Origin of the sequence: uncultured Aquimarina sp., from assembly GCF_947495315.1 — a bacterium.
GTDB lineage: Bacteria > Bacteroidota > Bacteroidia > Flavobacteriales > Flavobacteriaceae > Aquimarina.
The window spans coordinates 1-57,671 of the sequence record NZ_CANLYD010000006.1; the positions used below are offsets into that span (position 1 = coordinate 1).

48 protein-coding genes are annotated in these 57,671 nt (G+C 32.8%); 18 read left to right on the forward strand and 30 right to left on the reverse strand.

What is annotated here, in order from left to right:
• Positions 1–287: 287 nt before the first annotated feature.
• Positions 288–635: a hypothetical protein gene (locus Q0910_RS11905; RefSeq protein WP_299216476.1), complete on the forward strand. Its 348-nt coding sequence runs from the start codon at positions 288–290 to the stop codon at positions 633–635.
• Positions 636–648: 13 nt separating this feature from the next.
• Here the strand turns inward: Q0910_RS11905 and Q0910_RS11910 are convergent, their stop codons facing one another.
• From Q0910_RS11910 to Q0910_RS11925, 4 genes are all read right to left on the reverse strand, one after another.
• A complete protein-coding gene (locus Q0910_RS11910) occupies positions 649–978 on the reverse strand; it encodes a hypothetical protein (protein WP_299216479.1) in 330 nt (109 codons plus the stop codon).
• 115 nt (positions 979–1,093) lie between these two features.
• Complete coding sequence (locus Q0910_RS11915; RefSeq protein ID WP_299216482.1) at positions 1,094–2,347, reverse strand: dihydroorotase; 1,254 nt, start codon at positions 2,345–2,347, stop codon at positions 1,094–1,096.
• On the reverse strand, positions 2,344–4,269 hold the full coding sequence (locus Q0910_RS11920) for a BatA and WFA domain-containing protein (protein ID WP_299216485.1): 1,926 nt from the start codon (positions 4,267–4,269) through the stop codon (positions 2,344–2,346). The genes Q0910_RS11915 and Q0910_RS11920 overlap by 4 nt, the downstream gene beginning before the upstream one ends.
• A 101-nt stretch (positions 4,270–4,370) precedes the next feature.
• Complete coding sequence (locus Q0910_RS11925; protein WP_299216488.1) at positions 4,371–5,168, reverse strand: hypothetical protein; 798 nt, start codon at positions 5,166–5,168, stop codon at positions 4,371–4,373.
• Between the two features lie 520 nt (positions 5,169–5,688).
• On the opposite strand from Q0910_RS11925, the gene Q0910_RS11930 reads away from it, so the two are divergent.
• Positions 5,689–6,918: a DEAD/DEAH box helicase gene (locus Q0910_RS11930; protein WP_299216491.1), complete on the forward strand. Its 1,230-nt coding sequence runs from the start codon at positions 5,689–5,691 to the stop codon at positions 6,916–6,918.
• Positions 6,919–6,973: 55 nt separating this feature from the next.
• On the opposite strand, the gene Q0910_RS11935 is transcribed toward Q0910_RS11930, so the two are convergent.
• The 3 genes from Q0910_RS11935 to Q0910_RS11945 form a co-directional block, all read right to left on the reverse strand.
• Positions 6,974–7,483 (reverse strand): porin family protein, encoded by a 510-nt coding sequence (locus Q0910_RS11935; protein WP_299216494.1) that lies wholly within the window; start codon positions 7,481–7,483, stop codon positions 6,974–6,976.
• Between the two features lie 201 nt (positions 7,484–7,684).
• The gene (locus Q0910_RS11940; RefSeq protein ID WP_299216497.1) at positions 7,685–8,173 is read right to left on the reverse strand and encodes a hypothetical protein; all 489 of its coding nucleotides are present in this window, start codon (positions 8,171–8,173) and stop codon (positions 7,685–7,687) included.
• Between the two features lie 651 nt (positions 8,174–8,824).
• Positions 8,825–9,562, reverse strand: coding sequence for a DUF2071 domain-containing protein (locus tag Q0910_RS11945; protein ID WP_299216500.1), 738 nt, complete (start codon positions 9,560–9,562; stop codon positions 8,825–8,827).
• Positions 9,563–9,616: 54 nt separating this feature from the next.
• Here Q0910_RS11945 and Q0910_RS11950 point away from each other — a divergent pair, with 54 nt between their 5' ends.
• Positions 9,617–10,345 carry an NYN domain-containing protein gene (locus tag Q0910_RS11950; RefSeq protein WP_299216503.1) on the forward strand — a complete coding sequence of 243 codons (729 nt, stop codon included), beginning with the start codon at positions 9,617–9,619 and terminating at the stop codon, positions 10,343–10,345.
• A 52-nt stretch (positions 10,346–10,397) separates the two neighbouring features.
• Positions 10,398–11,954: an FAD-dependent oxidoreductase gene (locus Q0910_RS11955; RefSeq protein ID WP_299216506.1), complete on the forward strand. Its 1,557-nt coding sequence runs from the start codon at positions 10,398–10,400 to the stop codon at positions 11,952–11,954.
• On the opposite strand, the gene Q0910_RS11960 is transcribed toward Q0910_RS11955, so the two are convergent.
• The 6 genes from Q0910_RS11960 to Q0910_RS11985 all read right to left on the reverse strand — a co-directional run bounded on the left by Q0910_RS11960 (position 11,951) and on the right by Q0910_RS11985 (position 20,675).
• Entirely contained in the window at positions 11,951–13,168 is a 1,218-nt protein-coding gene (locus tag Q0910_RS11960; RefSeq protein ID WP_366142658.1) for a GAF domain-containing sensor histidine kinase, read from the reverse strand. The two genes, Q0910_RS11955 and Q0910_RS11960, sit on opposite strands and share 4 nt — an antisense overlap.
• Before the next feature lie 100 nt (positions 13,169–13,268).
• The gene (locus Q0910_RS11965; RefSeq protein WP_299216509.1) at positions 13,269–15,071 is read right to left on the reverse strand and encodes a cytochrome c peroxidase; all 1,803 of its coding nucleotides are present in this window, start codon (positions 15,069–15,071) and stop codon (positions 13,269–13,271) included.
• 23 nt (positions 15,072–15,094) lie between these two features.
• The gene (locus tag Q0910_RS11970; RefSeq protein ID WP_299216512.1) at positions 15,095–16,555 is read right to left on the reverse strand and encodes an alkaline phosphatase PhoX; all 1,461 of its coding nucleotides are present in this window, start codon (positions 16,553–16,555) and stop codon (positions 15,095–15,097) included.
• Positions 16,556–16,696: 141 nt separating this feature from the next.
• Positions 16,697–17,470 carry a TIGR02757 family protein gene (locus Q0910_RS11975; protein WP_299216515.1) on the reverse strand — a complete coding sequence of 258 codons (774 nt, stop codon included), beginning with the start codon at positions 17,468–17,470 and terminating at the stop codon, positions 16,697–16,699.
• Between the two features lie 50 nt (positions 17,471–17,520).
• Positions 17,521–18,189: an ABC transporter ATP-binding protein gene (locus tag Q0910_RS11980; RefSeq protein ID WP_298540620.1), complete on the reverse strand. Its 669-nt coding sequence runs from the start codon at positions 18,187–18,189 to the stop codon at positions 17,521–17,523.
• 53 nt (positions 18,190–18,242) lie between these two features.
• Positions 18,243–20,675 carry a DUF5916 domain-containing protein gene (locus tag Q0910_RS11985; protein WP_299216519.1) on the reverse strand — a complete coding sequence of 811 codons (2,433 nt, stop codon included), beginning with the start codon at positions 20,673–20,675 and terminating at the stop codon, positions 18,243–18,245.
• Between the two features lie 147 nt (positions 20,676–20,822).
• Between Q0910_RS11985 and msrA the strand changes: the two genes are divergently transcribed.
• Genes msrA through Q0910_RS12000 form a run of 3 tightly spaced genes read left to right on the forward strand, consistent with a single transcriptional unit; the run spans position 20,823 to position 22,349 of the window.
• Entirely contained in the window at positions 20,823–21,380 is a 558-nt protein-coding gene (gene msrA / locus Q0910_RS11990) for a peptide-methionine (S)-S-oxide reductase MsrA (RefSeq protein ID WP_299216522.1), read from the forward strand.
• Between the two features lie 10 nt (positions 21,381–21,390).
• A complete protein-coding gene (folE, locus tag Q0910_RS11995) occupies positions 21,391–21,987 on the forward strand; it encodes a GTP cyclohydrolase I FolE (RefSeq protein WP_299216525.1) in 597 nt (198 codons plus the stop codon).
• Positions 21,988–22,034: 47 nt separating this feature from the next.
• Positions 22,035–22,349, forward strand: a complete 315-nt coding sequence (locus tag Q0910_RS12000; RefSeq protein ID WP_299216528.1) for a hypothetical protein — start codon at positions 22,035–22,037, stop codon at positions 22,347–22,349.
• Positions 22,350–22,411: 62 nt separating this feature from the next.
• Here Q0910_RS12000 and Q0910_RS12005 read toward each other — a convergent pair whose 3' ends face one another.
• The 7 genes from Q0910_RS12005 to Q0910_RS12035 form a co-directional block, all read right to left on the reverse strand.
• On the reverse strand, positions 22,412–22,936 hold the full coding sequence (locus Q0910_RS12005; protein ID WP_299216531.1) for a DUF6787 family protein: 525 nt from the start codon (positions 22,934–22,936) through the stop codon (positions 22,412–22,414).
• Between the two features lie 39 nt (positions 22,937–22,975).
• Complete coding sequence (locus tag Q0910_RS12010) at positions 22,976–23,395, reverse strand: DUF6146 family protein (protein WP_298540606.1); 420 nt, start codon at positions 23,393–23,395, stop codon at positions 22,976–22,978.
• Between the two features lie 171 nt (positions 23,396–23,566).
• Entirely contained in the window at positions 23,567–24,211 is a 645-nt protein-coding gene (locus Q0910_RS12015) for a DUF937 domain-containing protein (RefSeq protein WP_299216534.1), read from the reverse strand.
• Positions 24,212–24,400: 189 nt separating this feature from the next.
• Positions 24,401–25,351: a D-2-hydroxyacid dehydrogenase gene (locus tag Q0910_RS12020; protein WP_299216544.1), complete on the reverse strand. Its 951-nt coding sequence runs from the start codon at positions 25,349–25,351 to the stop codon at positions 24,401–24,403.
• A gap of 24 nt (positions 25,352–25,375) precedes the next feature.
• Entirely contained in the window at positions 25,376–25,615 is a 240-nt protein-coding gene (locus Q0910_RS12025) for a four helix bundle protein (RefSeq protein WP_366142659.1), read from the reverse strand.
• 133 nt (positions 25,616–25,748) lie between these two features.
• Entirely contained in the window at positions 25,749–26,813 is a 1,065-nt protein-coding gene (gene serC, locus Q0910_RS12030) for a 3-phosphoserine/phosphohydroxythreonine transaminase (protein WP_299216546.1), read from the reverse strand.
• A 127-nt stretch (positions 26,814–26,940) separates the two neighbouring features.
• Entirely contained in the window at positions 26,941–28,002 is a 1,062-nt protein-coding gene (locus tag Q0910_RS12035) for an acyl-CoA reductase (protein ID WP_299217539.1), read from the reverse strand.
• 65 nt (positions 28,003–28,067) lie between these two features.
• Here Q0910_RS12035 and Q0910_RS12040 point away from each other — a divergent pair, with 65 nt between their 5' ends.
• From Q0910_RS12040 to Q0910_RS12055, 4 genes are all read left to right on the forward strand, one after another.
• Positions 28,068–28,418 carry a 4Fe-4S dicluster domain-containing protein gene (locus Q0910_RS12040; RefSeq protein WP_118456440.1) on the forward strand — a complete coding sequence of 117 codons (351 nt, stop codon included), beginning with the start codon at positions 28,068–28,070 and terminating at the stop codon, positions 28,416–28,418.
• Between the two features lie 118 nt (positions 28,419–28,536).
• Positions 28,537–29,148, forward strand: a complete 612-nt coding sequence (locus Q0910_RS12045) for an outer membrane beta-barrel protein (protein WP_299216548.1) — start codon at positions 28,537–28,539, stop codon at positions 29,146–29,148.
• Positions 29,149–29,262: 114 nt separating this feature from the next.
• Positions 29,263–30,138 (forward strand): alpha/beta fold hydrolase, encoded by an 876-nt coding sequence (locus Q0910_RS12050; protein ID WP_299216550.1) that lies wholly within the window; start codon positions 29,263–29,265, stop codon positions 30,136–30,138.
• Positions 30,125–30,970, forward strand: coding sequence for an alpha/beta fold hydrolase (locus Q0910_RS12055; RefSeq protein ID WP_299216552.1), 846 nt, complete (start codon positions 30,125–30,127; stop codon positions 30,968–30,970). Before Q0910_RS12050 ends, Q0910_RS12055 begins: the two co-directional genes overlap by 14 nt.
• A gap of 58 nt (positions 30,971–31,028) precedes the next feature.
• Here Q0910_RS12055 and Q0910_RS12060 read toward each other — a convergent pair whose 3' ends face one another.
• Positions 31,029–33,845, reverse strand: coding sequence for a TonB-dependent receptor (locus Q0910_RS12060; protein ID WP_299216554.1), 2,817 nt, complete (start codon positions 33,843–33,845; stop codon positions 31,029–31,031).
• A 591-nt stretch (positions 33,846–34,436) separates the two neighbouring features.
• On the opposite strand from Q0910_RS12060, the gene Q0910_RS12065 reads away from it, so the two are divergent.
• Complete coding sequence (locus Q0910_RS12065; RefSeq protein ID WP_299216556.1) at positions 34,437–36,392, forward strand: polysaccharide lyase family 7 protein; 1,956 nt, start codon at positions 34,437–34,439, stop codon at positions 36,390–36,392.
• A gap of 346 nt (positions 36,393–36,738) precedes the next feature.
• Positions 36,739–38,073 (forward strand): RICIN domain-containing protein, encoded by a 1,335-nt coding sequence (locus Q0910_RS12070; protein ID WP_299216558.1) that lies wholly within the window; start codon positions 36,739–36,741, stop codon positions 38,071–38,073.
• A 476-nt stretch (positions 38,074–38,549) separates the two neighbouring features.
• Here the strand turns inward: Q0910_RS12070 and Q0910_RS12075 are convergent, their stop codons facing one another.
• Entirely contained in the window at positions 38,550–39,101 is a 552-nt protein-coding gene (locus Q0910_RS12075) for a hypothetical protein (protein ID WP_299216560.1), read from the reverse strand.
• Positions 39,102–39,321: 220 nt separating this feature from the next.
• Here Q0910_RS12075 and ychF point away from each other — a divergent pair, with 220 nt between their 5' ends.
• The 3 genes from ychF to Q0910_RS12090 all read left to right on the forward strand — a co-directional run bounded on the left by ychF (position 39,322) and on the right by Q0910_RS12090 (position 43,781).
• The gene (gene ychF / locus Q0910_RS12080) at positions 39,322–40,416 is read left to right on the forward strand and encodes a redox-regulated ATPase YchF (protein ID WP_299216562.1); all 1,095 of its coding nucleotides are present in this window, start codon (positions 39,322–39,324) and stop codon (positions 40,414–40,416) included.
• 126 nt (positions 40,417–40,542) lie between these two features.
• Positions 40,543–41,445 (forward strand): DMT family transporter, encoded by a 903-nt coding sequence (locus tag Q0910_RS12085; protein WP_299216564.1) that lies wholly within the window; start codon positions 40,543–40,545, stop codon positions 41,443–41,445.
• A gap of 146 nt (positions 41,446–41,591) precedes the next feature.
• A complete protein-coding gene (locus Q0910_RS12090; RefSeq protein ID WP_299216567.1) occupies positions 41,592–43,781 on the forward strand; it encodes a response regulator in 2,190 nt (729 codons plus the stop codon).
• 83 nt (positions 43,782–43,864) lie between these two features.
• On the opposite strand, the gene Q0910_RS12095 is transcribed toward Q0910_RS12090, so the two are convergent.
• Both Q0910_RS12095 and Q0910_RS12100 read right to left on the reverse strand, forming a co-directional pair.
• A complete protein-coding gene (locus tag Q0910_RS12095; RefSeq protein WP_299216570.1) occupies positions 43,865–46,309 on the reverse strand; it encodes a prolyl oligopeptidase family serine peptidase in 2,445 nt (814 codons plus the stop codon).
• 108 nt (positions 46,310–46,417) lie between these two features.
• Positions 46,418–47,182, reverse strand: a complete 765-nt coding sequence (locus Q0910_RS12100) for an alpha/beta hydrolase (RefSeq protein ID WP_299216573.1) — start codon at positions 47,180–47,182, stop codon at positions 46,418–46,420.
• A 127-nt stretch (positions 47,183–47,309) separates the two neighbouring features.
• Between Q0910_RS12100 and Q0910_RS12105 the strand changes: the two genes are divergently transcribed.
• The gene (locus tag Q0910_RS12105; protein WP_299216575.1) at positions 47,310–49,187 is read left to right on the forward strand and encodes a peptidase M61; all 1,878 of its coding nucleotides are present in this window, start codon (positions 47,310–47,312) and stop codon (positions 49,185–49,187) included.
• Between the two features lie 60 nt (positions 49,188–49,247).
• On the opposite strand, the gene ppk2 (Q0910_RS12110) is transcribed toward Q0910_RS12105, so the two are convergent.
• The 5 genes from ppk2 (Q0910_RS12110) to Q0910_RS12130 form a co-directional block, all read right to left on the reverse strand.
• The gene (ppk2, locus tag Q0910_RS12110; RefSeq protein WP_299216578.1) at positions 49,248–50,042 is read right to left on the reverse strand and encodes a polyphosphate kinase 2; all 795 of its coding nucleotides are present in this window, start codon (positions 50,040–50,042) and stop codon (positions 49,248–49,250) included.
• Positions 50,043–50,045: 3 nt separating this feature from the next.
• Entirely contained in the window at positions 50,046–50,891 is an 846-nt protein-coding gene (gene ppk2, locus Q0910_RS12115) for a polyphosphate kinase 2 (RefSeq protein WP_299216581.1), read from the reverse strand.
• A gap of 68 nt (positions 50,892–50,959) precedes the next feature.
• Positions 50,960–52,678, reverse strand: a complete 1,719-nt coding sequence (locus Q0910_RS12120) for an NAD(P)/FAD-dependent oxidoreductase (RefSeq protein WP_299216584.1) — start codon at positions 52,676–52,678, stop codon at positions 50,960–50,962.
• A gap of 157 nt (positions 52,679–52,835) precedes the next feature.
• Positions 52,836–53,294 carry an SRPBCC domain-containing protein gene (locus tag Q0910_RS12125; protein WP_299216587.1) on the reverse strand — a complete coding sequence of 153 codons (459 nt, stop codon included), beginning with the start codon at positions 53,292–53,294 and terminating at the stop codon, positions 52,836–52,838.
• Positions 53,287–53,658: a metalloregulator ArsR/SmtB family transcription factor gene (locus Q0910_RS12130; protein ID WP_299216590.1), complete on the reverse strand. Its 372-nt coding sequence runs from the start codon at positions 53,656–53,658 to the stop codon at positions 53,287–53,289. The genes Q0910_RS12125 and Q0910_RS12130 overlap by 8 nt, the downstream gene beginning before the upstream one ends.
• Positions 53,659–53,817: 159 nt before the next feature.
• Here Q0910_RS12130 and katG point away from each other — a divergent pair, with 159 nt between their 5' ends.
• Positions 53,818–56,010: a catalase/peroxidase HPI gene (katG, locus tag Q0910_RS12135; protein ID WP_299216593.1), complete on the forward strand. Its 2,193-nt coding sequence runs from the start codon at positions 53,818–53,820 to the stop codon at positions 56,008–56,010.
• 79 nt (positions 56,011–56,089) lie between these two features.
• Here the strand turns inward: katG and Q0910_RS12140 are convergent, their stop codons facing one another.
• On the reverse strand, positions 56,090–57,631 hold the full coding sequence (locus Q0910_RS12140; RefSeq protein ID WP_299216596.1) for an amidohydrolase family protein: 1,542 nt from the start codon (positions 57,629–57,631) through the stop codon (positions 56,090–56,092).
• Positions 57,632–57,671 lie beyond the last annotated feature (40 nt).

Sequence of the window (57,671 nt, forward strand, 5' to 3'; positions counted from 1 at the left end):
TAATCCAAGTGGATTACAAAACTGGGGATGGGTTCAGTTAGTCATTAAACCTAACTTCCTTAAATGGAGTCCTAAACTAGCGCAATAAGTATTCTAATTATATTTTATTCAAAAAAATCCTGATAAATAAGATTCATCAGGATTTTTTGAATGCTATTTTTAAATTATTACTATATCAGACTTAAAATTATATAATTCTTATTTGTTAAATACGTATTAATACTTATTTTTGATGAAATTAGTGGAATATTCCCTTTTCTTAAAACCTTTTAAAAATTAATATTGCTATGAAAAAATTGATGTATTTTGGTTTATTCTTTTGTTTACAAATATGTATAGCTCAATCAGACGCTGATTATGAAAATACAATGAAAACCATAATCGAATCATATAATGCTAATGATGCACAAAAAATTTTTGATCAATTCTCCACTGATTTACAAGCCACTTTTACTATTGATAAAGTGAAAGAATTTCTAACTAAAACCTTAGAGGATCAAGGCAAATTTTCGGAATTCGATTTTATGGATCAAGATGGTGGCAACAGGTACCTAGTGCAATCAGAAAATGATTCAATAATACTGGTTATAACATTATCAGCTGATCTAAAGCTCACTAAATTTGCTATTGAGTAAATATATAAGGAGTTTATTTGATAAAAGTGAACCACTCCTGAAAATAAGCGCCAACGATTGGGACTGCTTTTTGTTCTTCTCTGGAAGCCAAGATTAATCCATATACAATAAGAACAATTGAAAAAATCCAAAAAGAAATATTAATAAAAAAAGAATTAAACATACCTGAAAAAGCAGTTAGCAGATAGAACATAATCCATAACCCTAATGCTTGTCTTATATGAAAACTGGCAAACGTATTTTTATCATCTTGATTCATAAAAAAGGCTATAATCGTTCCTATAATAGTTATATAAGAAACAATAGCAGCTGTTTTTCCTTGTTTTGCATAATCTGATTCCATGATGATGTTATTGTTTTTTGTTCATTTTTAATAATACTATCAAAGAAATAGATCTGTGATAGGTAATCTAGGTTCTTTTGGTTTTAATCTACCAGGTATTTATAAAAACACTATTTTATTTCAATACTAACTGGCCGTTCCCTACGATTCCATATGTACTTCCTTCTATACTCTTGTTTATAAAGGCACTATTTTTAGAAGTTGATAGTATATGTTTTTCTATAAATGTTGTATTCCCTTTTGGTGTAAATAAGGATAGGTCAGCTTTATTTCCTTTATCAATAGAAACACTTTCGATTCCAAAAATTGATTTTCCTTGCGTAAGCAGTGCTATAGTTTGATCAATACTTAGGATACTGTTTAGTATTCCAAATGCACTTTCTAAACCAATAGTTCCATATTTAGCATTATCAAATTCTACCTTTTTATGTTCAACATCCATAGGTTGGTGATCGCTGGTTACCATATCGATAGTCCCATCCTTAACACCTTCTAGTAAAGAATTTACATCTTTTTGAGTTCTCAATGGAGGTAATACTTTGTAATTAGTTTCAAAAGTTGTTAGTTCTTCATCGGTAAGAGATAAATGATGTACAGAAACACTACAGCTTACTTGTAATCCCTTCTCTTTCCCTTCTCTGATTAATTGAACGGACTTAGCAGTAGATATTGTTGGAATATGTAATTTTCCTCCAGTATACTCCAGTAGGAAAAGATCTCTGGAGATTTGTAATTCTTCTGCTAGTGCTGGAATTCCTTTTAGTCCGAGTAATGTGCTTTGTTCTTCTTCATTCACCATACCTTTTCCGGCAATACTATTATCCTGAGGAAAAGAAAGTACCAGCCCATCAAAGTTTTGAGCATATAATAAAGCTATTTTAAGCAAGTTCGGATTTTTAACAGGTTTTTTATAATCTCCAAAAGCTACAGCTCCGGCTTGTTTCATATCATAAAGCTCTGCCATATCTACACCTTCAGACTTTGTTGTTAATGATCCAATAGGGTGTAGATTGACAGGGTTCTGTAATGCTTTTCCTTTTAGGAAGCCTACAGAGGAACTTGTATCCGTGATTGGTAAGGTGTTTGGATTGACAGCTATACTGGTAAAACCACTTTTAGCAGCAACAGCTAATCCATTGTTTATAGTTTCTCGTTCTTCATATCCAGGTTCTCCAAAACTTACGCTACTATCAAACCATCCTTGTGATACGTGTAGTGTGTCTAGTTTAACTTCTTCTACATTTTCTTTAGCCTCAATTAAAGCATCAATATCCTTAATTATTCCGTTTTCGATTAGAATATCTACCGTTTGATTATGAAAGGGCGATGAGGGATCAATAATGGTAGCAGCCTTTAATAAGAAATTCATTTTAGATATTTTAATAATAGGATTTCAATTAATAAGAAAATCAGAGCAAAAATAATAAACCATTTCCAAAGTTCATGAATACTACTTTCTTCTTTTATTTGCTCAAATAAGGATGTTATAGAATCATTTACTACATATTCTGTCGTAGTAGAAAGGTCGTAATATTGTAAATCACTTTCTGTAGTATTATAATTGTAGCTTACATTTTGGATAAGTTGTTCTTTATCTTTTAGTGCATATATTCCAGCTTTTGTAGGTACTTCATCTGTTGTAATCCGCACTTTGGTAGCAAAGCTTTGTTGGAGGGGAATATTACTTTCCTCGTTCGATTCTAAAGATAATATTCCATCTTGTCCTAAAGATATCGGAATATCATAGGTGTTTGTTTGTCCTATAATATATGATATATCAGAAAGTTGCAAACTTTGTTTTCCAATGTTATATAAGGTAGGAACAATTAGTGGTGAATTCTTAAAATTAGAATTCTCGTTATTAATTGATGCTGTGAATATGTATAAAGAATTTGTTTTGTATAAAAAAGGCGTACGATCCTCGAAAGATAAAATACTATTATCAGAATTAGTTCTATAGAACGAATTAACCTTCGGATATTGAAAATTAGTTATTCTTTTGTCAAAAACCCCTCTGTATAACGGATGCGAAAAATTAATACCGGTTATTCTCTTTTCCTGTGTATTTAATTCTAATAACCCTTCTTTAGAAAAACTGTTAATCAGTTGTTGGTATGAAACGATATTACCATCTGTAGCAGGAATAAAGCATATAGTACCACCTTGATCTTCGAATGATTTAAGAGCATTGATTAATGATACCGGAATTTGTTTCATTTCATTAATCAGCACCAGATTAGAATTACTAATATCATTATAATTTAGCTTTTCTAATACTGTACTTATTAGAAAGAATTCATCAGTGGTATAGATGTTTTTTATAAAACTATCGTTTGCTTCATTGATGGCTAGTACCCTAATTTTTTCTGGTGTATTAATCGTAAAATATCTGGAATTATCAAAAGTTAAGGCAGGATCTTCTAGTACAATACGACCATTAACTTTAATGTTTTCATCAATTTTAAACTGAGTACTTGTTGTCCCATTTTTAGGGATTGTAACAGCCGTTTTTGCTAATAACTTTTCGTCATTATAAAACGCAAGAGACACATTATCCGCATTAGCATCTGTATTACTCACTAGAACATTAAGAACTAATTCGTTATTTGTATTACGCTGCAATGAAAGACTGTCTATTGAAATGTTTTGACGAGTTACTGGTTGTAGTTGCACAAAATTTGTTTCAGTATCAGGATCAAAAGGGATATCAAAAGCCTCATTTTTTTGCTGAAAATCAGAGACCATAATAATCCTTTTAATAGTTTCCGGAGCATTTCCAATAAGTTGTTTTCCTTTTAGGTATGCTGCACTATATGGTATCTGATTGGATGTATATTCAAGCTGAAGTAAATCATTCTGAATGTCTTTTTTGCTAACATCCTTAAATGTTTTGGTATTCGTAAAGATAGAAATGGTTTCGTCTTCTGGTAATACACTCAGTAGCTCTTGGATGGCTCTCTGTAACAAAGGACCTTTAGAGCCTTTGGCTTGCATACTAAAGGAATTATCCAGGTAAATTGCCATTTCACTTTTTTTACCAACGATTTCTTCTGAAGCTAAAAATGGTTGCGCAAAAGCAATAATAAGTCCTCCTAGTGCCAATAATCGCGCAAGAAGTGTTAACCATTTTTTAATCTGAGAACTTTTACGTGTCTGTATAGTAACGGCTTTTAGAAATTGTACATTGGTAAAAGGTACTTTCTGAAAACGACGTAATTGAAATAAATGAACTATAATAGGAATAACAAGTGCAAATAAAGCATAAAGAAATTCTGGGTGTCTAAATTGCATTCTTGATTAACGTTTGTCAAATATACTATAAGATTTGTTATTGACCGTTTAGGCTTAACGAATTTTTAGGGTAAGAAAATATTATAATCTATCAAATAGTTTTACTGATTTCTATTCTTTAATAGTTTTATCAGATTTACTTTATATTTTTTTAGCCACTTCTTATCAAATGTAAGATAGAAGTTACCGTCTTCTTCTCTATTAACCAAACTATCGATATATATACTCGTTTTATTTTTTTTATCTCTTACACCTATGGTTACTTTTTGTATTGTGTCATACCCTAACACAATATTTCTAAGAATATATTTATCAAAAGTATCTCTTTTTACAATCAATATATCATCTTTTTGGTAGTTGATCTTATCATTTTCCAGTTGATGGAAAAATGAGTCTTTAGGCATTTTGATAGTAATGTTTTTGTCTATTTTTATAGAATTAGGCATTAAATAGCGTCTTTGCGAAGTACTTAATATAGCAAAGAAGGTTATACTAATTAAAGCAGGTTTGGCTAATTTAAATACTATCTTTTTAGACTTGTTAATATGAATAGAAGGGGAGTATAGGTATAAGGGTATTAAGACTAAAATACAAATAATGTCAGTATAATCTATTGTCCTATCAAATTGTATAATTCCTAAAGCATTCCAAAACTCTATAATCGGTTGACTATAGGATGTTTTCCAGAAGCTAAAAGCAATAGCTGTAATTATAAATATGCTTTTTTTAAATTTATTGGCAAATGCTGTTAAAAATAAAGCAAAAACTATGATTCCAAATATGTCAGATAATTTTCCAGTAATCCAATTATGAAAAGCATATTTAAGATAGAAATCATTTATCAAAAGAATCAATAAGGAACTGATAAAAATTGGATTAATGATATACTTAGATTGCATAATGTCTTTAAATTATTTTAGGTTTATTGCTTCAGTCTTTAACTTCCAATAACATATATTATATGATTTTGACTTTATTTGTTAGAAGGTTTATATATACTTTTTGTTTTATTTTAGTATAAAAGTAAGCACATTTATTATTTCATCTCTCCCTATTTTCAGTGAAAGATATAATGGGAGAGTAACTTTGAAAACAATTTGATGTAACCACATAGAATTAGAAGTCCATCTTTATGTTAGCAATAGTATTAAACCCGAAAGACTTACCTTATTCATTTCAAAATCATTTCTCCATTACGCTAATATAGTACAGGATTACTTCGGAGTTGTGAAATCTAATAATTTAAATTTGATAATTACATATCATAATTTGTTATAAATAAAGGATTCTTATGGATTAGATTTTAAATAAAGAGAGAAAACTAATAAGAAAATTTTGATACTAAAAAATAGGCGTACCTTTGCAGCTGCATTCAGAAATGGCATAACGTAATAGATTGTTGTTTCTTAAACAATTTATATGTCATTTAATTCATTAGGATTATCCGATGCTCTATTAAAAGCAATCGATAAAAAAGGATATACTGTTCCTTCCCCAATTCAGGAAAAAGCAATACCACCAATTTTAGAAAGAAAAGATGTATTAGCATCAGCTCAAACAGGGACTGGTAAAACAGCAGGTTTTACATTACCTATACTTCAGTTATTATCGCAAGAGCAACACTATAGAAAAAGACCTATTCGAGCATTGATATTAACCCCAACCAGAGAACTAGCTGCTCAAATATTGGATAATGTAAAAGCATATAGCGAATTTGTAGACCTTAGATCTATGGTAGTTTTTGGAGGTGTAAATGCTAATCCGCAGATCAGATCTTTAAGAAATGGAGTTGATATATTAGTTGCTACTCCCGGTCGCTTATTAGATTTACATAGTCAAAGAGCTCTTTCTTTGGCAAAAACTGAAATATTAGTATTAGATGAAGCAGATAGAATGCTGGATATGGGATTCCAGAGAGATATCAATAAGATATTAGCTTTGTTGCCTCAGAAACGACAAAATCTTTTATTCTCTGCTACATTCTCTAAAGAGATCAAAAAATTAGCTAATGGAATTTTACATCATCCTGTATCTGTAGAAGCAGCTCCAGAAAATACAACAGCAGAGAAGGTAGATCAAAAGATGTATAAGGTTGATAAGACTAAGAAATCTGAAGTAGTCATCAAATTAATTTCTGAGGGAAATTGGAAGCAAGTTTTGATCTTTACGCGAACAAAACATGGAGCAAATCGCTTAAGCGAAAAGTTAGTTAAAAACGGAATTACATCTGCAGCAATACATGGTAATAAAAGTCAAGGAGCGAGAACAAAAGCATTGGCAGGTTTTAAACAAAATAAAATCAGAGTATTAGTGGCAACGGATATTGCTGCTAGAGGTTTGGATATCCCTTTGTTACCACATGTGATTAATTATGAATTACCAAATATCTCTGAAGATTATGTTCATAGAATTGGACGTACAGGTAGAGCAGGAGCAAGCGGAGAAGCAATCTCATTAGTTTCTCAGGAAGAAGTAGCTTATGTAAAAGGAATAGAGAAATTGTTAGGATTAACGCTACCTAAAGAAACCATAGAAGGTTTTGAACCAAGTTTTGTTTTTGATTATAACGCCGCGGCACCAAAGAAAAATCAGCAAGGAAAACCTAAACGCAATAATAGAAATAACAACAGAAGGCGTAAAAGATCATAAAAAAAGCGGAAGTTTTACTTCCGCTTTTTTTATGATCTATGAAATATTTTTATAATTAAAAGATATAATATCCTACAGAAAGTTGGAAAGTTCCGTTTTTAGAATCAACATTGTCTACAACATCCGTTAATCCAAAGTTATATCTTGCTTGAGCAAAGAATTTCCCGAATTCTACACCTGCTCCTACGGCACCACTAACATCAAAGCTTTCTGGTTCTCCAACTTCAAAATCATCATTTACTACGATACCAAATTGTGGACCTGCTTCGAAACTAACAAATTTAAGAAATTTATATTTTACCAATATAGGTATATTCACATAGTCAATATCCGTATCATCGGCTCCTTGAGCAGAATATAAGATTTCTGGCTGAATTGCAAATTTGTCAGCGATTCCTAATTGTCCAACAACTCCGATATGATATCCTGTTCTGCTGTCTAGGTCAGTATCTCCGTTTATATTAGAAAAGTTAACACCTCCTTTTACACCAAATTTGATACTTTGTGCATTAGAAATTGTAGTAAAACCGATAAGCGCAATGGCTAAAAAAAATAGTTTTTTCATAAGTCTAATTAATTGTTTGTTCAAATCAAATATAGAAACTTAAATACTAAAAAAAGGTTAAAATCACTTATTTGAAGGAGAGATAACCCCTGTTTCGTACTATAAAATACTGTTAATCCCAGTAACAGAAAGGGTCGACGAAAGCTTTGTTTTTTCGGGTAAAAAACTGTTTTTAGAGTGATTCTATATAAAAAAAGAGCCTTATTCTATTATTTTTATCTTATTATTTTCAAAAGATAAGTAGTATTCTTTTTCTATATCTTTATAACAAATAGTAAAATCATTGACAATTCCAGGTTTATATGTAGGAAGCCAATTTCTGCCTTCTTTTGTTACAATAATCACCCCGTTATGATCACCAACCCAACAAAAATTTTCTCTAAAACTATTTTTATTGATAGGATTAATTCCAAATTCTTTAACCAATGTATTTGCCATTCTTATGGGGTCTGTATGGGGCAACCCTATTTCATTAAGCTTAATTACTTGGTCAATAGAAAAATTATTGCTTTTAGGATAGTTTGCTAATGGTCGTTCAATAAATTCAACTATATTTTCATCTTTATCATAAAAATAAATAGCACAGCCGCTATCGAATTGAATTATTTTTTCTCCTTTGTATGGTAAAAGCTCAATATTTAATTCTTCTAAAAAATCAATGGCATATTCTATAGATCCTGTAGGTATCAAAAAAGCAAAATGATAATAAAAATCTTTGTCGCACTTTCTGAATATTAATGTGTTTTCTTGGGTAGAAAGACTGAGAGTATCTAGATTTTTTTGACATCGAAATCCTAATAGGTCATTATAAAATTCCTTTTGTTGTTCTAGGTTTCTTGAAAATATGTTTAGCGTCTTTATTTCCAAATATGGTTATGTAAATGATGTTTTTGGTTTGCTCAATAATAACTGAATTCAAATTTAATGGAATTAAAATTAATTAGACACGAACGTATTGAACCATTAGTACTATTTGAAGATTTTTGTATTAGCTCATTTACCATATTAAGAAATTCAGAGGAGTCTTTTTCCGATAGATTTTCAAAGAATTTTTGCTCCGAACGACTTAATAAACCTGATGAATAGCTGCTTTTGCATGATATAGAAGATGTATCATCAAGAAAGCATTCAATTGTACCTTTAGGCTTTAATCCGATTAGATTTTTACTTATAAACCTTGATGTTTTGTCTTCCAGATTTTTCATAGTCATTGGATTATTATCAATAAGTATGTAAACGTAAAACTGAGTTTCTGTATTGTATTAGAGGAATCTAGCTTAAAGTCAAACTTTTTAAAAATCTAAAATATTTTACCGTATTAATATCTTTCGTACGTCTTAGTTAATAATAATCAGTTAATTTCTTTTTATGCATTCCCCAAGCGACTACCTGTACTCCTTTTGAATAGCTAATTTGATTTGGTGTTCCTTTGAGCAAATTCTTAAATCGCGGATAATTAACCGTCAGCTCTTCAATCTTGATTTCTTGTAAAGGCCATTCTGGATGATGAATCTCATATTCATTCATGATATCTTTAGAATCCTGAAAAAGGGCATATCGTTCTGTTAACCAAATATCCAGATTGGGCTTAGTTTTTTGTTCTTCTCCTATTTTAAATTGAATTTTAAAGAGGTCTCTAAAAGTATCATTAGATGAAGTATAAGAATCTGATCTTCTTTTCATTTTAGAATATCGATATGGTAGTTCAGAAATTTTTCTGGCGATCATGCAAGAAATCTTTTTACCTCCTTCGATACTCAAGAAATAAACCCCAGTCTTTTTTCCTGATTTAATGTATGTTCGAATGTTAATTTCGTTAAAATTAGAAATAGGAGGAAAGTATGGAAGATATTTTGGTCTAATTTTTTCCATTGAAAAAGCTACTAAGGAAATCCAGGCACTTCCCTCAAACAAATCTATTTCCAATTCTTTAGGAACAAATTTCTTAAGCTCATCATAATAATCAACTTTCCAATGTAAGAAAATTGCGCTATTCCATTCTTGGTAATATTTCCAAGGTTCATTAGGCACATCCCAAGGTCGGTGCTGAGTATTTTTTAATATTTCCCGGATGCTCATTAGATTAGTATTGAATACTTTTTTTAGATATCGTATTTACGTACCTTTAAAAACATGATTAAAGATACAAAATTAGCTGTCCTCATTGATGGTGATAATATACCAGCAAAATATCTGAAAGAGATGATGGAAGAGATTACTAAATACGGTACACCAACAATTAAGCGAATTTATGGAGATTGGACAAAACCATATCTGGCAAAATGGAAGAATATTTTATTAGAAAATGCAATAAATCCTATCCAACAATATAGCTATACAACTGGTAAAAATGCTACGGATTCTGCTATGATCATTGATGCAATGGATATATTGTACTCAGAGAAAGTCAATGGATTCTGTTTGGTTTCGTCTGATAGCGATTTTACTAAATTAGCAATGAGATTAAGAGAAGCGGGTGTTGTCGTATATGGACTTGGAGAAAAGAAAACACCGGATCCATTTATTGTAGCTTGTGATAAGTTTATTTATCTAGAAATTCTGAAGCAAGATACAGAGAAAAAGGATGGTAAAGAAAAGTCAGAAAAAACTAATTTAGATAAAATTACTCCTAAAGTAATGAGGTTACTAAGAAATTCTGTTTCTGATGCCGCTGATGAAGATGGATGGGCTTTTATGGGAGATGTAGGTTCTCTTATTCTTAAAAAACAACCTAATTTTGATTCCAGAAATTTTGGATTCGAAAAGTTAACGCCTTTGTTTAAGTCACTAAAGCAATTCGAGATAGAGCAAAGAGATCAGAGTAATCGAAAGTTTAAATTGGTTTATGTTCGCAATAAGTAGATTTGTTTTTTTATAACATTGTATCTTCGCGAAAAATTAGAATTGATATCCCTTGCAATACGAATTTAGCATACAAGTAGCACCAGAAATTGCGGCAGATCCCGATCAGTTAAAAACCCAAGTGTCCAGAAAAAATGGTATTCCTTTAAATGAAATCAGATATATACAAATTTTAAAACGCTCGATTGATGCTCGTCAAAAAGCTGTTAAAATAAATCTGAAAATAAAGGTATATGTGCATGAAGATTTTGTAGAACAACCTATTCAGTTACCTGAATATCCGGATGTATCAAAAGCAATCGAGATTGTCATTATTGGAGCTGGTCCTGCTGGATTATTTGCAGCTTTACGTTGTGTAGAATTAGGCTATAAACCAATAGTATTAGAAAGAGGTAAGGATGTTCGTAACAGAAGGAGGGATCTTAAAGCAATAAATAGAGATCATATTGTAAATGAAGATTCTAATTATTGTTTTGGAGAGGGAGGAGCAGGTACCTATAGTGATGGTAAATTATATACACGTTCTAAGAAAAGGGGAGATGTAAACCGTATTCTTCAATTATTAGTTGGTTTTGGGGCGACCGATCAGATTTTAATTGAAGCACATCCTCATATAGGCACGAATAAATTACCCGCAATTATAGCAGCTATCAGAGAAAAAATAAAAGCACATGGCGGAGAAATACATTTTGAAACACGTGTAACTGATTTTAATATCAAGAACTCTGAAATTACTGGGGTAACATTGCAAAATGGCGATACAATCGATACCAATAAAGTAATTCTGGCTACAGGACATTCGGCTAGGGATATTTTTGAGTTATTACATAAGAAAAATATAGAAATAGAGGCAAAACCATTTGCATTAGGAGTTAGAGTAGAACACTCTCAGCAATTAATAGATCAAATACAGTATAAATGTGAAGTTCGTGGACCGTATCTTCCTCCATCTCCTTATAGTATAGTAAAACAGGTAAGGGGTAGAGGCATGTATTCTTTCTGTATGTGTCCCGGCGGAGTTATTGCTCCTTGTGCAACGAGTCCGGGAGAAGTAGTTACTAATGGTTGGTCACCATCAAAAAGAGATCAACCTACATCTAATAGCGGGATTGTAGTAGAATTACGTTTAGAAGATTTTAAAGAATTTTCTGAATATGGACCTTTAGCTGGAATGTATTTTCAGAAAAAAATAGAACAGCAAGCCTGGCGTTTAGCTGGAGAAACTCAACGAGTTCCTGCGCAACGATTAGTGGATCTAACACAAGGGAAAACATCTTTGGATTTGCCTGAAACTTCATATAAACCCGGTTTAACTTCTGTAGATATGAATGATGTTTTTCCAAAGTTTATTCATAGTACGCTTCAGGAAGGTTTTAAAGCTTTTGATAAAAGTATGCGTGGTTACCTAACAAATGAAGCTGTTGTACACGCTCCAGAATCAAGAACTTCATCTCCGGTAAGAATACCTAGAGATCGATACACACTAGAACACACACAAATAAAAGGACTATATCCTTGTGGTGAGGGTGCTGGTTATGCAGGAGGAATTATTTCTGCGGCAATTGATGGAGAAAAATGTACAGAAGCTTGCGTAGCTACTATAACTTAGATTTTTGTTTGCTTTTTAATAGAAAAATCAAATGTGGTTTGTACTCCAAGGTTGGATTTTACCTTGATACACCCTCCAAGTGTTTCTACTAATTTTTTTACTGTAGAAAGTCCTATTCCATTTCCTTTATTACCACTTCTATCGATTCCATTAGCTGTCGTAAATAATTCGAAAATAGAACCTATTTGATCATCAGGGATACCCATTCCGTTGTCAGTGATTTTAAAATAATAGAAGACATTGTCCTCTGTATATTCTATATCTATTATAATATGTTCTTTATCATTATACTTGATACTATTACCTATCAGATTGAAAAATATTTGCTTTAGTGCTGATTTATTGCAGTTTAATGTTGGGTTTGATTCCGGAAAGTTGATAGTGCAATCTGGTTTTATACTCAGTAGCTCCGCAATTTCTCTAAGAAGGTGATTAAGTTTAAATGATTCAGGTTTGTTTTGAACTAAGCTATCACTTTCATAATGATCTAGGACATCATTGATATAATCACTCATCGAAAAAGAGGATTGTTTTATATATTCGAAATACTGCGAAGTCTCCTTATCTAGATTATTAGCCAATTTCAGTTTCAATAAATCCGAAGTAGTAATCACATTAGCTAGTGGCATTTTTAAATCGTGAGATATCACTCTGGCAAATTCTTTTAGAGATTCGTTTCGTTTTCTCAGCTTATCTTCTACTTTCTTTAAGTCATTATTTTTTTTATTGAGTTCAAATAAAATGACAACTTGATGAGCAAGTGATTTTAATGCTTCTAGTTGTTTATCACTAAGTTCTTTGGGTTGACTATCAATTACACATAAAGTTCCTAACGCAAAACCATTTTTATCAATAAGTGCGATACTGGCATAAAAGATTACTGTACCATTTAATGTAAGCGGGTTATCGTGAAAACGCTCATCTGTTCGTGCGTCCTTGATTATCAATGGAGTATCTGGTTCTAGAATTGCGTGTGCACAGAAAGATTGTTTCCTTGGTATTTCATTAGTAGAAAAGCCATGTGCAGACTTAAACCATTCTCTGTCACTATCGACTAATGATATTAAAGCAATTTCTGTATCACATAAATATGCAGCCAGCGCTGTAATCTCATCAAACTTATTTTCGGATTCAGTGTCAAGAATATTCAACGATTTTAAAGCTTCAATTCTAAAATCTTCGTTTACGGGGAGTGCTGGTACGATCATCTTCATCAAGAATTGTCTTGTTTGAAACAATTCTTAATAAAATTAACAAAAAAAAATCAGAAATTAAGAATTCCCTACTCAGATTATTCCAAAAACGCCTAAATATCTAATATTCATCCATGTTTTCGTTTAAACTTTTTATAAAAGCTATAATGTCATCAATCTCATGCTTTGTTAAATTTAGAGGATCCGAAGGTAAGGTTTGATATGGCTGATTTATTCCTATACCAGCTCCGCCACCACGATTATAAAAATCCATTACTTCTTCTAATGTGGTATATACACCGTTATGCATGTATGGACCTGTTATCTCGGCGTTTCGTACTGTTGGTGTTTTGAAAAAGTGTTTTCGTTCAGGTGTCTTATACACCATATATCTTCCTAAGTCTTCACTTATAATCGCATTAATGGTATCATTAGTTGATGGAACACCAATTAGTTCTATTTCAGATTCTTTATAATCTGGAGGAACAGTGCCATTAAATAGTGGAGCAAAATGACAAGTAGCGCATTTGGCCTTACCATTAAAGAGATTAAATCCATTAATTTCACTCTGAGAAAGTGTATTTTCCAGGTTGTTGATATTTCTATCAAATTTAGAATTGAAAGGTGTTAGACTTCTGATATAGCTTGCAATGGCATTTCTGATATCATTATTGTTTATTTTTCGATTTAGGTACACCTTTGAAAAGTCTTTAATATATGTAGTATCTTCTGAAACAGCATTTTCTAAAGTTTCTAAGTCTGTATGAAATTCATTTTGATTCTCAACTACGTTTATGATTTGACCTTCTAGTCCACCAGCTCTTTTATCATAAAAAAAAGCTTGTTGTAATGCAGCGTACATAAGTGTTGGGCTGTTACGAGTAACTCCCTTAGAAATCTTGAGCCCATCTGTAAATGCTTTTTCTGGTTGATGACAAGTCGCACAGCTTATCTTTTTATTAGATGAAAGATTGGTGTCATAGAACAATCTTTTTCCAAGCATTACTTTTTCTGAACTTAGTTCTTTTTGACTTTGATCAGCAAAATAATTTACATTAAATGTGTCTGATGAGAAAAGAGAAGTGGCATCATTTTTTATCGCCAATTCGAAAGGAAATTTTACCTCCCAGTCCGTTACTGTCTGATTCCACAGGTTTAACTGTTTGTGTGTATGGTTTTTGATGAAATGATACCTGTCAAATTTATTAAAATTTCCTTCTAAATTATCCAAAGTAGTTTCGATTTCAGTCTGCCATGTATTGAATAGGTTTTTATCACTAAATTCATCCTTAAAGATTGATAAATATGTATACAAGCTTTGGTAAACTATTCGAGAATCTCCTAATGAGTTTTCTAATATGGGAGAGTCAAAACCGGTAATTCCTGTAAGTGCTACTCTTACTATTGCTTTTCTAAGTAGCCATAGAAAATGATATGGTTTTAAATGATCAAAGCTTGTATTTTTTTTAATAAGCTTTAATCGACCAATGATTAAATTAACATGTTTTACAATTGTGGTTGTATCTATTTTATCCACAAAAATCTCTTCTTCAAGAACTTGAAAGCCGCTTGGAGATTTAATTTTGATATCAGTAAAATCTTCTTCTTCGACTTTTAGTATGTTTGGTTGATTAAGAAATCCATAATTTTCTACATCCAAACTTGATAGTATAGGTTCTAGCTTTTTGAAATATTTTTTAGCTTCCTTAAAATTGTTTTCGGCATTAGATGGATTTTGATTAATACTATCGAGATATGCAATCGTAGCTAAAATATCTTTATCAAATTGTTGTTGCATAATCGTAGTAACTGGTAGCTTTTCTATCTTTTTTTCTTTAGCGCAAGAAAATACGATAAGTAAGGTAAAGAGGCTTATCATACGATAAGCCCCTTTATTAATTTTATAGTTTAAAAATAACTGCATTTTATTATAATGTGATATAAGTATTATCTTCCTAACCCTTTAACTATATACATCATACTGCCTTCTTTTCTGCTATCTGCAACATTTGGATTGGCATTAGGATCAGTGAAAGGGGTTCCATCAGCTCGTTCCCATCCGTGATTCTGAGTCATTAAGATAAATGTCTCATCCACACCAATAATATCCGAGATATCAATCATTCCTGTAATCTCCCAAGTTCTATCTGCAGGACCATATCCTTGAGCGGCAGCGTTAATTTGATCACATTCTAAAACAGCTTTTAGAGCTCCTGAATTAAGATTATATTGGTATAATCTGGCGTAATGAGCAGCGGCTGGTTTAAAGTCCTGAATTCCGTTTGGATCTTCCTGGATATAGGCATAATTTTCTGTTATTAAAATATTATCTGGACTGTGAAAAGCTTCAGCTTTACCGCCTTCTTTGTCACCATCTAATACACAAGTAATTTTACCAGCTCCGGTGGGATCATTTTCGTTCAATACTACCTTATAAACTCTTCCAGAGCGAGTTCCTTTTCCGATAAGGTCTGGTTTATCTCTACCTGTCACTGCTAAATATACTTCTCTATTGTTAGCAGCAGAGCCTCTTCTCCAGTCGATATCCTCTAATCTAGAGAATCCCATTACACCTTTTGATTTAGCTTCAGTATCTAATAGATCAATGTCTTTTTCGGTAAGTTCTACGAACTCCATATCATATGCTGTACCTTCTTCCATATCCATTTCATATGTAATTCCGGGAGAAGTAACTTTTAGTCCATACAGTTTTCCTCCTTCAAGATCTCCTCGGTTTCCAACATACATACCCAATTGACCCGAAGGAATTTCGTTATTACTGTTGTCATCGCCTATAAATACCACTGTTTTATCTGGATATGCATCTTTTCCGATTGCTACTGCATTTTCTGTAGACCATTGTCCCATTGCAGTTAACATTCTTGGAGTAGAAGCAACAGAAGGATCTCTATAGGGATCGGTAGCGAAAACTCCTTTAGAATTTCCTCCCCATTCTCCTCCTGATAAATACATAGGACCAAAACCGTGTTCCTCTGGAGTGATCATAGAACCAGAGCATTGTGCTGTTTCTGCGGTAGCTACCGCATTAAGAATATGTTCTCCTTTTATAGGTTTAAAAGTTTCATCTAATGTAATTCTTGCTACAGCATAATCTGCTTCTATATTATTTATTAGCGTGTATGTTCCATCTGCATTACGAAGTAAACCTGCACCATCAGCCATAGAACCGTAAGTGAAATTAGGAATGTAAGTATCTTCGGATGAAAGTAAATTGTAGATTTCAATATCTGTAAAACCAGACATTTTTTTCAAAAGAACAGGTGAGGTTGATCTGCTTTCTAATTCAATTAGATCTCCTATAGGTGGTGTTGAAGTATCATCATCATCGTTACAAGAAATGAATAGCAAACCGCAACATAGCGCAAGAAGTCTGAAGTAATTTTTCATGATTGTGTAAATTTTTGTTTTCACAAATTTACTACGACCGTAAGCTCAATGACTTTATGGAAATGTTTTATGTTTATTAAAGAAACGTCAACCTAATGTTTAGAATGTAAACAGCATGTTACTCTTTAGAATTGTTCTAAGCTAAAATTTTTCAAAAACACCCAATCCAAATAGCGCATAATCATATTTTACAGGATCTAACGGGTCTAATAACCTTAAATTAACATCAAGTTGATGTAATGCTTTGGCATCATTTTGTTTTCTGCTTAACAGATTTAATTTTCTAGCAACATTACCAGAATGCACATCTAAGGGACAAGATAATTGTGAAGGAGATAAGCTATTCCAGATTCCTAAGTCCACACCAGCACTGGCATCCCGTATCATCCATCTAAAAAACATATTAATTCGCTTAGCAGCGGAGTTTTTGTGTGGATCACTTACATGTTTTTCGGTTCTGGCTTGATGTGGTAAGCTAAAAAACTCTTTTTTAAAGTAGTGAATTGCGGTTTGTAGATATTCGTCGCTTGCATATTGATTAAAAAATCCTTCCATATCTCCGAATTTTATATAAAGATTTTGTAAACCTTTGATAAAATATGTTAGATCAATATGATTAAAGGTCCTATGAACAAAACCTTCTAAATTATCGAGATTACTTTCCGAATGATTCATTATAAAATCATAGGGAGAGTTACCCATTAGAAACATCAGTTTATGCGCATTAGTAAGAATGCTTTTACGATTTCCCCAGGAAATTGTTGCCGTTAGGAAGCCTGCTATTTCTTTATCTTCTTTTTGTGTAAAAAGATGTGGAATTTGAACGGGGTCTGTTTCTATGAATTTTGGTTGTTCATAAAAAGCAGCTTTTTCATCAAGAAATTCTTTGAGTTCGGATTTGCTTAGTTTCTTCACGAAGTTTTATTCAGTGTTGAAAATTTCAAAAATTAAAAAGAGGATGTCCATTATGTTTTATCGACAATTTTACCATCTACCATAACTAATTTTCGATCTGCCATATTCGCCAATTCTTCATTATGGGTGACAATAACAAAAGTTTGACCATATTCGTCCCTAAGTTTAAAGAATAATTGATGAAGATTCTCTGCTGATTCACTGTCCAGGTTTCCCGAAGGTTCATCTGCAAAAATTACTTTTGGATTGTTAATTAATGAGCGTGCTACAGCAACTCTTTGTTGTTCACCTCCAGAAAGTTCTGCCGGCTTATGATCATATCGATGTCCCAAACCTAAAAAGTCAAGTAATTCTTTTGCTCTTTTTTCTGCTTCAGCTTTTGGGACCTTTTTGATAAATGCCGGAATACATACGTTTTCTAACGCTGTAAATTCTGGTAGCAACTGGTGAAACTGAAAAATAAATCCTAATTGCTCATTTCGGAATTTAGACAATTGTTTTTCAGACAAGAAATTGATAATGTTATTATTGATCGATAAATCACTCCCTTTTAGCTCTGACGCCCTATCTAATGTTCCCAGAATCTGTAACAAAGTGGTTTTTCCTGCGCCAGAAGCTCCCACGATAGAAACAATTTCACCTTCTTTAATATGTAGATCAACACCTTTTAATACGTGTAAGTCTCCGTAATTTTTGTGAATATTTTTAGCTTTAATCATCTATATGTTTCTTGAATCAGTGAAAATAACTAATATCCTAAAATTCGGCAAGATTATCCCTTAAAAGAACCTTTTAAATTATTTATGTCCAGAAAATATACCACTCTTAATGATAAAGTATGTTGAATAGGCTGACCAAAAAGATTATCCAAACTGTCAGAGTAATTAATCGTAGAAAGTTCATCTTGGTTAAAAATCTGATTTCGGTAGAGTAGGGTAGCTTCACTACCAGGAGCAAATCTCCAGCTAAAACTTAGATCAAGATTCCATATATTAAAATTGGTATTCGGGTCATTTTCAGAAATGTCGTAATCGGTCTGAGTACGTGTTCCATCATCGTTTAGTGTATAAAATACATTTTCAGAGTAATCTGCAGTACTCCAAAAATTTCTAAAACGTAGGTTAATAGCTTTGTATGGGTCAAAGTTGTAACTGGCGCTTAATGAATTCTCTATGGTAGTGATGTCTCGTTGACCCAAGAACACATCAGTATCATCATTGTCAATATATCCGAAATTTCGTTTTCTTATAGAGTAGTCTGTTGCCCAAATAACTAAGAACTTATCAGAAAACCTATACCTAGGAGAAAGGTTCATACTATAGGTTTGCTGATCATCTTCAAACCAATTACGATGAAATACACGTATATCATAAGCAAACTTTTTGCGATAATCAGAAGATACCCATAAGTTAACGCCAAGATTCTCGCTGTATGTAACAAATCTGCCATCCACTCTAGGCTCAAAATAATCATCCGTATCAGAATCATAAATTGTAAACCCTCCAAAACCAAAGCGTTCTCTGGTTACGAAAAACCAATCTACACCAACAGAATTAGAAGTTTGTACACTAGGATCGTATAATCTTCGATGTCTAGCGAATAGATTGATTCTATAATTATTAAACAATTCAGTAGGTTCAAAAATCTGATAAGATGTACTAACCCTAAAACTATTGAAGTTATTTCTAAAATTCACTCCTAAATCATTAATGTCAAAAGTAGTATTGGCTAGATCATGTCCAAATCCATATCTCCATTTACCTTTGATACGATCAAAATCCAGCTCTGATCTAAAACCTCCAATATTATCTCCTGGCAGATTTACCTGGCTTACTATAGATCGACCTGTTAATCTATACGAATTAGCTTTGTTTGCTAGATTCCATACCAAACCAGTTACATTAGCATCTCTAAAATCACTGCCATTACGGGTTACGTTAGTGTTTATTAATGAAATGGAGGAGTTATTATTAAACTGCTGATCTAGAACAAATATATTGTAGTTAGCTAAAGGTTCTACTACTTTACTTCTCTGGTCTCCTGTAATAGTGTCCGTTATGCGGACCTCTGTTTTTTCTGTAATAGCATTAAAAAAACCAATACCAAGGTTTCCTTTAGTTCTTCCCGAAATTTTAAGCGCGTTCAGTAGGTTCACCTTAGAAGGATTGTCTTCTGCTACTTCATTTTCCATAAGTTCATCTTCAGAAACAAAACCGGAAGGTCCATTACCTACACGTCTGGAAAAGAATACCCGTCCTTTATTAAACAGCTCTGTTCCTTCTGTAAAAAACTGTCTGTTTTCTCCAAAAGTTTGTTCAAATGGTCCCAGATTAAGTCGTACTTCATCAAAAGCTGCTTGTCCAAAATCAGGTATTAGCGTTGCATCTAATGTAAAACTATCGCTTAATCCGTATTTAACATCTAGTCCGGCGCTAAAATCAGTTTCAGTTTCTCCATCGAAGCTAGCAGCCAATCCTTGAACAAAAGGAAAAAAGGTAAGTCGCACAGGTGGATTTATATTTTCCACACCTTTTACTAAGCCATTATATTGTGTTCGTTGGCCAACCTTATTGTCTACAAAATTCCAAGAATGTGTTTCATTCCTATTTTGTAAACGTCTATAGAAGTTAATACTCCAATCTTGTACAGCTACTTCAGGAAAGCGTAAGGCGTTGTAAGGGATTTTGAATTCAGCGTACCAACCTTTTTCATCGTAGGAAATTTTAGCATTAAAAACTACATTATAACTAAAATCTTCATTGAACTGATCAGCTCGAGCGTCTCCAATCGTTCCTGCACTCGTAATAAAAAATCGAGTTTCGTTAATCCCGTCATTATAGGTGTTTATCGAGATATTAAAAAAGTCAGCTTGAGCAAAGACATCATCCCGTTGACTAAATTGTTTTAATATTTTATTGGGTTGATCGTCATATAAATACGCAGCAAAATATACAGCTTTATTATCGTAGGCCATTTTAACTTCGGTACGAAGATTTTCTGGTATTGTTCCTTCATTTCCAGGTTGCCACATCCTAAAATCACCAGAAGCAGGAATATCGTTCCAAATCTGATCATCCAGAATACCATCTATTTTTGGAGCTGTTGTTATTCTGTGTGCTGTAATTTGTTTTTTTTCTTGACTAAATAAAAGAGTAGCATGCAGAACGAGTAGCACACTTAAGATAGGGCGTAGTTTTCTATTCATGTTTTGTAAAAAAATCCTTACTTTTTCGACTTACTTGCAAAACTAGGATTTACAACTAAATGACTTACTAATGAAAAGTTAAAAAGCATTAGTGCTGTTTAATATATATGTAAATTCGTTAAACAATATTTACTATTTAACAATATTATGGGAAAAAATAACCTAGAGACTGCTGTCTTTGCTGGTGGATGCTTTTGGTGTACAGAAGCTGTTTTTCAACGATTAGAAGGTGTAGATCAAGTAATCTCTGGATATACGGGAGGAACCATTAAGAATCCTGCATATCGCGAAATTACCACAGGAAGAACAGGTCATGCTGAGGCGATAAAAATTGAATACGATGCTGATATCATTAGCTATAATGAATTATTGGAAATCTTTTTTGCAACTCACGATCCTACAACTTTGAATAAGCAAGGAGCGGATCGTGGAACTCAATACAGAAGTGCCATATTTTATACGGATGATGATCAAAAAGAACGGTCGCAAACAATGATTACGAATCTTAATGCTGAAGGTGTTTTTGATAACCCCATTGTTACGGAAGTAGCAGCGTTAGGAGCATTTTATAATGCTGAAGATTACCATCAGAACTATTATAATCAAAATAGTAATCAAGGATATTGTCAGTTTGTGATTAATCCAAAACTAAGTAAATTGCAGGCTACTTATAAAAGTAAATTAAAAAAAGAAATACAGAACTAACATAGATATAATGCCATATAATAATTTCGAAGAATACAATATAAAAGTTACTGATGATATAAAAGATAAATTTAAATCTATAATTACGGATCTGGGAGAAGACATAGGTAGAGAAGGAATTGAAAAAACTCCTGAGCGTGCGGCGAAAGCAATGCAATTCTTGACTCAAGGATATCATCAAGATCCTGAAGAAATTCTGAGAAGTGCTATGTTTAAGGAAGATTATGACGATATGGTCATTGTTAAGGATATAGAATTATATTCTTTGTGTGAACATCATATGTTACCGTTTTTTGGAAAGGCGCATATTGCGTATATTCCTAATGGTCAAATAGTTGGATTGAGTAAGTTACCTAGGATAGTGGATGTTTTTGCAAGACGTCTTCAGGTACAAGAACGCTTAACTCATAATATCTTAGAATGTATTAATAATACGCTAAAACCAAAGGGAGTTGCTGTAGTAATTGAAGCTGCTCATATGTGTATGATGATGCGTGGTGTTCAAAAACAAAATTCGGTAACCACAACTTCAGGATTTAGAGGACAGTTCGAAAAAATTGAAACCCGTACTGAGTTTTTAAGGTTAATTACTGCAGACTTGTCATAACAATTTTTTGGCATTTTTTTTGTTATATAATTAGTAAATAGAAACTTATGAAAAAGAATAAATATAAATTATTAAAAAAAGGTATTGTTTATGATTTAATTGGTATGGCTTCATTAGCTATTCCTTTTGTTGGACCATTTTTAGATATTATATGGGCCCATTATGCTGCAAAAAAGATGATGGATATGTATCCTGGAAAAAAAGGTAAGATAGCTTCAGTTATAACTTTTATAGAGGAAATAATTCCTGGAACAGATATAATTCCAACTTTTACTCTAATGTGGTTATATACTTTTGTTCTTAATAAAGAAGAGATTATAGATAAAGATGCTAAAATAATCGAAGTAGAAGTTGTTTCGTAAACAACACAATTTATATAGCTACATTTTCAAGGAATTTAAAGTTTTTAGAGTATTCGTATTCTTTAATCTTTAATAAATCGTGCAAAACCCATTCTACGAAGCATTTTTTTCTCAAACCACCAGAAAAATTTAAATTGTCCGAACAGCCATCCTACGATTAATAGTATTATCTGATATACAGGGAATATCAGAAATATTCGCAAAGGCCAGTATATCCATCCGGCTGTAGATTCTCTATCAAATCCTATTAATTGTATAATTGGGTCAGAAATTCTGGCTGCAGTAGAACCTGTAATGGCAAAAGCAATAAAAATAGCAATTAACTCCCATCGATACGTAACATTCCATTTTTTTTCTAGAGGTCCAAAGATCTTCAATGTAAAAACCAATAATAAAGTAAAAATTAATACGGTGATTACAGTTATTAATGGAAAATAAAAATCGTGAGTTTCTGTAAGTTTTAAAATTCCAAGTATTAATCTCTTACCAAGTAAAAATGATGAAACTAATAATCCTATTAATCCAAGGATAGGAAAAAGTAGTTGCCAATTAGCCTGAATTTCCCAGCGATCTTTAAACTTTTGCATATCGCAAAAATACAACTTAAACTTTCTGTGTCAAAATCTTTAACCTCTACTTACTATAAATCGTTGATTATATTGTCGTTCAAAAAATAGAAAATAATTGTATAGAAGATAGTTTACCTCATATCCATAATCAGTCTGCAATTCATAGTTTATTCTCTGAATATATAAATTCGGATCAAATAGCTGTGGCTGCATAACCCTTTGATTATATTCAGTAACATATTGTCGATTTCTTACTTCCAGAAAACTTTGATTATAGTAGCCTCTCGGTCTTTGAGTAGCAAGCCATCCATTAAAACCTGGTTCTATTATAATAATTTCATACTCTAAACTATCATTCGCAATTCTTACAGTGTCAGAAATGCTATCTGCGGATGTAACATCAAGTTTTCTATCTTTAGTTGTTCCGCAACTATAGATACATAACACTAGGATAAATGTGTAAATACTATTTTTCATAATCTTAATAAAAATCAAATTACAAAAAGTACGTTAATTACTTTTAAGCTTTAACGTTTTTTTGTTGTGTTAATTTATAAAAATTTATTTGAATAGACCTAAAATAGTAAAAGAGTCTTAATACAAACATCAAGACTCTTCTCAGTATTTATTAAAACAATAGTTGTAAATCTATTTTCCAAAGAGACCACCGAGTAATCCTCCAAGGCCACCTTTTTTCTGACTACTACCGCCGCCAAGTACCATACCAGCTACATCATCAAGGATACTACCATCACCATCTGCATCTAGAAAAGATTCTATTAGTGATTGTTGTTTAGACCCTTGTCCTCCTCCGAGCATTCCTCCAAGCATATTCGATAACCCATTAGCATCAGATACATTATTTTGAGAAGCTTGTTTACCTAAAACTCCCATAAGTATTGGAGCAGCTACTTTAAGAATCTGAGCAACAGAACCAGCATCCATTCCAGATTTTTGACTTAGCGCATTTTCTACAGCTGGTTGTTTTCCTCCTAAAATATGTCCAAGAATTCCCGCACCATCATTAGTTACATTATCTTCAACACCTCCTTGGAAAAGACCTCCTAAATTGTCTAAAATTCCACCACCAGAATGTTTACCATTCAATGCACTTAATATTCCTGAAGCACCTTCAGGAGTTGAAGCATTTTTTTGCATAGCGCCCATTAATACTGGCATAGCCATAGTTAGTAAACTTCCTGTTTTATCGGCAGATTGTCCTGTTTGACTACTAACGCCGCTTACAATTTGCTGGCCCATTGGGCTATTTAAAAGATCTAAAATTCCAGACATGATTTAAAGTTTTTTATTATGTGATTTAAAGTTACATTTTTTATTGATAAAATTATGGAATAACTATTGTTTTATTTATGGAGATAATAGATGAAAAGAAGATTTTATCGATGAAAGGAGGTAAAAAGAAAAACACCTTTTACAAATTATATGCAAAAGGTGTTTTTAAGTATTTAGTTTGTTTCCGTATTATTTAAGAATAGAGATTATTTGATCAGCAAGTTCTTGACCAATTCTATCTTGTGCTTCGCCTGTAGCAGCACCAATATGAGGTGTTAATGATATTTTATTATTCATCAATACCTTAATCGCTGGACTCGGTTCATTTTCGAATACATCCAGACCAGCAAAACTTAATTTACCACTTTCTAAAGCTTCTACTAAGGCTACTTCATCAATAACTCCACCACGCGCAGCATTGATTAATCCAGCACCATCTTTCATTTGTTCAATCTCAGCTTTACCAATAACATAATCCTTTTGAGCAGGTACATGTAAGGTAAAGAAGTCCGCTTGTTTAAGAACTTCTTCTTTAGAAACGGTTTTTATTTTAAAATTTAATGATTGTCCATCAAAAAATTCCAAAGGAATATCTACTTCTTCAATAAACGGATCAAATGCAACTACATTCATACCAACTCCAATCGCAATTTTAGCGGTTGCTTGACCAATACGACCAATACCTAGTACACCAAGTGTTTTTCCTCTTAATTCAGTTCCACCGGCGTATGCTTTTTTAAGGTTCTTAAATTTGCTATCACCTTCTAATGGCATATTTCTGTTTGCATCATGAAGAAAACGAACACTACCATATAAATGAGCAAAAACTAATTCTGCTACCGATCCAGATGATGCAGCAGGAGTATTGATAACGTGCAATCCCTTTTCACGAGCATAGGCTACATCGATGTTATCCATACCAACACCACCACGTCCTATAATTTTCAAAGAACTACAGTTATCAATGATATCAGTTCTTACTTTAGTAGCACTACGAACTAATAATACATTGATTTCATTTTCATTAATATAATCTACTAACTGATCCTGAGCAACTGTTGTAGTTTGCACTTCGAATCCAGCTTTTTCCAAGGCATCAATACCGCTTTGAGATACTCCGTCGTTTGCTAATACTTTCATTTTAAAAGTTTTAAATTTTTAATGTTAAGTTTTAAGTTGACTTGTCTTAACTATTTTTGTTAGAATTTTTATAATTTGATTTATTTCATCAAGATGAGAAGATAAGTTTATGTTAACTAAATCACTTTCATTTAATAACCGCAGCCAATATCTTGTTTCTCTAGCTTCTTTTGAAGCAATTGCCATTTTAGAAATGAAATCCTTTTTAGATTGCGCCGCACCAGCCTCCGCAACATTAGCACCAATACTTGTAGCAGAACGCAAAATTTAATCAGCAAAAACATATTCCTTAGATTCTCTCAAGAATTTTACAAGTTGTATGATTTTAAGTGCAAATTGAAAACTACGTTCTTCAATCATATTTATTTATAATTTAACACTTAAAATTTATCATTTCTTACGCTTTTCGTTCTAGATCACTCATTACATCTACCAATGCAGCAACACCTTCCATTGTCATAGCATTGTACATACTAGCTCTATAGCCTCCTACACTTCTATGTCCGTTTACGCCACTTATACCAGCTTCTTTCCACATAGCATCAAATGTTTCTTTAAGATCTTCATCTACTAAAGAAAAAGTAGCATTCATCATAGATCTATCTTCTTTTGCAGCAAATCCTTTAAAAAGAGGGTTTAATTCTATTTCGGAATAGATGAGATTTGCTTTTTTCTCGTTTTGTTCTTCAATTGCCGCAATTCCACCTAATTTCTTCAACCATCTTAATGTTAGCATAGAAGTATAAACTGCAAATACAGGAGGAGTATTAAACATACTACTCTTACTAATATGTACTTTATAATCCAGCATAGATGGGATTTGTCGTTCTATTTTCCCAAGAATATCTTCTTTAACAACTACTAATGTAGTTCCTGCTGGACCCATATTTTTTTGTGCTCCGGCATAGATCAAACTAAATTTTGAGAAATCTAATTGTCTGGAAAATATATCGCTACTCATATCACATACTAGAGGTGCATTGATAGTTGGAAAATCTTTGATTTGTGTTCCAAAAATAGTATTGTTACTAGTACAATGTAGATAATCTAAATCTTCGGGTACATCATATCCTTTAGGAATGTAATTGTAATTTGCATCCTTAGAAGATGCAACTTCTACAACCTCTCCAAAAATTTTAGCCTCTTTGATTGCTTTATCACTCCAGCTACCAGTATTAATGTATCCGGCTTTTGATTGTAATAAATTGTATGCAGTCATTAAGAATTGAGTACTAGCTCCTCCTTGAAGAAAAAGTACTTTATATCCTTTACCTTCTAAGCTTAGTAATTCTAAAGCCAAACTGCGGGCTTCATCCATTACATCTACAAAATCCTTACTACGATGTGAAATCTCCAAAATGGATAGCCCAGAATCGTTAAAATCTAATACAGCCTGGGATGCTTCTTTGAATACTTCTTGTGGTAGAATACAAGGTCCTGCGCTAAAGTTGTGCTTTTTCATCAGTAGTTTTTATTGTTTTTTATTAATTACTTTTCTTGTTATTTTCCGGCTCCTTAAACCAGTAAGAAAAAACACCACAAAGGTGCTAATAATCTAAAACAAAATCATTGTCAAAATGATAAATTATTTAGTCAATTTTTGTTAAAAATTCAATAACATCAACATTATCTGCGTAATCTGATAGAGAAGGGTGTTGTGTGGTTCCGAAATCAATGCTATCATCAGAAAAATTATCACCGACTATGCATTGTATAGCTTCTTTATCAGCTTCGAATTTTTGTAATAATTCCTCTTTTGATGTATATGTCTCATAAAACAAAGTTGCAATAGGTGAGCTGTAACTTTCATCCTCTTTAAGCATTAGGAAACCATTGTCTAATAACTTAAAATTACTCATTAAATACACGGCCTTATTGTAATCATAATTGTTGGCATATTTAGCTCCATTAATGATATCATTGTATTCATAAATAGATTTAAAAAATAAGTCAAAATCATAGCCTTCTGGTACCATAAGTTTAGAAACACTTCTACAACCTAAGCCATAATATCTAAAAACATCCTCACCTAATGCTGCTAATTGTTCTTTGGACTCATTTCCGGTCAATACGGCTATAGAATTTCTATTTTTACGTATAATATTGGGTTTGTTGCCAAAATAATGTTCGAAATAGCGAGCTGTATTATTACTTCCTGTAGCAATGATAGCATCAAAATCCGTGAATCTTTCTTCAGTAAAAGAAATGCATTTTTCAAATCTTGGTTCAATTGCAATAAGATATGAGGCCAGATACGGAAGTAATTGATTATCGTTTGAGGATTGTTTCACTAAAATATTATGCCCACTTATGAGTACCGAAATGAAGTCATGAAATCCAACTAAAGGGATGTTACCGGCCATAATGATCCCGATTGTTTTAGTCGTTATGGTATCTAAAGAATAAGATGACAACCATTGTTCTAAATTATGTTTTGTAAGCGTCTTACTCCATTGTGATAATGAAAACACGATATTTTCTTCTGTAAACCAACCATTATGGTGTTTAGCAGATTCTATTTTTTGAATCATTCCATCAAAAAAATCTTCTTGATGCTTGATGTTGCTAATCTTCTCATAACCAGTGTTTTTGAATTGACTTAAGAACCTACCTAATTCAGAAAAAGCGACTATTCGATCATTTAATACCATTTCTAATTTGTTTATCACTAGTTTACGGGTTATTTTTGTGATGCAAATTTAGAATAAAAAAAGCTATGGCAATTATAATAACGGACGAATGTATAAACTGTGGTGCATGTGAACCAGAATGTCCGAATACTGCGATTTATGAGGGTGCGGATGACTGGAGATATGCAGATGGAACTGATTTAGAAGGAGATGTAGTGCTTCCTGGAGGCAAAGCCATTAATTCAGAAGAAGCTCAAGAACCGGTTAGCGATGAGATTTATTATATTGTACCCGATAAATGTACAGAATGTAAAGGTTTTCATGAAGAACCTCAGTGTGCTGCGGTATGTCCTGTAGATTGTTGTGTACCGGATGAAGATGTGGTTGAAACAGAAGAGTTTTTATTACAGAAACAGGCATTTATGCATAAAGAATAACAAACTATTTTATAGATACTTATTATAAACCTGTCTGTTTAGACAGGTTTTTTTATACTCGTTTTTTAAATTTTAGTATTTTCGTCAAGAATTTAACCTCAAATCTAAACATGAAATTATGAAAAAATTAATATTCTTTATCTTATTCACTGTTATTTCCTTTTCTTCTTATGGACAATATCGCTGGGAAGTAACGGGTGGTATAACAAGTTCTAGTTTAAACGTTGAAAATTCTGATAATAATCGTGGTGTTGGTTTTCATTTTAATGCAGGATATGGATACATAATGGGTGTTCGAGCCAAAACAAGTATTGTTTTTTCTGTTGAAATTTTACAGAGAAATAGTGAAGTTATAACGAATCTTCCTGGAGGAACAATTACTTCGGATTTTAAAACATTGCAAGTAGGTTTTAATCCTAAATTCAGGTATTTGTTCGGTAGAGGTAAAGATCGTTTTAGACCTTTTATTAATGTTGGTCCTTCTTTTAGGCTAAACACTGGTGTAGAATTCGGTGGTGTAGATTTAGAATCTGATCAATTCGAACAATTAGTCATTGGTGGAGTATATGGTCTGGGTTTTTCTCAGATGGTAGGAGAGATGTTTGATATTTTTTTCGAAGCTGGTGCGATGAATGATTTTACAGACAATTTAGTTGATGTAGATAGTAAATTCTTTGATATCTATGCCCGAGTAGGAGTTCGTTTCAGGATTTATGATGCTAGACGATAAAATAGAATAAACCTGATATTAGTTAAGATCCTGCTTCGGCAGGATTTTTTTATACAATTATATTTAATTTTTTGTAAATTAGTTACTTACAAATACATCTAAAAGAATATTAATATGCCAAATTGGGGATACATAGCAATTATTATTCTTGCATTTTATATTGTAGCTAGTGTAGCATTGTATTATTTGCAGGAATATTTTATTTTCAAACCAGAAAAATTAGACAAGGATTTTGAATTTCATTATAACAATCAAGTTGTAGAGGAATATAATCTGGAAACTAGAGATGGCGCTATAATAAATGGGCTTCATTTTAAGGTTGAAGATCCTAAAGGAGTTGTTTTGTATCTTAAAGGGAATTCCAAGAGTATAAAAGGTTGGGGTAAGTTCGCAGTTGATTTTACCAGACACGGGTATGATGTATGTATGTTAGATTATCGCGGATTTGGAAAAAGTACTGGCAGACGTTCTTTTAAAGCTATAAAAAGAGATCTTCAATTTGTTTATAATAAATTAAAAGAAAAAGTAGACGAAAAGTACATCATTCTATATGGCAGATCTATGGGATCTGGTTTTGCAACAAAATTAGCTTCTATCAATAACCCCAAAATGTTAATTCTTGATGCACCTTATTATAGTTTGAGTAAGGTAGCAGGTAAGTTTATTCCTTTTATGCCTGTCTCTTTAATTATGAGATACCCAATACCTACTTATAAGTGGTTAAAATATGTGAATTGTCCTATACACATCATTCACGGGACACAGGATAAATTAATCCCTTTTAAGTCTAGTATTAAATTGTCAAAGATAAAACCAAAACTTACCCGATTGTATACGGTTATTGGTGGAGGTCATAAAAACCTAAATAATTTTGAATCCTATCATAAGATGCTAGGGGAAATTATTAATTCGAAGATGAGAAAAATAAATCTCTCTAATACTAGCATTGGTGTAAGACATTCTGAAAAAAAAGTAAATGTCCAAGCTTAAAAAAGTCCTAATATGGACATTGATAATATATTTTATGGTATTAGGGTTATTAAGTTTCTTTCAGCATAAAATTATTTTTCAGCCTAAAAAACTTCCCGAAAATTATACATTTCAATTTGATCATCCTTTTGAAGAATTTTTTCTGGAGACTACAGATGGTGAACGATTAAATGCCATACATTTTAAAAACAAAGACCCTAAAGGAATAATCTTGTATTTTCATGGGAATAAAGGAAGTTTATCCAGATGGGGTAATATAACGGCTTTTTTTGCTAAAAAACAATACGATGTGATCGTAATGGATTATAGAAGTTATGGAAAGAGTACAGGTGTAATAACAGAAGAAAATTTATACAACGATGCTCAGTTATTTTATGATTATACATTAAAACTATATAAAGAGGATCAGATAATAGTATATGGTAGATCTTTGGGAACAGGTATTGCTACAAAAATTGCATCAACCAACCAACCAGGTAATTTAATATTAGAAACTCCATATAATACCATGGAAGAAGTAACTTCTCATTGGTTACCGATGTTTCCCGTAAAAAGTATATTAAAATTTAAGTTTACATCAAATGAGTTTATACAAAAAGTAGCGTGTGATGTTACCATTTATCATGGTACTGACGATGGAGTAGTACCTTATGCATCTGGTAAAAGATTGTTTGAAAATATACCTATACGAGAAAAGAGAATGATTACTATTGAAGGCGGATCACACAATGACTTGATAAACTTTGAAGAATATATAGGAACTATTGATAATGTGTTAGAGAAAGATTCTAACGAAAACCGGAATGTCACTTCGAGCGAAGTCGAGAAGTAGTTATTTATAGTTAATAAAATAATACATTTCGATTCCGCTCCACGTGACAGTAATTTATTTAGAAATTAAAATCTAATCTAGCATAGTAATATGCACCACTGAATCCCATTTGCACAGAATCCCAGTATCCACCAGCTTCCGTTTCTCCATCATCTTGTTGGTCTGGATATTCATTAGTAATATTATTTCCACCTATAGTAATCTTTAGGTTTTCAGATAGTTTATAACCTACTGTTAGATCAGCGGTTATTTTTGCACCGTATTCATCCTCTGCGTCGGTGAAATCAACTAAAGTGATATCACTAAAACGAGTCATACCAAGACCTGCATTAAATTTATCGTTATTATAATTTAAATTTAGAGCAAATTTACTTCTTGGAGCTGATGCTAATAAAAATGCTTGCTCTCTTTTCCCGAAGAATATACTTTGATCTAGATCATCAGATTTTATATCAGTGATGTACATATTATTAACATTTCCAGCTAATAGGGCAGATAATGTTCCAAAATCATAATTACTTTTCCAAGAAAGCACAACATCCAATCCTACAGTTTCTGTATCAACACCGTTGGCAAAGAATTGAGCTTCATTAACGTTATCAATTTCTGTAGCTTCAAAAGTTCCCGTAAGTACAATACGATCCTTGATATCAATGTAATATCCATCTACTGTAGCAGAAAAATCACCTAATTTAGCAGTTACTCCGATAGAACCATTTATAGAGGTCTCTTCTTCTAATCGATCAATTCCGAATGAAGCGGTTACGGGACTATTGTTTGGAGATAACAACGTTTCCGTAGCAACACCACCTTGAAAATCTGTAAATCTTAGGTTGTAATAGATTTGTGCTAAGGATGGCGCTCTAAATCCTGTACTTACAGAACCTCTAATGTTGATATTATCAGAGGCTTTTACTCTAAATGCGAGTTTTCCATTAATAGTACTTCCAAAATCACTATAGTTTTCAAATCTTGCAGCTCCAGCTAACAAAAAAGAATCAGTAATGTCTAATTCTGCATCAGCATATAGAGACAGGTTAGATCTGGATCGATTAACTTCATTGCTTGGCCCATAACCAGGAAACCCTTGAGAACCACCTGGTCTTTGAATTGCTAAAGCGTCAATACGTTGTCGATCACCTGGATTCGTGACAACAACTAATGGGAAATTACCATTAGCGTCAGCAACATCGGAATAGGCTACATAATCACCATTAATATTTTGAGCAAAACCATCAGTATCAATAAACAAATCTGTTAATATTTCATCTCCGAAAGTGTCAAAATTTGTAGCTACAAAATTACCATTAGGTCTCCAATAGGGTAAATTTCTAAAATTAGTACTTGGAGTCACTATTTCTCCATTTGTGTCAAATGTTCCGTATGATCCTGCTTCTCCAGCAAAAATTATAAAGTTTTCAGTTCTATATTCGGCTCCAAAAGCTAGGTTCAAACCTTTGGCTAGTTTTGGATAATACTTAGAGAAGTCTAAGTTAAGAGTGTTTTGACTTAAACTATGTCCTCCAGCGTCAAATTCTGTAGGAGAGTTATCTTGTAAAGAAGCGTTTAGCGTACCTTTAATGAAATAATGGAAATTGTTTTTCCCCCATGTATTGCTAAGATCAATTTTCCAGCCACTGTCTGTTTCAGTTCTTACACCGGCAGAAATAGAATTGTCTATAATATTAGAAGTAATTCTTGGTGTAAAACCATTAGGATAAATTTCAGTTACAACACGTTCACCACCGTTACGGGTAAAAGCAAATGCGTCTGTATCTCTATAGTTTCTGCCTCCAAATACATATAGTTCAGTTTTATCTGATAACGGAATACTAGCATTAGCAAAGAAATTAAAGCCATCTATTGCTGCTTCACCAAAACCTCTTCTGAAATCAAATCCTGGTCTAAGCGTTTTGTTTTTACTTACATATTCTGTGGTAAAATTGATATACCCCTTTTCTCCAATACCAACTCCGTAATTAGCAGTTACTTTTACAGAACCACCATCCAGACTTTTATCATCTGCTAGTCTGTTACCATCATTTTCAGTATCTAAACGATTACCATCAGTATTTGGAGTTCCATCAGGAAAATCTCCTTTGGCATTTGTATTGTATGCACCGTAGCTTATGCTACCACTAAGTTTATCAATATTATCTTTTAAAACTATATTAATAACTCCAGCTATAGCATCAGAACCGTATTGCGCAGCAGCACCATCTCTTAGAATTTCGATTCTTTTAATAGAAGTTGCGGGAATCGTATTAAGATCGGTTCCAGAATTTCCTCGACCTCTAGTACCAAAGATATTGATAAGAGAAGAGCTGTGTCTTCTTTTTCCATTGATTAAAACTAATGTCTGATCAGGGCCTAAACCTCGTAAACTGGCAGGATCAATATGGTCAGCACCATCAGAACCAGATTGTTTATTAGCATTAAATGAAGGAGCAGAATACTGTAATAGTTCATTGATTTCTATTTTACCACTTTTTGTGACAATATCTTGCATATCGATAATATCTACAGCTACCGGAGTATCAGTAGCCGTACGTTTTGGACTTCTGGACCCTACTACAATGATTGTGCTAAGCGCTTCTCCTTCTAAAAGAACAACATCAATCTTGTCGTTGGTACCTACGGGAATTTCTTGAGTTTGGAAACCTATAAAGCTAAACACCAAGGTGGCATTTTCATCAACGGCAATGGTGTAATTTCCATCATCGTCGGTTGTAGTACCTTTATTAGAACCTTTCTCTACAATATTGACAAAAGGTACGGGTGATCCTGAAGTGTCTGTTACTGTTCCTGTAACAATGCGTTGGCTAAATCCTAAACTTGTGAATAAGCCAAATAAAATGAGTGTGAGTTTTTTCATGTAAATATATTTATTGGTTTGGAATAAAGATATTCAATAAATTCAAAACTTATGTTTAGTAATCATATTTATTGCAAGTTGCCCTTTAGCGTTGTACGTTGTTGATGATTTTTAGTTTTTAATGGATTGTTTTTGCGAATTTCTCGGCAGATAATAATTTATCTGGAATAAGTTAAATTGGTTAACCAAAAAGAAACGAATACTATTTTGATATAAACGAATTCTATTTTTAAAAGATCGTTTTTGTACGATAACAGATAATCTTACTAAGTGTTCCTTATTTTTAAGGTGTAAAAGTTTAATTCTTCTTCATTGATAGTTTCTTTTGATTAGATCAGGTTGCTGACAGCTATTAGTTTTGGTTAGTAATACTATTTTCATATTTGATTTAACATGTTATTTGGTTTTATGTTAAAAATTTGATTATTAGATATTTTTTTGTGGAATAAATTACGAAAACGTTTGCGGGCTCTGTATAAATTATTATCATTGCATAATTATTGGTTAACCAATTTTATTATTGGTAATCCAATTTAATCGAATCGATAATTTTGGGAAAAGCGTAAATATTTTAAAAAAAATTACTAACAAATGAAAAAATCACCAATTATTAGGGGAAAGTTGTCTTATTTATCATGTATCACTACGTTCTTATTGTTACTATTTATTTCAGCAGTAAGCTGTACCAATGAACAAATTGAAGATGAACTCTTAGAAGGAATTAAAGATGATTCTGAAATAAAGGCCTCCGTACCCATTCAAAACCCAGGATTCGAATCAGGCGAAGTAAGTTGGGGGGATAATGCTAAATACGCTATCTCTGGTGATGAGCACTCCGGATCTAAAGCAGGTAAAGTTACTAGCTCTTCAGGTAGGATAGCACAAACTGTAAGTGTAAGCCAAAACACTGATTATATACTAAAAGCTTGGGTTAATGGAAATGGAAAACTTTCCATAGGTGGTCAAACTAATGATTTTAATACTAGTAGCTATGAAGAAATTACTGTTGCATTTAATAGTGAAAGTTCATCTTCAGTCACGATTTTAGGTACTAGAGATAGTGGAGATGTTCGTTTTGATGATTTTACATTGGATAGTTCTGAATTGGGAGGTCCAACTGAATCAGGCAAGATTATACCAATAAGTGTTTCTGCTAATGGAAATCAAACTGGTTATGGACCAGAAAAGACAATAGATGGAGAAATTGAAAATACGGAATCAAGATGGTCTTCTAACGGATATACTGGTAAATATATTACCTACGATCTTGGTGCTACAAAAACAGTATCAAGTTTAAAAATAGCTTGGTTTAAAGGTGATGAAAGAAGAGCATATTTTAAAATTAGAGTGGGTAATTCGACATCTTCCTTAAATACAGTATTTAATGCAAAAACAGATGGGAGTAGTGGTACTACTGAAGGTTTAGAAACTTATAATTTTGATAATGTAGCGGCTAGATATGTAAGAATTTCTTGTTTCGGTAATTCTAGCAGTAGTTGGAATAGTATCATAGAAACAGAAATTTATGGAGAAGGTGGCGACCCTGGAGATACAACTCCTCCTGGGCCAGTTTCTGGATTAAGCGCAACAGCTGGTAATGGTTCTGTAGCTTTAAATTGGAATAATCCAGGAGACACTGATTTTAATAACGTACATATTACATATGAAGGAGGAGCGGTAACTTCTTCAGGAGAAAGCGTAACTATTAATAACTTGGTTAATGGTACTTCTTACACATTTACTGCAGTCACAGTGGATAATTCCGGCAACGTTTCTGCTAGTAGAGTTATAAATGCAACACCACAAGGTCCACCACCAGGAGGAAGTGCAGCTAGTATTATTGGTCCTGGATGGAAGTTAAATGGATTTTCAGGTTCTTTAGATATTGGTAGTAGTGACAATGGATTAGATTATGAAGATAATGCTAGTAAAAATGAAAGTCATTTTTTCTTTGAGAAAGATGGATATGCTGCATTTAGATGTTATCCTGGCAATCCTTCTTCTGGAGGATCTAGTAATCCAAGATCCGAATTGAGGGAGGTTATAAATGGAGGAGACGATTATTGGAATGGCAATACAAATACAGAGTACTCTATGAAGTGGAGATTTAAAGTAGAAAATTTACCACCTTCCGGTAAATTAGCGTTTGGTCAAATTCATGAGAGAAATGATTTTTATGATGATGTCATAAGAGTTCAAGTACAAGGAGATGCTGGTCAAAGTTCTGGAAGAGTAGACTTGAGAATATTAGGATATGTAACTGAGAAAGTTGAAGATCGTGAAGGAAGAACAATTGATTTTGATATGCAGTTGGATACAGAGTATTATTTTGAATTAACGATGAGTAATGGAGTTGTTACTTTATACAATCTAGGGAATAATGGGAATAGAATAGAAGAGTTATTTAAATCTATCGACATAGGTAATGCGGATGAAAACTATTTTAAGGCAGGATGTTATTTACAATCAACAAGTAGTAGTCACGAAAGTTCTAGTGATTATGGTCAGGTATTGATTAGAAATTTAGTTGTATCTCCCGATAATTAATTTTATAGAAATAGTTTATATACTAAAGATTGGACCACCTAAATAAATTTAGGTGGTCTTTTTTTATGGTATTAATACCTTTTAGTATATCCAACAATATGTAAAACTTAACTAATAAATTTAAAAGCGAATATAAATATCATTTTGATAAAAAATATGGCTTAAAAACACACTTATAGTTAATATTTTAACACTATAATTGGTTAAAATTCAAAAAAACTTACGAAAACGTTTGAGTTGTGTTAATAAATTACTAATATTGCTACAACTAAATTGGTTAACCAATTATTTTATTGGATAACCAAATATTTAACACAAATAATATTAATAATTAAATTTCACTATTATGAAAACTTATGTAAACCACAGAATTAAGGTGTTTTTACCTTTTTTTGTCAAAACTTTCTTGTTGCTAACCTTTGTAGCCTTCATTTCTTGTGAATCAGAAGAGTTAGTGAATTCCACAGAATCTGATTTAGAAGAAGATGTTTTCCAAAAAGCAACCCCAGTTGCAGGGAAAACTTATTATTTGAGAAATAAAAAAAGTGGATTGCATATGGATGTAGCTAATAAAAGTAATAATAATGGAGCTAATGTCCAACAATGGGGTAACGCAAGTGGTACTCATAGGCAATGGCAAATTATTAGTGTTGGTAGCGGTTATTATAGACTTAAGGGCATAGATAGCGGTAAGTCACTTACTGTTAAAGACGGAAGCAATAGCAATGGGGCTAATATTGAATCAAGAGCTTATAATGGGAGTAGTCATCAAGAATGGCAAATTATTAGTGTTGGTAGTGGATATTATAGGCTGAAATCTCGTGATAGTGGAAAATCTATAGGTGTTGCAGGAGGAAGTACCTCTAATGGTGCAAACGTAGAATCACGTTCTTGGAATGGTAATGATAAATTCAGATGGTTTTTCACTGAAGTAGGAGGTACGCCACCACCACCTCCACCAACAGGAGGAACTGCAGCTAGTATTATAGGAAGTGGTTGGAAATTAAACGGTTTTAGTGGTAATCTCAATGTAGGTAGTAATGATAACGGATTGAATTATGCAGATAACGCAAGTACAAATGAGAGTCATTTCTTTTTTGAAAATAATGGATATGCAACATTTAGATGTTATCCAGGAAACCCAACTTCTGGAGGATCATCTAATCCAAGATCAGAGTTAAGAGAACTAGTAAATGGAGGAAGTAATTATTGGGATGGAACTACCAATACAGAACATTCTATGAAATGGAGATTTAAGATAGAAGACCTTCCACCATCGGGGAAACTATGTTTTGGTCAAATTCATGAAAGAAATGATAGTTATGATGACGTTATCCGTGTACAAGTCCAAGGTAACAGTGGACAAAATTCAGGTTCGGTAGACCTTAGGATTTTAGGTTATGTAACAGAAGAAATAGAAGGTTCAGGAAGAACTATCGATTTTAATATGAATATGGATACTGAGTACTATTTTGAGTTAACAATGAGAAATAGTGTAGTGAGATTATATGAGTTAAACAATAGTGGTAGTAGAGTAAGAACATTGTTTACTTCTGTTAATATAGGAGATGCAGATGAGAATTATTTCAAAGCAGGGGCGTATTTACAATCAACCAGCAGTAGCCATTCTAGCTCTAATGTATATGGACAAGTAGCAATTAAAAACCTTAGCGTTAACTAGGCTAAAGTCATTTTCTCTTATTGAATATAACAAAAGTAGTGCTGAATATTAGATAGATTAATAACCAAAAATGACCCGATATTTTTATATTGGGTCATTTTTTATAATATATAATTTAAGATATCACGAGCTTATCACTAAAGAGTTCTTTTTTATAGACTAAAACTATAATTATTATACATTGCATGGACTATCCCAGGACATTTCGCATAATCCGCCGTTTAGTGGAGAAGGTATCCAGCTAATTCCTCCGCATGCTCTACATTCTTCTAAAGTTTGAGGGAAATAACCGCCGTTAATTGTTTGTTGTTGCCTTTTGTCTAAAGTCTGAACATCATTTAAATTTAAAATACTTTGTAACATTTTACTTAATTTAAGGATTAAGCAATAAAGTTATTTAATAAGCTGTCAAAGGTTCCCACCCGTTTCGGGTAGTTTTTGATACAATAAGTATTTAATAGACTTAAAATTACAACCTACTTTAATTTGTATGTCAACGTTACAATAGCATCTGTAGAAGAATCGTACGTTTCTAGGATTAGGTTTTTGTTTTCATCAAAGTGTCCCAGACAATTATCTTTTGGTCCCGTATTTACTAAATAGTACCCATTAGAAATAGGTTTAGCTTTAGATGTTTTTTCGCCTTTTTCATCAATGAGTGTTAATATATAGCCTGAGCCATCAGAGATACTGCTATATATTTTTTCATTAGAAGTCGTTCCAGAGTTTTTAACAGATACCTTTTGCGGTGTATAAACAGCAGTTCTATTAGTTTCGCCATCTTCTTCATCAGGACTTAGTTTTACTTCACTTTTTTTAGTAATCACCTGTTGTTGTTTGATTACTTTTTCTTCGCCATTAGCGCCTTTAATTCTAATTATTTTAGTTACTACTTCTTCAGAAGTATTTTCTTTAGCTTTCGTTTCCTCTGCTTTCTCTTTCTCTTCTTTTTTGTCTTCAGATTGCGCATAGTTTATACAGGTGCACAAGAAAAGCATAATTGTTACTAAATTTCTTAGTGTTTTCATTGGTTTGTTTATTTGGTATTGTAAAATTACGAAAAAGTAATAAAATCATTCTATAGTGATTAAATTATAAGAATAATTACTGTTGTAAACGGGATTGAACATATTTACTTTTAATTATAATCTCTTTACGTAGTATTTGTATACTATGTGTTAATACTGTTATCTTTGCATTCTCAAAAATTTGAGCAAATATCATATTAGCTCTTATACATACATAAATATGAAAGCAGGAATAGTTGGATTACCAAATGTAGGAAAATCAACACTTTTTAATTGTTTGTCTAATGCAAAGGCGCAAAGTGCTAACTTTCCATTTTGTACGATTGAACCAAATATAGGTGTTGTAAATGTACCTGATCCAAGATTAGAAAAACTTGAAGAATTAGTAAATCCTGAGCGCGTTCTACCAGCTACTGTAGAGATTGTGGATATTGCAGGATTGGTAAAAGGAGCAAGTAAAGGAGAAGGTCTAGGAAATCAGTTTTTAGGAAATATTAGAGAGACTGATGCGATTATTCATGTGTTACGTTGTTTTGATAATGATAATATCGTGCACGTTGATGGTTCTATTGACCCAATTCGTGATAAAGAAACTATAGATATAGAATTACAGTTAAAAGATCTTGAAACACTTGAAAAAAAGTTAGATAAGATCAAACGAGCCGCAAAAACGGGTAATAAAGAAGCTCAGAAAGAAGAAGCAGTATTACTGAAATTAAAAGAAGGCTTAGAAGCTGGAATGTCTGTAAGAGCAATTGAAGTTTCTGAGGATGATCATCTAGCGTTTGTAAAACCGCTGCAATTTATTACAGATAAACCGGTATTATATGTTTGTAACGTAGACGAAGATGCTGCTGTTGATGGAAATGATCACGTAAAAAGAGTAAAAGAAGCGGTTTCATCAGAGAATGCAGAAGTAATTATTCTGGCCGTTGGGACCGAAGCAGATATAACAGAGCTTGATGATTATGAAGAAAGACAAATGTTTCTTCAGGATATGGGATTAGAAGAGCCTGGAGCATCTGTATTGATTCGTGCAGCGTATAAGCTGTTAAATCAACAAACGTATTTTACTGCAGGAGTAAAAGAGGTAAGAGCTTGGACAATTCCTATTGGTGCTACAGCACCTCAGGCAGCAGGTGTGATCCATACAGATTTTGAAAAAGGATTTATACGTGCAGAAGTAATTAAGTATGATGATTATGTGTCTTATGGTAGTGAAGCTAAAGTAAAAGAAGCTGGTAAGCTTGGAGTAGAAGGGAAAGGATATGTTGTAAGTGATGGTGATGTAATGCATTTCTTATTTAACGTATAATATAAATAAAAGTTTACTTTTTATACAAAACCTCTTAGCTCATTTTCTAGGAGGTTTTTTTGTTGGACATCGTAATTTTTATTGATTCAGAAAAAGAACAGAAAATATTGCTTTTATTTTTATACGATGCAAAAATCTAAACAGATTTCTTTAGGAATTACCTTGGCAATTATTGGTGTGGTTTTATTCTCTGCAAAAGCGGTTATGGTCAAGATGGCATATAAGTATCATATAAGTTCAGAACATTTGTTATTATTTAGGATGTCATTTTCTCTTCCTTTTTATTTCGCTATAGCTGCATTTAATAAACCTGCAAACCCTGAAAAAATAAGAAAAATAGACTATTTGTGGATCATGTTCTTTGGTTTTGTAGGGTATTATTTAGCCAGTTACTTTGATTTCCTTGGATTACAATATATAAAAGCGGGATTAGAACGGATAATTCTATTTGTATACCCAACTTTGGTCATTATCATTTCCAGAATATTTTTAAAAGATAAAATAACAAAACAACAGTTAGTAGCCATAATTATTACGTACATAGGAGTAGTGATTACCTTTTGGCAAGAACTTCAATTAGATACGTCAAACCTTATTTTAGGAGTATCTTTAATTTTTCTCAGTGCTCTTACTTATGCAACCTATTTAGTAGGTAGCGGTTGGTTAATACCTAAGTTTGGAGTTATTGCATTTACCTCGTATGCGATGATTGTATCTTCTTTATGCATAATTTTTCAATATTTAGCTTTTGATAGAGGAAACCTTGTAAGTTATTCTTCAGAAGTATATGTTTTGGGTATTCTGATGGCTTTTTTTTCCACTATAATTCCGTCATATCTCATTTCCTACGCAATAGGAAAGTTAGGGGCTTCAAATGTAGCTATTATAGGTAGTCTTGGACCAATATCTACCATTATACTTGCCTTTTTCTTTTTGGGAGAAAGTTTATCTTCAATACAGATTATTGGTGCTGGCGTAGTGATTTTAGGGATTTATAGTATCACGAAAAAGAGTAAAAAAGCAAAGTAATGGATGAGTGAATCTTTATCTTAACCGGACAAAACCAACGTTTTTCTGTTTTTTTTTAGTAAATTAACCTTAAAGATTAAATACATTTACTGATAGTTGATATCATTGTATTAGAGAAGTTAAGACATTTATAAAAGTTGCATATTTTGAGGAAAATATTACTATTTACATATTTTATATTCTCTATTCCTTATTTGGCCTGCAGTCAGCAAGAATCTAAATTCCCTGTTAATGATAGTCTGCAATATTTAATAGATACCGCTAACAATCTAACCTTCGAGTATAAGATTAAGGAATCTCTTGAATATGCAATTAAGGCAGCTAATTATGCACATGAATTAGATAATGATCATTATAAATCGGAGGCCTATTATTTAATGGCTTATAACTATGAAACACTTGTAGATTATAAAAATGCAGAGCAATATTTCAAAAAATCATTAAAATATGCAGAAGAAGCAAATGATTCATTACTTATATTATGGAACAATAATGGTTTAGGTAATGTGTACTCTGATGGTTATAAAGACCTGGAAGCTTCGCTGGTTTTTTATAGTAAAGCTACCGAGCTTGGAAAGTTGTTAAATGACTCACAAGAATATATGACTCCAGTAATTAATCTTGCTTGGACTTATATAGATGCAAAAGAATTTGATAAAGCTATTCCATATTTAGAGGAAGCGAACAAATTGGTAGTAGAAAATAGGGATATCGAGGGATATTGTGAGGTGTATTATCTTAAAGGTAGACTAGCCTTAAGTCAAAATCAGTATGCAAAAGCAGAAGAATACTTTAAAGAATCTATTCAGATTGCAGAAAAGCATAATATGCTATTAGAGCTTTCCTATCTTTATGAAGCGAGGGCAGAAATGCACGAAAAGAAGGGTAACCTTACAGAAGCTTATAACGATATTAAACGTTTTCAAGAGTATAAAGATCAAGTTTACAATAAGGAAAAACTAAAGCAGATAGAAATTGCCAGAGTTAGTTTTAATGTAGACGAGTATAAAAGAGAATTAGAAGTAACAAAAACTGAAAAGGAGTATCAGACTAAAATGGCAAAAAACAACAGAACGATTAATATTATTTCTGTTGCAGGTTTGATATTTTTATTTGCTACAGCATTTTTCTTATATATAGGATATCGATCAAAGAAAAAATTAAATCGTGTACTGAAAGATAAAAACAAACAACTCGTTGAAGCTAAAGCTGAAGCTGAAAAACTTACCCAAGTAAAATCTCAATTTATATCTACAGTTAGTCACGAACTGAGAACTCCATTATATGGTGTTGTAGGAATAACCTCATTGTTACTTGAGGATAAAGATGTATTAGAGAAACATAGGCAGTTATTAGGGTCATTAAAGTTTTCAGGAGATTATCTTTTAAACCTAATTAATAATGTACTTCAGATAAGTAAAATAGAATCCAATAAAGTAAGATTGGCAAAAACACCTACAAACCTTTTTAAGTTATCACAGAATTTACTGAATTCATTTGAGTATCAAGCAAAAAGTAAAGACAATGAACTTATTCTGGATGTGCCAAATGATCTACCAGATTCTCTTAATGTTGATTCACTTAGATTATCAGAAATTCTGATCAATTTGATTGGAAATGCCTCTAAGTTTACTGAAAATGGAAGAATATGGCTGAGAATCAAAATACTTAATAAAGAAAATAACACCATCTATATTCGTTATGAAGTAGAGGATAGCGGCGTAGGAATTCCTGAGGATAAAAAAGATTATGTATTTGAGAAATTTTCTCAAGTAGATAGAGAGTCTAATAAAGTAGAAGGCACAGGTCTGGGGCTTTCCATCGTAAAAAACCTTTTAGAAATGATGGACAGTAAAGTCTATTTGGAAAGTAATGAAGGACGAGGAGCTAAGTTTTATTTTGACTTAAAATTAGAAATATTAGAAGAAGGAGAAGAACATTCTGTAAATGAACGGAATAATGGTAAAACTAACGTTTATCGTAGGATATTGGTAGCAGAAGATAACAAGATTAATCAAATTGTAACTAAAAATTTATTGAGCTTGATTGGGTATGATTGTATTATTGTAGAAAATGGTTTTAATGCAGTGCAAATGGTTAAAAAAGAAGATTTTGATTTGATATTAATGGATCTTAATATGCCTTATCTAAATGGTAGCGAAGCCACAAAAAGAATTAGAGAATTTGATAAAACTACTCCTATAATAGCACTAACTGCTGCAGAGTTAGGAGAAGTTCAGGAGGAATGCTTAGCTATTGGTATGAATGATATCATTAATAAACCATTAAATAAAAACGATCTTCGAGATATTATTGCTAAAAACTTGCTACCATAATCTGATTCTTGTATTATGTATAAATATAGAAAATCCAGAAAAGTTTACTTTTCTGGATTTTCTATATTTGAGATTATTTATATCTAGTTAGTTCCATCAGATATTGGTGGTTTTCTGTTTTTAACATATTTTTCAAGCCATTGATCTTGTTCCCAAATCAAATGCAAAATTGATTCTTTGGCCCTATATCCGTGACTTTCTTTTGGTAACATGATTAATCTTGCTGTTGCACCTAAACCTTTTAGTGCATTAAAGTAACGCTCACTTTGCAGAGGATACGTTCCTGAATTATTATCTGCTTCTCCGTGTATAAGTAGGAGTGGAGTCTTCATTTTATCTGCATGCATAAAAGGAGACATTGTATAGTACACTTCAGGAGCTTCCCAATAACTACGTTCTTCACTTTGGAAACCAAAAGGAGTTAGGGTTCTATTATATGCTCCACTTCTGGCAATCCCAGCTGCAAAAAGATCAGAATGCGATAATAAATTTGCAGTCATAAAGGCTCCATAAGAATGTCCACCAACTGCTACTCGGTTTCTATCAATGTATCCCAACGCATCCACTGCGTCAATAGCAGCCTTGCCATTGGCAACTAATTGTTTTCTAAAAGAATCATTAGGTTCCTCATCTCCTTCGCCGACTATAGGAAAAGACGCGCCATCCAATACTACATATCCTCGCGTTACCCAATAAATCATAGAACCCCAAAAAGGATACGTAAATTCATTAGGATTAGATGTGGATTGTGAAGCACTGTTTTTATCTTTAAATTCTCTTGGATACGCCCATAAAATCATTGGCATTTTTTCTTTTTTAGATGTATCGTAACCAATAGGCAAGTATAATGTGCCAGACAATTCTAATCCATCTTCTCTTTTGTATTTTATGACTTCTTTATGTACATCCTGTATCGCAGAGAAAGGATTTTTGAAATTAGTAATTTGCTTCAATCCATTTTTAGCATTAATATTTCTAATATAAAAATTAGGGTATTCGTTAGGAGATTCTATACCTACAAGAAATTCTCCTTTTTTAATATTGGTAGCAAAATAAATATTTTCTACTTTATCAGTATAAGAAGATTGATAAACTCTTGTTGTCTTATTATTGCTTAGATTAAGCTTGTCTATAAAAGGAAATTGTCCTTCTTTGGTATAACCATCACCCGTAAGATATACCTGTCCTTTATCAATACTTATAACAGATTTTCCATATTCGTTTCTAGCATTTACAAAGTCTCCAGGATCACTGTATCGGTCTTGATAATTACGATCATAAATTACTTGTGGTTTTTCTGAAGGTTTATTAGGATTAAAAACATATGTTTTCGTGTTTCTGGTATTCCACCAGTAGTCATAAGCAAATGCTACTTCATCAGTGTTACTCCATTGAATACCACTATATCGATTAATCGTTTTTAAAAGCAAAACGGGTTCTTTATCAAAGGGTGCGTCTTGCTGAAAAACTTCATCACGATATTCAACTTTGATATCAGGATCTCCTTTGTCTAAAGCTTCAGCCCAAGTTAATGATGCAGGTTTATCTGCTCTCCAACTCATAGATCTTTTTCCGGTTCTTGTCGCCATAAAACCTTTTGGGCGCACTTCATCAATAGGAACTTGATTTACAACTTTAAAACTTTCTCCTGAACTCTTATAAACAGTAGTTTCCTTCGGAAAGCGGTAATAGGGAACTAAATAAGAAAAAGGCTTTTTGATTTTTGTGATCATAACATATTCTCCGTTAGGGGAAAAAGAAAAATCACTATACATCCCAGCTGATGTCCATTCTTTTTTAGATCCATCTATAGAAACTTTGGAAATTTCTGAAGTAGCTAATTGCTCAAAATTATATTCATCATTTGGATTTTTCAGCAGATCCTGATAGGTTCTGTTTTGTGCTTTTGTTCCTTCACTAACAGAAATTGTAGGACCTTTAGGAACAGTGTTTTGAGTATCAATCAAAGATTCTCTGTTCTTTGGTAAAAACTTCACTAAAAGTGTCGAATTATCTTTAAACCATCTGAAAGGCGAACCCATATTAGCATTCAAAGAAGCATCCGCGATTTTAGTAGCATTAGAAGTATTGATATCTAAAATCCATAATTCTACTCCATTTACTGTAGTATTAGTAAAAGCTGCTTTAGTTTGATCAGGAGACCAGGTTACATAAGTGATTCTTGGATTATCGGGTAGACCAATTACTTGTTTAGCTTCTTTGTCTCCGGTTTTTTTTAATTTAATATTTTTATAATAATTAGCTCTACTAGAAATATTTGTTTTAGGATTAATTCTTAATCCTGCTAATCGCATTTCCTTTTCTGATAACTCTGTAATCGTTTTATAACCATCTCGGTATAAAAATATTAAGTTTTCTCCTTTTTGATCGATTCTAACGGAAGGAGCTAATGTTACGTCTACTAGATCTAAAATTTCCTTTACGGGTTTTTGATAAGGAAGATTCTCTTGTGCGTTAGTAATAGATACTACAAATAGTAGCAATAAAAATGATTTGACGAATTTCATGATATAAAAGGTTAGTTAAGAGTTTACGTGATTAATAATCAAAAATAGAGATTTAATTCTTCAAACATTTGATTTCATAACGTTTTACGGGATAGTACTACCACGAATTCATAAATTTAGGGTAAAATCTGTAGTTTTCTTAAGTACAACTTCTGTTGCCTCTTTATGAGGAGTGTGACCTGCATTTGGTATAATAAGAGATTCAGAATCCCCTGAGGTTTTTTGAATTATACTTAAAACTTGAGCTATCGAGCCATATTCATCGTTTTCTCCTTGAATAATGAGAGAAGGACATTGTATTGCAGGTAGATAACTTTCTATATTCCAATCTTCAAATGAGGGTGAAAGCCAAGTTTCTGTCCACATTCTAAATACATCTTCTGTTTTTTCACCGTGATACCTAGCGAGCTTTTCTTTTAAATTAGTGGTTTCATAAGCAACTTTAGCATCTCTTATTCCTTGCAAAGTTTCTTTTTCTACAAAAACATGCGCTCCTTCAGTAATAATTCCTTTTATTTTTTCTGGATATAAGGAGGCTGTCAGTAATGCAATACTTCCGCCATCACTATGGCCAAAAAGTATTACGTTTTTTAATGCAAGTTGATCTATTAATTTGGATAGTATATCTGCTTCTTTATAAAGATAGTTTTTGTTTCTTTTTAATTCAGAAAAACTATCTGATTTGCCATAACCTTGACGGTCATAAGAAAGTACGTTGCAATTAGTGTGTTTACTTATGTTTTTAGGGAAATCTCTCCAAAGCTCTATGCATCCAAGAGAATCGTGTAGAAATATGATCGTAGAAAGTAAAGGATTAAATGATTCGGGATTGTCAGAAAGCCGTAATCTATTTGTGTCAATTAAAATATCCAAAGTGATATGTAAATAAGTAAATAATTAGCAAAAATAGGTTAAAGTCTATACAAATTATATATTTTGCGCGACCAAAGTTGTAACACTCACTAATTTTTTGCGTCTAGCATAATAAATAATTGAATACATGAAGAACATATTTATTACACTATCCATTAGTCTTTTACTAATTGGATGTGGATCCATTAATCAAGCAAACGACATTGCTTCTAAATTACCAATTGCTACAGAGGTAGATTTAACACAAATAACGGATGATAAAGTTCCCGTTGTAATAAACCCTGGACGTTTTATTCAGGATACAGTAAAATACTATTTACCAAAAGTTGTACAAGGAACATATGCAGTCAGTGATTTTGGAAAATTTGTGGATGACTTTAGAGCATTAGATTATAATGGAGTAGAATTGGCTACAGAAAAAATAGATGCTAATACGTGGTTAATTACGAACGCGAAGCAATTGGATAAAATTGTATATCAGGTCAATGATACATATGATATTGAAAACACAAGTGTAGAAACACCTTTTTCTCCATCCGGAACAAATATAGAGACAGATAATTTTGTATTGAACTTACACGGGTTTATAGGATATTTTAATGTGTTGAAAAATAATCAATATGCGTTAGAGGTAAAAGCACCATCCGATATGCAAAGAACTTCAGCACTGCAGAATGTAGGATCTGAAAAGAATGAAGATGGAACGATAACTACAGATAAGTATTTTGCTGCTAGATATTTTGATATTACAGACAACCCGATGATGTATGGTAAATTAGATGTAGAAGAATTCGAAGTAGGTGGGATTAAAATTGTTTTAAGTGTTTATTCTCCAAATAAAGCGTATACGGCGGCAGGAATTAAAGAAACCGTTTTTAAAATGATGAAGGCTCAAAAAGCGTATTTAGGTGATATTGATAGTACACCTCGATACGATATCTATTTATACCTTGCGCCTCAATCACAAACAGCACCTACAGGTTTTGGAGCGCTGGAACATCATACATCTACAGTGGTTGTGTTACCAGAAGCAATTCCAGAAGATGCGTTGACATCAGCGATGATAGATGTAGTGTCTCATGAGTTTTTTCATATAGTTACTCCATTAAGTGTACATTCTGAAGATGTACATTATTTTGATTATAATGATCCTACTTTCTCTAAGCATTTATGGATGTACGAAGGGGTTACAGAATATTTTGCAAGTGTTTTCCAAATTAATCAAGACTTAGTAGGAGAAGATGAGTTTTATACTAAAATGATGGGTAAGATTGAATCTGCTAGCAGGTATGATGATGCAATGAGTTTTACCGTAATGAGCGAAAATATTCTGAATGAACCGTATGCTAAGAATTATGCTAATGTTTATGAAAAAGGAGCTTTGATAGGAATGTGTATTGATATATTAATGAGAGGAGAAAGTAACGGAAATCGTGGTATTTTATCTCTAATGAAGGAATTATCATTGAAATATGGAAAAAACAAACCTTTTGAAGATGATAAGATTATTGAAGAAATTACTGCAATGACATACCCTTCGATAGGAGAGTTTTTAAAAACACATGTGATTGGTAACACTCCAATTAATTATAATGAGTTTTTTGAAAAAGTAGGACTTTCTATTGGTGTTAAAGATATAGAAACTGATTATGTTAGAAATGGTAGTGCAATTATAGTTGGTGGAGATCAGGATAAAGGAACTATTTTCTTTACAGAATTAGTAGCCGAAAATAGTTTTTGGGCAGATAATGGGGTACAAGCTTATGATGTAATAAAAGAAGTTAATGGAACAAAGTTAACCTTAACGAATGCTAATTCGGTATTGCAAGGAACACTTCAGTGGCAAGAAGGTGATGATGTAGAAGTAAAGTTAGATAGAGCAGGAGAAGAGGTTGTTATAAAAACTAAATTGACAAAATCTTTTACAAAAGGAGAAGTTTTAAGCGATATTGAAACTCCAACAAAAGAGCAATTAGCACTTAGAAACGCTTGGTTAAAAGGATAAGTCTAAGAAAAGATGTAAAGCGAAAAAACGGGTCAATATGCCCCGTTTTTTTGTTTAGTGTTATTGTTTATAAGGAATTTTATCTAAAACATGTTGAATCGCTTCAATTCTTGCTTTTGTTTTTCTATCGGCTTCAATGATAATCCAGGGAGATTTTTTTGTGTTTGTATGTTCGAACATTTTTACCTTATACTTGGTATACTCATCCCATAATTCTTGCGCACTTTCATCTACTCTGGTCATTTTCCATCTTTTAAGAGGACTCATTTTTATATCCTTAAATCTACGTACCTGTTCTTCTTTGGTAATAGAAAAATAGAATTTAATGAGATGGGTATCAGATTCTAATAACATCCTTTCGAAATCATTTACCTGACCCATAAAAGTTTCATATTGTTGTTGCGTGCAAAAATTATTGACAGGTTCTACAACTGCTCGATTATACCAGCTACGGTCAAAAAAAACGATCTCTCCAGGCTGAGGAAGCTGATTGACATACCGCTGAAAATACCATTGTCCTTCTTCTTCTTTTGAAGGTTTAGGTAATGCAATAATGCGAAATTGTCTAGGATTAATATGAGCAGTTATTCTCCTTATTGCCCCTCCTTTTCCAGCAGCATCACGACCTTCAAAAAGTATGACAATTTTCTTTCCGTTTTTCACTGTCCATTCTTGTAGTTTGATTAGTTCTGCCTGTAATTCTTTTAACTGCGTTTCATACTGAGCCATCCGAATTACCTTTTGTAAATCAATCTTTTTATCTGCAAATAGGTATTTCAAACCAATACTGGAGTTTAGCAGCGTTAGGTTTTCTTCAGAAAGATCTATTTGTTTAGCTTTTTGAGTTTCTGACATATCTTAAATATCTATTTGTTCAATAAATCTATAATATCGTAAAATGACGTTAGGATCGGGTATGATTGTTGTTTTTGCTTTCGATCTGCCCATGTAGTCAAATTGAGAAAGTACATATCGCATACTTTCTAGTCTGGCAGTTTTTTTATTATTCGTTTTAACGATAACCCAAGGACTAAAAGTAGTATGAGTCTTAGAGAACATTTGTTCTTTGTAATGGCTGTATTTATTCCATAATTTTTGCCCTTCCATATCTACAGGACTAAATTTCCATATTTTAAGAGGGTTTTTTAATCTGGCATCAAAACGTTTTTTTTGTTCTTCTTTAGAGATAGAGAACCAAAATTTTATAACAATAATGCCATCTTCATAAAGCATGTGTTCAAATTCAGGTACTTGCACCATAAATTTTTTATACTGTTTGCTATTACAAAAACCCATTACTGGTTCCACTACAGCACGGTTGTACCAACTACGATCAAAAAAAACGATTTCACCTGGATTCGGTAATTCTTTAATATATCTTCTAAAATACCATTGTCCCTTTTCTATTTCAGTAGGTTTTGTTAGTGCTACTATTCTCATAGAACGAGGATTAAGGTGTTCTGTAAAACGTTTTATAGAACCTCCTTTTCCCGCAGCATCACGACCTTCAAAAATAACCGCTACTCGTAGTTTCTTTTTAGCAATCCAATTTTGAAGATTCACCAATTCTGCTTGTAAGAATCTAAGTTCTTCCTCATATCTGATTTTAGCCAATATTTTATTTATATCAATATTTTTTTGATGGGCTAAATCGATAAGTTGTTTCCGTTTTTGAACGTAGCTTAATTCTTCTATTGTGAACATATGGTAACCAAGGTTTGTTTTTGGAGAGGTAATGTTATAAAGATAAGAAGAATATTTGTTAACTTCTACTATTCTATTTCCGGGAATCCACCAACACCAGCTGCTAAGCGATCTTTTTTTACCTGAATCTTTTTACGCATCCAATCTGGATATTCACTGTCGTCCTCTGCTTCATAAATCTTAATACTCTGATTGTCATCAGGTAGTATAAGATCTTCTTGTCTACAATTAAGAATTTTTGCTGCAGTCTCTACTCCAGAATAACCTGCTCCTGCTACTCCATGGGATAATACACTGGCACCACATAAGTATAGATTTTCTATTTCACTTTTTGATTTATAAGCAAAAGGTCCAATTTGCCAGAAACTTTTTTCTGTCCCATACACACAACCATTAGTAGCGTTAATGTAGTATTCATTGGTTATTGGAGTACCTAATTCTTTTTGTACAATTTTGTCGCCAATTCCTGGAATAACGGTTTCTAACGTTCTTATCATTTTTTTGATCAGCTGATCCTTAAAGGTTAGATAAGATTCAGAACGTCTGTCTCCTTCATTTTTAAAAGCGTTGAACGATTCATGATTGATATATGTAATTGCTTCTATTGTATGATACCTACCATCAAAACTTATAGGATCCTTTAGTGTTGTACAACTGATAAACATTCCAGGAAATGTATCTCCTTCTAAAAGATCTATTTTTTGTGTTTCTTCAAATACCTTATCAAGATCCTCGTTATTCATCATCCAGATATTACCGGAATCTAAACCTGCTTTTCGAACGTCCATATCCACAGTTATGAAAAGCATTAGAGAAGTACAAGAGTATTTTGTTTTATCAAGGCGCTTACTTAGCTTTTTGCTAATATTATTTCTTCCTACTAAATCAAGAAATGTTTTATCAGGGTCTGCATTAGAGATAATTCTTTTAGCAAAAATCTTTTCGCCATTTTCTAATTGTACTCCAATAGCTTTCTTTTTCTTATCTCCTTCAAGTAAAATTTGTTTTACTTCTTGACTAGTTCTTATTTCTCCTTTATGTTTTTTAATAGCAATGGTCATAGCTTTTACCAATGCACCACCACCACCAATAGGGTAGTAGCCTCCACTAGAATAATGTCCCATAACAGCTGCGTGTAAAGGAAAACTAGCTTTAGAAGGAGGTAAACCGTGATCTCCAATCTGTATATTTAGAACAGCTTTAAGTAATGGGCTCTTGATATGTTTTTTTATTACTTTTCTTAGACTAAAAACACTGTATTTTCCCATGTTCTTAGTGCGAAAAGGAATTGTAAGATGTGCCCAAAACCCTTTTACTTTGGGGATTAATTGCAATTCATAGCATACGTCACTAACAAGCTTCAAATAATTAGCAACTCCTTTTTCTTCTTCAGGAAATCGTTTAGCTAGTACTTCTTTTATGTTTTCGTATCCAGCAGGCATATCGATACGTTCATTACCAATCCAGCAATGTTCATAAGCCTCAGGATTCATTCTGAAAAAAGAAATATCATTAGCAATACCAAGTCCTTCATAAAGCGTACTAGTAGATTCCCCTTTGTTTAATAAACCTACATAATGAACTCCAGGTGTAAAACGGTATCCATTTAGATAAAAACTATGACACCATCCTCCAGGAACATCATGCTGCTCTAATACCAATACCTTCTGACCTGAACGAGCCAAACATATCGCTGCAGAAAGCCCTCCTGCGCCTGAACCAATTATAATGGTGTCGTATTCTTTATTTTGATTGAGAGAGTTTTCAGCATCCTTTTCTTTTTCCATAAACTTTAATACCAATAATTACAATTTGTTTTCTGTAACAGTTTTTTGTTAAAGGTATTATTTTTTTAGGATAGCGAAGAAATAGCTGACTAGCATATCTCGTTTTTCTTCAATATTAAAATTTTAAGGGTAATAATTTCTAGGAAGCTATGGCCTATTATTTTTTATCTGAAATATCCACAAACGCTCCTAATCTATCAAAAACAGATCCCCAACCGTTCATAAAGCCCATTTTTTCTTGTTGTTGACAATATTCCTTAGTAGCGTGGACTACATTAAAAGTGAAATTGGTTTTATCTCCGTCTTCTTCAAACAATGCTTGTATTTCCACACCTTCAGTCATTGGTTTAAAATTAGCTGACGAAATTATTTTTTTAAACGCTACTATTTCAGTGTAAATACCATCTGCTATAAATTCATTTCCATCTGGCATGAGCATAGCATATTTCCATGTTCCACCTTCGTTAAAATTATGTTCTATAATTTTAGTTTCCATTCCTTTTGGTCCCCACCATTGTGCAATATGCTCTGGTTGTGACCAGGCTTCCCAGACTAATTTAATAGGTGCGTTAAAGGTTCTCTTTAAGGATAAAGTACGGTTGTTTAAGTTACTCATTGTCTTTTGTTTTAGATTGTAATTTGTTTAAATAATTTTCGAAGGAATCCAATTTTTCCTCCCATAAAGTTTTGTATTGATCTATCCATAGAAAAGCAGGGAGCAGGTTTCTAGGTTGAATTAAGCAGTATCGTTCTCTGCCTTGTTTATTTATGGAAATGATACCACATTCTTCCAGGATTTTTAAATGCTTGGAGATTGCAGGACGACTGATATCAAATTTTTCTGCAATAGCATTGATAGAGAGTGTTTGCTCTGCTAAAAGAGAAATAATATCTCTTCTCACTGGGTCTGCAATAGCCTGAAAAACGTCTCTTCTCATTATTAAATGTAATTGATTGGTTACAAATATATGTGTAATCATTCGGTTACGCAAATATTTAATAGATTTCTTTTGTAGTGATTATTCATGAAGTATAGATATTATTGATCGTGGATTCATTTAAATATATGATTAATCTATGCAAAGTAGAACGGCAATTCATTAAATTTGAGAAGACATACTTTAAAACTCAATAATATTATGGATAATACTAACAACGGGGGCGACATTAGTAAGTGCCCATTTATGGGAGGACCTCAAAAAGAAAGCGCTGGAGCTGGAACATCAAATAGAGATTGGTGGCCTAACGAATTAAAATTAAATATTCTTCGTCAAAATGCAACAAAATCTGATCCAATGGGAAAGGATTTCGATTATGCAGCAGCATTTAATAGCATTAATTATGATGAACTTAAAGCAGATGTTATAGCCTTAATGACAGATTCTCAAGATTGGTGGCCAGCAGATTATGGTCATTATGGAGGGTTAATGGTGCGCATGGCATGGCATAGTGCTGGTACGTATCGTGTAGGTGATGGTAGAGGAGGAGCAGCTACCGGTAATCAGCGTTTTGCACCTTTAAATAGCTGGCCGGATAACGGTAACTTAGATAAAGCACGTTTATTATTATGGCCTATTAAACAAAAATATGGTAAGAAAATTTCCTGGGCCGATTTGATGATTCTTGCAGGTAATTGTGCAATAGAATCTATGGGATTAAAAACGTTTGGTTTTGCAGGTGGTAGAGAAGATGTATGGGAACCGGAACAAGATGTGTATTGGGGAGACGAGACAGAATGGTTAGCTAATAAAGAACGTTTTGCAGATGGAACTCTGGAAGGACATCTTGGTGCAGCTCATATGGGATTAATATATGTGAATCCAGAAGGGCCGAACGGTTCATCAAATCCACTAGAAACAGCCAAACTTATGAAAGAAACGTTTGGACGGATGGCCATGAATGATGAAGAAACTGTAGCACTTACAGCGGGAGGTCATACCTTTGGTAAGGCCCACGGTGCTGCCGATCCAGACAAGTATGTGGGTGCTGAACCGCATGGAGCTTCTATTGAACAAATGAGTCTGGGGTGGAAAAACACTTATGGAACAGGAGTATTAGATGATGCTATTACTAGTGGTTTAGAGGGTGCTTGGACGCCTAATCCAGATAAATGGGATTATGATTTCTTCAAAGTACTATTGGATTATGATTGGGAATTAATAAAAAGCCCGGCAGGCGCAAATCAATGGACTCCTAAAGCGGATTCTGGAGCTCCAACCGCACCAACTGCTGGAGACCCTTCAAAAAGGCAAGCTTTAATGATGACGGATGCAGATATGGCATTAAAAATTGATCCTGATTATTTAAAAATTGCTCAACGCTTTCGCAATAATCCAGAAGAATTCGAAGATGCTTTTATTAGAGCTTGGTACAAATTAACACATAGGGATATGGGGCCGGTGTCGCGTTATTTAGGTCCTGAAGTTCCAACAGAAGAATTAATTTGGCAAGATCCTATTCCTACCGGGATATCTCTTAAGGATTCGGATATTATCTCTTTAAAAAATATGATTTCTGTTTCTGGTCTAACAGTATCGCAGCTAGTAACAACAGCTTGGGCATCCGCTTCTACATTTAGAGGTTCTGATAAGCGTGGGGGAGCAAATGGAGGACGTCTTCGTTTAGAGCCACAAAGGAGTTGGGAGGTAAATAGTCCAAAGGCTTTATCTGCGGTATTAGATGTTTATCAAGGTATTCAAAAAGATTTTTCTGGAGATGTTTCTATTGCAGACCTTATTATACTTGGTGGTAACGTTGGTGTGGAATTAGCGGCTAAAAATGCAGGATACAATGTGTCTGTTCCCTTTGCAAGTGGCAGAGGAGATGCAACACAAGAACAAACGGATGTCAATTCATTCGGACATTTAGAGCCTTTAGCAGACGGATTTAGAAATTACTTAAGGGGTGATCTAAAATTAGCTGCAGAAGAATTGCTAATAGATCGCGCTCAATTACTAACGTTGTCGATTCCGGAAATGACAGTTCTTGTAGGAGGTTTAAGAGTGTTAGGAACAAATTATGATCAGTCTAATCATGGAGTATTTACGGATAATATTGGTGCTTTGACCAATGACTTCTTTAAAAACATTTTAGATTTTACATATACTTGGAAGCCTACATCAACAGATGATACTTTGTTTGAAGGTAGCGATCGTAGAACGGGAGTAACTAAATTTGCAGGAACTAGAGCTGATCTTATTTTTGGTTCGAATACAGAGTTGAGAGCAGTTGCTGAGGTATATGCTTCTGAAGATGCAAATGAAAAATTTGTACAAGATTTTGTTGCAGCTTGGGCCAAGGTTATGAATCTAGATAGATTTGACCTGAAATAGAAATAGATTTGAAAAATTAAATGTATTTTTAAAAAAGGTGATCTTGAAAAAAGATCACCTTTTTTGCATCATTAGTATGTTATTTTGTTATAAACATATCGATATTAACCTTTCTACTTGAATTATTTGCATCTTTTATGGAAGCTAATATATTATCCAACAAATTTCGATCAAATACCTGACCTTTTGAAATTACGGTGTTAATCGTCTTAGTGTTTGCTATATTTTCTAAAGGATTTTTTTCAAGGATTATTAAATTAGCTATGTACCCAGGCGAAATCTTTCCTGAATTACTTTTTAATCTTTCTGCAGGTATTCTAGTTGCTGATTTTAGAACTTGTACTGGTGACATTCCAGAACGATGTAAGCTTTGTAATTCATCGTGTAATGAGAATCCTGGCACAGCTGGTGGCAGATTAGCATCGGTACCGGTCATGATGGTAACCCCTCTTTTAGCTAAATTCCGTGCTAATATTTGGCATCCTTTTGCATATGTTTCCCAGTACTTTTTACTGCGCCTACGTTCATCAACAGTTTGATTCTCCGGAAGCTTATAACGGTTTACTTCAGGAAGCCAGCCAAGACCTTGGGGAATATAGCTAACCCATTCACTAATTCCAGGGTTTTCATACTCCAATTCTACGTCTTTAAGAACTTGATGAATATCAAAGGGCTGTTTGGCGAAGCTCTCTGTTAGCCATAGTGTAGAGGTGATGGCAATATCATTTTGTATTAAATTGTTGGCTAAATCTTCACAACGTTCTTCTACAAACTTTAAAAAATCATCTTCATTACCATAAAAACTTCCAATGTTTCTGTTACTACTAAATTCTCTACTAAGTGCGTTCATCAATTCTTCAAAATGAGCGATTCCGCTCTGTCCATTTGTCCATACATCATTAAGTTCCAGAGACCACGGAATATGCCCAAAAACAGGCATCCCTAAGGAATTTGCAGTTTCTATTATTGCTAAATAGCTTTCTTTGGTTAATTGACTATAAATCTTGATACCATTATAACCTTCATCATATAATCGCTTTACTGTTTTTCTGGCTTCTTTAGCATTTTTTATATTTAGATAACCTTGAGACCAACTCATAAACCACCCTTCCATAGATTCGAAACTTCCTAATCTAGGAGAAGCAACAAACATTTTAGGGCCAATCCTTCCATCTTCAATTTGTTTTCTCCATTTCAAATGTCTTTTTTCTCCAATTAATTCACGAATTTCGGTTACACCGTTTGCTATATATAATAATAAATCGTTTGGACTTTGAAAAAGATGTACATGAGTATCGATTAAACCTGGAATTAGATATTTTCCTGAACCATCGATAACTTTTGTTTTTGAAGAAAGGTTTAAGGTGCTATCAATAGCAGTGATAAGTCCTTTTTCTATTAAGACTGTTTGTTTGGAAATAATGCTATCTCCATCAGAGGAAAGAATATTAATGTTTTTAATAGCGAATGACCCTTCTTGCGGTTTAAATTTTTTATAATCGACTTGTTCGGTAAGTCCTCCATACATACGCTTACCTTCTCGAGTGATCCAAATTAATGTAATTGAAGTAAGTAAGAATAAGAAAATTGCTGTGTATTTTATCCATTTTTTCCAGTTCATGGTGATTGATTTTAAAGATTAATACCTCAAACTTATAGAT

Bases quoted from the DNA above. Each gene is read 5' to 3' on its own strand.
- katG (WP_299216593.1), top strand. From the start codon at position 53,818: ATGGATAATACTAACAACGGGGGCGACATTAGTAAGTGCCCATTTATG.
- Q0910_RS12035 (WP_299217539.1), bottom strand. From the start codon at position 28,002: ATGGTATTAAATGATCGAATAGTCGCTTTTTCTGAATTAGGTAGGTTC.
- Q0910_RS11910 (WP_299216479.1), bottom strand. From the start codon at position 978: ATGGAATCAGATTATGCAAAACAAGGAAAAACAGCTGCTATTGTTTCT.
- Q0910_RS12105 (WP_299216575.1), top strand. From the start codon at position 47,310: ATGAAGAACATATTTATTACACTATCCATTAGTCTTTTACTAATTGGA.
- Q0910_RS11915 (WP_299216482.1), bottom strand. From the start codon at position 2,347: ATGAATTTCTTATTAAAGGCTGCTACCATTATTGATCCCTCATCGCCC.
- Q0910_RS11935 (WP_299216494.1), bottom strand. From the start codon at position 7,483: ATGAAAAAACTATTTTTTTTAGCCATTGCGCTTATCGGTTTTACTACA.
- Q0910_RS11965 (WP_299216509.1), bottom strand. From the start codon at position 15,071: ATGCAGTTATTTTTAAACTATAAAATTAATAAAGGGGCTTATCGTATG.
- Q0910_RS12055 (WP_299216552.1), top strand. From the start codon at position 30,125: ATGTCCAAGCTTAAAAAAGTCCTAATATGGACATTGATAATATATTTT.
- Q0910_RS12120 (WP_299216584.1), bottom strand. From the start codon at position 52,678: ATGGAAAAAGAAAAGGATGCTGAAAACTCTCTCAATCAAAATAAAGAA.
- Q0910_RS12050 (WP_299216550.1), top strand. From the start codon at position 29,263: ATGCCAAATTGGGGATACATAGCAATTATTATTCTTGCATTTTATATT.
- ppk2 (WP_299216581.1), bottom strand. From the start codon at position 50,891: ATGTTCACAATAGAAGAATTAAGCTACGTTCAAAAACGGAAACAACTT.
- Q0910_RS11960 (WP_366142658.1), bottom strand. From the start codon at position 13,168: ATGAAGATGATCGTACCAGCACTCCCCGTAAACGAAGATTTTAGAATT.
- folE (WP_299216525.1), top strand. From the start codon at position 21,391: ATGCCATATAATAATTTCGAAGAATACAATATAAAAGTTACTGATGAT.
- Q0910_RS11945 (WP_299216500.1), bottom strand. From the start codon at position 9,562: ATGAGCATCCGGGAAATATTAAAAAATACTCAGCACCGACCTTGGGAT.
- Q0910_RS11970 (WP_299216512.1), bottom strand. From the start codon at position 16,555: ATGAAAAATTACTTCAGACTTCTTGCGCTATGTTGCGGTTTGCTATTC.
- Q0910_RS11930 (WP_299216491.1), top strand. From the start codon at position 5,689: ATGTCATTTAATTCATTAGGATTATCCGATGCTCTATTAAAAGCAATC.
- Q0910_RS12070 (WP_299216558.1), top strand. From the start codon at position 36,739: ATGAAAACTTATGTAAACCACAGAATTAAGGTGTTTTTACCTTTTTTT.
- Q0910_RS11985 (WP_299216519.1), bottom strand. From the start codon at position 20,675: ATGAATAGAAAACTACGCCCTATCTTAAGTGTGCTACTCGTTCTGCAT.
- Q0910_RS12060 (WP_299216554.1), bottom strand. From the start codon at position 33,845: ATGAAAAAACTCACACTCATTTTATTTGGCTTATTCACAAGTTTAGGA.
- Q0910_RS12130 (WP_299216590.1), bottom strand. From the start codon at position 53,658: ATGATTACACATATATTTGTAACCAATCAATTACATTTAATAATGAGA.
- ppk2 (WP_299216578.1), bottom strand. From the start codon at position 50,042: ATGTCAGAAACTCAAAAAGCTAAACAAATAGATCTTTCTGAAGAAAAC.
- Q0910_RS12075 (WP_299216560.1), bottom strand. From the start codon at position 39,101: ATGAAAACACTAAGAAATTTAGTAACAATTATGCTTTTCTTGTGCACC.
- msrA (WP_299216522.1), top strand. From the start codon at position 20,823: ATGGGAAAAAATAACCTAGAGACTGCTGTCTTTGCTGGTGGATGCTTT.
- Q0910_RS12010 (WP_298540606.1), bottom strand. From the start codon at position 23,395: ATGAAAAATAGTATTTACACATTTATCCTAGTGTTATGTATCTATAGT.
- Q0910_RS12065 (WP_299216556.1), top strand. From the start codon at position 34,437: ATGAAAAAATCACCAATTATTAGGGGAAAGTTGTCTTATTTATCATGT.
- Q0910_RS11905 (WP_299216476.1), top strand. From the start codon at position 288: ATGAAAAAATTGATGTATTTTGGTTTATTCTTTTGTTTACAAATATGT.
- Q0910_RS11920 (WP_299216485.1), bottom strand. From the start codon at position 4,269: ATGCAATTTAGACACCCAGAATTTCTTTATGCTTTATTTGCACTTGTT.
- Q0910_RS11925 (WP_299216488.1), bottom strand. From the start codon at position 5,168: ATGCAATCTAAGTATATCATTAATCCAATTTTTATCAGTTCCTTATTG.
- Q0910_RS12000 (WP_299216528.1), top strand. From the start codon at position 22,035: ATGAAAAAGAATAAATATAAATTATTAAAAAAAGGTATTGTTTATGAT.
- Q0910_RS12125 (WP_299216587.1), bottom strand. From the start codon at position 53,294: ATGAGTAACTTAAACAACCGTACTTTATCCTTAAAGAGAACCTTTAAC.
- Q0910_RS12020 (WP_299216544.1), bottom strand. From the start codon at position 25,351: ATGAAAGTATTAGCAAACGACGGAGTATCTCAAAGCGGTATTGATGCC.
- Q0910_RS12085 (WP_299216564.1), top strand. From the start codon at position 40,543: ATGCAAAAATCTAAACAGATTTCTTTAGGAATTACCTTGGCAATTATT.
- ychF (WP_299216562.1), top strand. From the start codon at position 39,322: ATGAAAGCAGGAATAGTTGGATTACCAAATGTAGGAAAATCAACACTT.
- Q0910_RS12005 (WP_299216531.1), bottom strand. From the start codon at position 22,936: ATGCAAAAGTTTAAAGATCGCTGGGAAATTCAGGCTAATTGGCAACTA.
- serC (WP_299216546.1), bottom strand. From the start codon at position 26,813: ATGAAAAAGCACAACTTTAGCGCAGGACCTTGTATTCTACCACAAGAA.
- Q0910_RS11950 (WP_299216503.1), top strand. From the start codon at position 9,617: ATGATTAAAGATACAAAATTAGCTGTCCTCATTGATGGTGATAATATA.
- Q0910_RS12045 (WP_299216548.1), top strand. From the start codon at position 28,537: ATGAAAAAATTAATATTCTTTATCTTATTCACTGTTATTTCCTTTTCT.
- Q0910_RS12040 (WP_118456440.1), top strand. From the start codon at position 28,068: ATGGCAATTATAATAACGGACGAATGTATAAACTGTGGTGCATGTGAA.
- Q0910_RS12015 (WP_299216534.1), bottom strand. From the start codon at position 24,211: ATGTCTGGAATTTTAGATCTTTTAAATAGCCCAATGGGCCAGCAAATT.
- Q0910_RS12095 (WP_299216570.1), bottom strand. From the start codon at position 46,309: ATGAAATTCGTCAAATCATTTTTATTGCTACTATTTGTAGTATCTATT.
- Q0910_RS12140 (WP_299216596.1), bottom strand. From the start codon at position 57,631: ATGAACTGGAAAAAATGGATAAAATACACAGCAATTTTCTTATTCTTA.
- Q0910_RS11980 (WP_298540620.1), bottom strand. From the start codon at position 18,189: ATGATTAAAGCTAAAAATATTCACAAAAATTACGGAGACTTACACGTA.